The 56,738-nt window shown below is 69.0% G+C and carries 52 protein-coding genes and 1 pseudogene (2 of these 53 cut by a window edge); 22 read left to right on the forward strand and 31 right to left on the reverse strand.

Going from position 1 to position 56,738, the window contains the following annotated elements; all coding sequences use genetic code 11:
- Nucleotides 1-867, reverse strand: partial view of a formate dehydrogenase gene (fdh, locus tag ADBZ6K_RS17055; protein ID WP_526348749.1) — the start only. It extends 2,403 nt beyond the left edge of the window; 867 of the gene's 3,270 nt are visible here — the first part of the coding sequence; its start codon is at nt 865-867; its stop codon lies off the left edge, out of view.
- Nucleotides 868-1,080: 213 nt separating this feature from the next.
- Here fdh and ADBZ6K_RS17060 point away from each other — a divergent pair, with 213 nt between their 5' ends.
- From ADBZ6K_RS17060 to ADBZ6K_RS17100, 9 genes are all read left to right on the forward strand, one after another.
- Nucleotides 1,081-2,571: an OFA family MFS transporter gene (locus ADBZ6K_RS17060; RefSeq protein ID WP_526348751.1), complete on the forward strand. Its 1,491-nt coding sequence runs from the start codon at nt 1,081-1,083 to the stop codon at nt 2,569-2,571.
- Between the two features lie 31 nt (nt 2,572-2,602).
- The gene (locus tag ADBZ6K_RS17065) at nt 2,603-2,740 is read left to right on the forward strand and encodes an MFS transporter small subunit (protein WP_526348753.1); all 138 of its coding nucleotides are present in this window, start codon (nt 2,603-2,605) and stop codon (nt 2,738-2,740) included.
- 135 nt (nt 2,741-2,875) lie between these two features.
- Nucleotides 2,876-3,349 carry an NADH-quinone oxidoreductase subunit NuoE family protein gene (locus ADBZ6K_RS17070; protein WP_526348755.1) on the forward strand — a complete coding sequence of 158 codons (474 nt, stop codon included), beginning with the start codon at nt 2,876-2,878 and terminating at the stop codon, nt 3,347-3,349.
- On the forward strand, nt 3,346-4,908 hold the full coding sequence (locus ADBZ6K_RS17075; RefSeq protein WP_526348757.1) for a formate dehydrogenase beta subunit: 1,563 nt from the start codon (nt 3,346-3,348) through the stop codon (nt 4,906-4,908). Before ADBZ6K_RS17070 ends, ADBZ6K_RS17075 begins: the two co-directional genes overlap by 4 nt.
- A complete protein-coding gene (gene fdhF / locus ADBZ6K_RS17080; protein ID WP_526348759.1) occupies nt 4,905-7,724 on the forward strand; it encodes a formate dehydrogenase subunit alpha in 2,820 nt (939 codons plus the stop codon). The genes ADBZ6K_RS17075 and fdhF overlap by 4 nt, the downstream gene beginning before the upstream one ends.
- Before the next feature lie 2 nt (nt 7,725-7,726).
- A complete protein-coding gene (locus ADBZ6K_RS17085; RefSeq protein WP_526348761.1) occupies nt 7,727-7,963 on the forward strand; it encodes a formate dehydrogenase subunit delta in 237 nt (78 codons plus the stop codon).
- 28 nt (nt 7,964-7,991) lie between these two features.
- Nucleotides 7,992-8,846, forward strand: a complete 855-nt coding sequence (fdhD, locus tag ADBZ6K_RS17090) for a formate dehydrogenase accessory sulfurtransferase FdhD (protein WP_526348763.1) — start codon at nt 7,992-7,994, stop codon at nt 8,844-8,846.
- A gap of 36 nt (nt 8,847-8,882) precedes the next feature.
- A complete protein-coding gene (locus ADBZ6K_RS17095) occupies nt 8,883-9,602 on the forward strand; it encodes a hypothetical protein (RefSeq protein ID WP_526348765.1) in 720 nt (239 codons plus the stop codon).
- A gap of 22 nt (nt 9,603-9,624) precedes the next feature.
- Complete coding sequence (locus tag ADBZ6K_RS17100) at nt 9,625-10,374, forward strand: TIR domain-containing protein (RefSeq protein WP_526348767.1); 750 nt, start codon at nt 9,625-9,627, stop codon at nt 10,372-10,374.
- 21 nt (nt 10,375-10,395) lie between these two features.
- Here the strand turns inward: ADBZ6K_RS17100 and ADBZ6K_RS17105 are convergent, their stop codons facing one another.
- From ADBZ6K_RS17105 to rpe, 3 genes are read right to left on the reverse strand one after another with little or no spacing between them, the layout of a single operon-like run.
- A complete protein-coding gene (locus ADBZ6K_RS17105) occupies nt 10,396-11,085 on the reverse strand; it encodes an HAD-IA family hydrolase (protein ID WP_526348769.1) in 690 nt (229 codons plus the stop codon).
- The gene (tkt, locus tag ADBZ6K_RS17110; protein ID WP_526348771.1) at nt 11,082-13,055 is read right to left on the reverse strand and encodes a transketolase; all 1,974 of its coding nucleotides are present in this window, start codon (nt 13,053-13,055) and stop codon (nt 11,082-11,084) included. Before tkt ends, ADBZ6K_RS17105 begins: the two co-directional genes overlap by 4 nt.
- Nucleotides 13,052-13,759, reverse strand: coding sequence for a ribulose-phosphate 3-epimerase (rpe, locus tag ADBZ6K_RS17115; RefSeq protein ID WP_526348773.1), 708 nt, complete (start codon nt 13,757-13,759; stop codon nt 13,052-13,054). Before rpe ends, tkt begins: the two co-directional genes overlap by 4 nt.
- Before the next feature lie 169 nt (nt 13,760-13,928).
- On the opposite strand from rpe, the gene ADBZ6K_RS17120 reads away from it, so the two are divergent.
- Together ADBZ6K_RS17120 and ADBZ6K_RS17125 are read left to right on the forward strand one after the other, a co-directional pair.
- A complete protein-coding gene (locus ADBZ6K_RS17120; RefSeq protein WP_526348775.1) occupies nt 13,929-14,606 on the forward strand; it encodes a response regulator transcription factor in 678 nt (225 codons plus the stop codon).
- A complete protein-coding gene (locus ADBZ6K_RS17125) occupies nt 14,603-15,769 on the forward strand; it encodes a GAF domain-containing sensor histidine kinase (RefSeq protein WP_526348777.1) in 1,167 nt (388 codons plus the stop codon). Before ADBZ6K_RS17120 ends, ADBZ6K_RS17125 begins: the two co-directional genes overlap by 4 nt.
- A 12-nt stretch (nt 15,770-15,781) precedes the next feature.
- On the opposite strand, the gene ADBZ6K_RS17130 is transcribed toward ADBZ6K_RS17125, so the two are convergent.
- Nucleotides 15,782-16,777: a class I fructose-bisphosphate aldolase gene (locus tag ADBZ6K_RS17130; protein WP_526348779.1), complete on the reverse strand. Its 996-nt coding sequence runs from the start codon at nt 16,775-16,777 to the stop codon at nt 15,782-15,784.
- Nucleotides 16,778-16,812: 35 nt separating this feature from the next.
- On the reverse strand, nt 16,813-17,724 hold the full coding sequence (locus tag ADBZ6K_RS17135; protein ID WP_526348781.1) for a LysR family transcriptional regulator: 912 nt from the start codon (nt 17,722-17,724) through the stop codon (nt 16,813-16,815).
- Between the two features lie 104 nt (nt 17,725-17,828).
- On the opposite strand from ADBZ6K_RS17135, the gene ADBZ6K_RS17140 reads away from it, so the two are divergent.
- The 3 genes from ADBZ6K_RS17140 (at nt 17,829) to ADBZ6K_RS17150 (ending at nt 20,785) form a co-directional block, all read left to right on the forward strand.
- On the forward strand, nt 17,829-19,298 hold the full coding sequence (locus tag ADBZ6K_RS17140; RefSeq protein WP_526348783.1) for a form I ribulose bisphosphate carboxylase large subunit: 1,470 nt from the start codon (nt 17,829-17,831) through the stop codon (nt 19,296-19,298).
- A 46-nt stretch (nt 19,299-19,344) separates the two neighbouring features.
- Nucleotides 19,345-19,770, forward strand: a complete 426-nt coding sequence (locus ADBZ6K_RS17145) for a ribulose bisphosphate carboxylase small subunit (protein WP_526348785.1) — start codon at nt 19,345-19,347, stop codon at nt 19,768-19,770.
- Between the two features lie 85 nt (nt 19,771-19,855).
- The gene (locus ADBZ6K_RS17150) at nt 19,856-20,785 is read left to right on the forward strand and encodes an AAA family ATPase (protein ID WP_526348787.1); all 930 of its coding nucleotides are present in this window, start codon (nt 19,856-19,858) and stop codon (nt 20,783-20,785) included.
- Nucleotides 20,786-21,500: 715 nt separating this feature from the next.
- On the opposite strand, the gene ADBZ6K_RS17155 is transcribed toward ADBZ6K_RS17150, so the two are convergent.
- Entirely contained in the window at nt 21,501-21,884 is a 384-nt protein-coding gene (locus tag ADBZ6K_RS17155) for a hypothetical protein (protein ID WP_526348789.1), read from the reverse strand.
- A 59-nt stretch (nt 21,885-21,943) separates the two neighbouring features.
- Nucleotides 21,944-22,363, reverse strand: a complete 420-nt coding sequence (locus ADBZ6K_RS17160) for an Hsp20/alpha crystallin family protein (RefSeq protein WP_526348791.1) — start codon at nt 22,361-22,363, stop codon at nt 21,944-21,946.
- Between the two features lie 134 nt (nt 22,364-22,497).
- On the opposite strand from ADBZ6K_RS17160, the gene ADBZ6K_RS17165 reads away from it, so the two are divergent.
- Nucleotides 22,498-22,848, forward strand: a complete 351-nt coding sequence (locus tag ADBZ6K_RS17165) for a MerR family transcriptional regulator (protein WP_526348793.1) — start codon at nt 22,498-22,500, stop codon at nt 22,846-22,848.
- Between the two features lie 108 nt (nt 22,849-22,956).
- Here the strand turns inward: ADBZ6K_RS17165 and ADBZ6K_RS17170 are convergent.
- From ADBZ6K_RS17170 to ADBZ6K_RS17190, 5 genes and pseudogenes are all read right to left on the reverse strand, one after another.
- Nucleotides 22,957-23,125 (reverse strand): annotated as a pseudogene (locus ADBZ6K_RS17170) (type I glyceraldehyde-3-phosphate dehydrogenase); the annotation flags it as partial.
- A 37-nt stretch (nt 23,126-23,162) separates the two neighbouring features.
- Nucleotides 23,163-24,038, reverse strand: coding sequence for a phosphoribulokinase (locus tag ADBZ6K_RS17175; RefSeq protein WP_526348795.1), 876 nt, complete (start codon nt 24,036-24,038; stop codon nt 23,163-23,165).
- 9 nt (nt 24,039-24,047) lie between these two features.
- A complete protein-coding gene (locus ADBZ6K_RS17180) occupies nt 24,048-25,124 on the reverse strand; it encodes a class 1 fructose-bisphosphatase (RefSeq protein WP_526348797.1) in 1,077 nt (358 codons plus the stop codon).
- Between the two features lie 267 nt (nt 25,125-25,391).
- Complete coding sequence (locus ADBZ6K_RS17185) at nt 25,392-25,859, reverse strand: glucose-6-phosphate dehydrogenase (protein WP_526348799.1); 468 nt, start codon at nt 25,857-25,859, stop codon at nt 25,392-25,394.
- Between the two features lie 110 nt (nt 25,860-25,969).
- Nucleotides 25,970-26,296, reverse strand: a complete 327-nt coding sequence (locus ADBZ6K_RS17190; RefSeq protein WP_526348801.1) for a LysR substrate-binding domain-containing protein — start codon at nt 26,294-26,296, stop codon at nt 25,970-25,972.
- On the opposite strand from ADBZ6K_RS17190, the gene ADBZ6K_RS17195 reads away from it, so the two are divergent.
- Nucleotides 26,284-26,709 carry a hypothetical protein gene (locus ADBZ6K_RS17195; RefSeq protein ID WP_526348803.1) on the forward strand — a complete coding sequence of 142 codons (426 nt, stop codon included), beginning with the start codon at nt 26,284-26,286 and terminating at the stop codon, nt 26,707-26,709. The genes ADBZ6K_RS17190 and ADBZ6K_RS17195 overlap by 13 nt on opposite strands.
- Nucleotides 26,710-26,764: 55 nt before the next feature.
- On the opposite strand, the gene cobN is transcribed toward ADBZ6K_RS17195, so the two are convergent.
- Nucleotides 26,765-30,358 carry a cobaltochelatase subunit CobN gene (cobN, locus tag ADBZ6K_RS17200; protein ID WP_526348805.1) on the reverse strand — a complete coding sequence of 1,198 codons (3,594 nt, stop codon included), beginning with the start codon at nt 30,356-30,358 and terminating at the stop codon, nt 26,765-26,767.
- 825 nt (nt 30,359-31,183) lie between these two features.
- Between cobN and cobG the strand changes: the two genes are divergently transcribed.
- The 3 genes from cobG to ADBZ6K_RS17215 are packed head-to-tail and all read left to right on the forward strand — an operon-like array spanning nt 31,184 to nt 34,475.
- Nucleotides 31,184-32,347, forward strand: coding sequence for a precorrin-3B synthase (gene cobG, locus ADBZ6K_RS17205; RefSeq protein WP_526348807.1), 1,164 nt, complete (start codon nt 31,184-31,186; stop codon nt 32,345-32,347).
- A gap of 26 nt (nt 32,348-32,373) precedes the next feature.
- A complete protein-coding gene (locus tag ADBZ6K_RS17210) occupies nt 32,374-33,000 on the forward strand; it encodes a precorrin-8X methylmutase (RefSeq protein ID WP_526348809.1) in 627 nt (208 codons plus the stop codon).
- Nucleotides 32,997-34,475, forward strand: coding sequence for a precorrin-2 C(20)-methyltransferase (locus tag ADBZ6K_RS17215; protein ID WP_526348811.1), 1,479 nt, complete (start codon nt 32,997-32,999; stop codon nt 34,473-34,475). Before ADBZ6K_RS17210 ends, ADBZ6K_RS17215 begins: the two co-directional genes overlap by 4 nt.
- Here the strand turns inward: ADBZ6K_RS17215 and ADBZ6K_RS17220 are convergent.
- From ADBZ6K_RS17220 to ADBZ6K_RS17235, 4 genes are read right to left on the reverse strand one after another with little or no spacing between them, the layout of a single operon-like run.
- Complete coding sequence (locus ADBZ6K_RS17220; RefSeq protein WP_526348813.1) at nt 34,444-35,211, reverse strand: cobalt-precorrin-6A reductase; 768 nt, start codon at nt 35,209-35,211, stop codon at nt 34,444-34,446. The genes ADBZ6K_RS17215 and ADBZ6K_RS17220 overlap by 32 nt on opposite strands.
- Entirely contained in the window at nt 35,208-35,963 is a 756-nt protein-coding gene (cobM, locus tag ADBZ6K_RS17225; RefSeq protein WP_526348815.1) for a precorrin-4 C(11)-methyltransferase, read from the reverse strand. Before cobM ends, ADBZ6K_RS17220 begins: the two co-directional genes overlap by 4 nt.
- Nucleotides 35,960-37,162 carry a precorrin-6y C5,15-methyltransferase (decarboxylating) subunit CbiE gene (gene cbiE, locus ADBZ6K_RS17230; protein WP_526348817.1) on the reverse strand — a complete coding sequence of 401 codons (1,203 nt, stop codon included), beginning with the start codon at nt 37,160-37,162 and terminating at the stop codon, nt 35,960-35,962. Before cbiE ends, cobM begins: the two co-directional genes overlap by 4 nt.
- 48 nt (nt 37,163-37,210) lie before the next feature.
- Complete coding sequence (locus ADBZ6K_RS17235; RefSeq protein WP_526348819.1) at nt 37,211-37,969, reverse strand: SDR family NAD(P)-dependent oxidoreductase; 759 nt, start codon at nt 37,967-37,969, stop codon at nt 37,211-37,213.
- 35 nt (nt 37,970-38,004) lie between these two features.
- On the opposite strand from ADBZ6K_RS17235, the gene ADBZ6K_RS17240 reads away from it, so the two are divergent.
- Nucleotides 38,005-38,418 carry a F420-dependent biliverdin reductase gene (locus ADBZ6K_RS17240; RefSeq protein WP_526348821.1) on the forward strand — a complete coding sequence of 138 codons (414 nt, stop codon included), beginning with the start codon at nt 38,005-38,007 and terminating at the stop codon, nt 38,416-38,418.
- A gap of 20 nt (nt 38,419-38,438) precedes the next feature.
- Here the strand turns inward: ADBZ6K_RS17240 and ADBZ6K_RS17245 are convergent, their stop codons facing one another.
- The gene (locus ADBZ6K_RS17245) at nt 38,439-39,563 is read right to left on the reverse strand and encodes a M24 family metallopeptidase (RefSeq protein WP_526348823.1); all 1,125 of its coding nucleotides are present in this window, start codon (nt 39,561-39,563) and stop codon (nt 38,439-38,441) included.
- A 61-nt stretch (nt 39,564-39,624) separates the two neighbouring features.
- Between ADBZ6K_RS17245 and ADBZ6K_RS17250 the strand changes: the two genes are divergently transcribed.
- Nucleotides 39,625-40,578: a 5'-3' exonuclease gene (locus tag ADBZ6K_RS17250; protein ID WP_526348825.1), complete on the forward strand. Its 954-nt coding sequence runs from the start codon at nt 39,625-39,627 to the stop codon at nt 40,576-40,578.
- Nucleotides 40,579-40,590: 12 nt separating this feature from the next.
- Here the strand turns inward: ADBZ6K_RS17250 and ADBZ6K_RS17255 are convergent, their stop codons facing one another.
- The 7 genes from ADBZ6K_RS17255 to pafA form a co-directional block, all read right to left on the reverse strand.
- Nucleotides 40,591-41,397 carry a DUF4333 domain-containing protein gene (locus ADBZ6K_RS17255; RefSeq protein ID WP_526348827.1) on the reverse strand — a complete coding sequence of 269 codons (807 nt, stop codon included), beginning with the start codon at nt 41,395-41,397 and terminating at the stop codon, nt 40,591-40,593.
- Between the two features lie 35 nt (nt 41,398-41,432).
- Nucleotides 41,433-44,198 (reverse strand): DEAD/DEAH box helicase, encoded by a 2,766-nt coding sequence (locus tag ADBZ6K_RS17260; RefSeq protein WP_526348881.1) that lies wholly within the window; start codon nt 44,196-44,198, stop codon nt 41,433-41,435.
- Nucleotides 44,188-45,177, reverse strand: a complete 990-nt coding sequence (gene tatC, locus ADBZ6K_RS17265; RefSeq protein WP_526348829.1) for a twin-arginine translocase subunit TatC — start codon at nt 45,175-45,177, stop codon at nt 44,188-44,190. The genes ADBZ6K_RS17260 and tatC overlap by 11 nt, the downstream gene beginning before the upstream one ends.
- 97 nt (nt 45,178-45,274) lie before the next feature.
- Nucleotides 45,275-45,535, reverse strand: coding sequence for a Sec-independent protein translocase subunit TatA (gene tatA, locus ADBZ6K_RS17270; RefSeq protein WP_526348883.1), 261 nt, complete (start codon nt 45,533-45,535; stop codon nt 45,275-45,277).
- Nucleotides 45,536-45,565: 30 nt separating this feature from the next.
- On the reverse strand, nt 45,566-46,594 hold the full coding sequence (locus tag ADBZ6K_RS17275; protein WP_526348831.1) for a helix-turn-helix transcriptional regulator: 1,029 nt from the start codon (nt 46,592-46,594) through the stop codon (nt 45,566-45,568).
- On the reverse strand, nt 46,587-47,570 hold the full coding sequence (locus tag ADBZ6K_RS17280; protein WP_526348833.1) for a helix-turn-helix transcriptional regulator: 984 nt from the start codon (nt 47,568-47,570) through the stop codon (nt 46,587-46,589). Before ADBZ6K_RS17280 ends, ADBZ6K_RS17275 begins: the two co-directional genes overlap by 8 nt.
- 22 nt (nt 47,571-47,592) lie before the next feature.
- A complete protein-coding gene (pafA, locus tag ADBZ6K_RS17285) occupies nt 47,593-48,951 on the reverse strand; it encodes a Pup--protein ligase (RefSeq protein WP_526348835.1) in 1,359 nt (452 codons plus the stop codon).
- A 162-nt stretch (nt 48,952-49,113) separates the two neighbouring features.
- Between pafA and ADBZ6K_RS17290 the strand changes: the two genes are divergently transcribed.
- Nucleotides 49,114-50,001 carry an alpha/beta fold hydrolase gene (locus ADBZ6K_RS17290; protein WP_526348837.1) on the forward strand — a complete coding sequence of 296 codons (888 nt, stop codon included), beginning with the start codon at nt 49,114-49,116 and terminating at the stop codon, nt 49,999-50,001.
- Between the two features lie 61 nt (nt 50,002-50,062).
- On the opposite strand, the gene ADBZ6K_RS17295 is transcribed toward ADBZ6K_RS17290, so the two are convergent.
- The 5 genes from ADBZ6K_RS17295 to ADBZ6K_RS17315 all read right to left on the reverse strand — a co-directional run.
- The gene (locus ADBZ6K_RS17295) at nt 50,063-51,838 is read right to left on the reverse strand and encodes a putative nucleotidyltransferase substrate binding domain-containing protein (RefSeq protein ID WP_526348885.1); all 1,776 of its coding nucleotides are present in this window, start codon (nt 51,836-51,838) and stop codon (nt 50,063-50,065) included.
- 70 nt (nt 51,839-51,908) lie between these two features.
- On the reverse strand, nt 51,909-53,471 hold the full coding sequence (locus tag ADBZ6K_RS17300; RefSeq protein WP_526348839.1) for a GMC family oxidoreductase: 1,563 nt from the start codon (nt 53,469-53,471) through the stop codon (nt 51,909-51,911).
- Nucleotides 53,471-55,024: an amino acid permease gene (locus tag ADBZ6K_RS17305; protein ID WP_526348841.1), complete on the reverse strand. Its 1,554-nt coding sequence runs from the start codon at nt 55,022-55,024 to the stop codon at nt 53,471-53,473. Before ADBZ6K_RS17305 ends, ADBZ6K_RS17300 begins: the two co-directional genes overlap by 1 nt.
- A 51-nt stretch (nt 55,025-55,075) precedes the next feature.
- Nucleotides 55,076-56,554, reverse strand: a complete 1,479-nt coding sequence (locus ADBZ6K_RS17310) for an aldehyde dehydrogenase family protein (RefSeq protein WP_526348843.1) — start codon at nt 56,552-56,554, stop codon at nt 55,076-55,078.
- Nucleotides 56,555-56,558: 4 nt separating this feature from the next.
- Nucleotides 56,559-56,738: the 3' portion of a hypothetical protein gene (locus tag ADBZ6K_RS17315; RefSeq protein ID WP_526348845.1), read on the reverse strand. It continues 21 nt past the right edge of the window; only the last 180 of its 201 coding nucleotides appear in the window; the start codon falls outside the window, past its right edge; it ends in the stop codon at nt 56,559-56,561.

A 56,738-nucleotide genomic window follows, 5' to 3' on the forward strand; every position in this document is an offset into this window, starting at 1 on the left:
GGTGAGCACGTGATTGATCAGCGCACCGAGCAGCACCACGTCCGAGCCTGCCCGGATCGGGATGTGCTTGTCGGACACCGCCGAGGTCCTGGTGAACCGTGGGTCGATGTGAATCACCTTGGCGCCGCGCAACTTCGCCTCTTCGACCCACTGGAAGCCCACCGGGTGGCATTCGGCCATGTTTGAACCCTCGATGACGATGAGGTCCGCATTGGCCATGTCCTGCAGTGATTGGGTGGCGCCGCCGCGCCCGAAGGAGGTTCCCAGACCGGGAACCGTGGCAGAGTGTCAAATACGGGCCTGGTTCTCGATCTGGATGGCTCCCGCGGCGGTGAAGAGCTTCTTGATGACGTAGTTCTCTTCGTTGTCCAGGGTCGCGCCACCGAGCGCGGCGATGGCCATGGTTCGGCGCAGCAGGTTGCCGTCCTTGTCGATGTCCTGCCAACCGTTGCGGCGGGCCTCGATGAACCGGTCGGCCACCATGTCGATCGCAGTGTTGAGGTCGAGGTGGCGCCACTCGGTGGACCGCGGCGCCCGGTAGAGCACCTGAGTCTGCCTGCCCGGCGAGTTGACCAGCTGCTCGCTCGCCGACCCTTTGGGGCAGAGCCGGCCGCGCGAGATCGGCGAATCCGGGTCGCCCTCGATCTGCACGACTTTCTCGTCCTTGACGTACACCCGCTGGCCGCAACCCACGGCGCAGTACGGGCACACGCTTTGGACGACCCGGTCGGCCGTCGACGTGCGCGGCGCGATGGCACGGGTCTGTTTGGACGTCACCGCGGGTCCCCGGCCGAACACGTCGCCGGAGCGGAATTGACGCAGCACGGGCCATTCGAGAAAGGACGGGAAGGATCTCGGGCCAGCCATGATGTCGAGGGTAGTCCGTCGACACGGCCCGCCTGATGATGTCCGTGCGGTCAATCGGGGGCGCCATCACCCTATGTGCTCACCCCGCGGGGTGATCTCCGACGCGGCCGGTGCTGGTGTGCTCCTGGGGAGCGCACGAATCGCGTTCCCAACCTTCGGGTCGGCTCCCCTCATGTCTTGATCGTGCCCATCACAACCTCAGGGAGGTGCGCAATGGCCGCGCTATCGTTTCTGGACAGACAGCACACCGTGGCCCCACCGGGCTACAGCAGGTGGCTGATTCCCCCGGCTGCACTGGCCGTCCACCTGTGTATCGGCCAGGTATACGCCACCAGCGTGTACAAGGAATCGTTGCGCGAGCATTTCGACACCAGCCTGACCGCTATCGGCGTGGTGTTCTCGATCGCGATCGTCATGCTCGGCGTGTCCGCGGCGGTCTTCGGGACCTGGGTAGACCGGGTCGGTCCGCGCAAGGCGATGTTCACCGCGGCATGCTGCTGGGGATCCGGGTTCCTCGTCGCGGCCATAGGTATCGCCGCGGGCCAGCTCTGGCTGGTGTACCTGGGTTACGGGTTCATCGGCGGCGTCGGCCTCGGCATCGGCTACATCTCTCCCGTATCGACATTGATGAAGTGGTTCCCCGACCGGCCCGGCCTGGCCACCGGCATGGCGATCATGGGATTCGGAGGCGGCGCCATGGTCGCCGCGCCGCTGTCCCGCCAGCTGCTGTCGACTTACGGTGGCGGCGCCGCGATCCCCGCGGGCGACGCCGTCATGAAGCTGTTCCTCACCTTGGGCGTGACCTACTTCGTGTTGATGATGCTGGGCGTCTTCACCGTCCGGGTACCCGCACCCGGCTGGCAGCCTCCCCATTTCGACCCGAGCAGAGTCAAGACCAAAGCGATGGTCACCACGTCCAACGTCTCGGCCAAGAACGCGATCAAGACGCCGCAGTTCTGGCTGTTGTGGACGGTGCTGCTGTGCAATGTCACCGCAGGTATCGGAATCCTCGAGCAGGCCGCCGACATGATCCAGGACTTCTTCCGCGCCGGGGGCAGCTCGACGGTCACCGTGGCCGCCGCCGCCGGATTCGTCGGCCTGCTGTCGGTGGCCAACATGGCCGGGCGCATCGGCTGGTCGTCCACATCGGACGTCCTCGGGCGCAAACCGACCTACATGATGTATCTCGGCGGCGGCATGGCGCTCTACGCGCTGCTCGCCTTCATGGGAGACACGTCGACGGCGCTGTTCGTCCTGCTCTGCGTCCTGATCATCTCGTTCTACGGCGGCGGCTTCGCCACCGTCCCGGCCTACCTGCGCGACCTGTTCGGGACGTATCAGGTGGGTGCGATCCATGGGCGCCTGCTGACCGCGTGGTCGACCGCGGGCATCCTCGGGCCACTGATCGTCAACGGCATCCTCGACACCCAGGGCACACCGGGCGAGCTCGTCGCCGCCAACTACAAGCCCGCCCTGTTCACCATGGTCGGCGTCCTGGTCATCGGCTTCGTCGCCAACCTGCTGATCCGGCCGGTCTCCGAGCGCTGGCACGAGACGACACCGGTCGTCGACGCGGTGGACGCCGCGCACCGAATCGGCACCAGCGCCGAGGATTGCGCGGTGGAGCCGGAGGACATCCCGTTCGTGGAGGAAGAGCACCTCGCCGCCGTGGACACCCGGTTACGAGACCGCCGTCCGAGCTGACCCGCCCCGAATCCGAAAAGGAGTGCCGACCATGGCTGAATCCGCCGCACCACACACGCCCGGAAAGTACAAGGCGGAGATCACCGTCGCCTGGTTGCTGGTGGGAATTCCCTTGTCCTACGGCGTCTTCAACGCCGTCAAGGCTGCGCTGCAGCTCTTCAGTGGCTGACTGATGAGCTGACCGATGGGCTGACTGAATGGCCCGGGTGCCGCGCCCGTCCCCGAGCGCAGCGGCACCCGGGCATCCAGCCCCAGCATGCGGCCGGTGCGCGGCCGCCCGTGCACGAACGAAAGAGAGCGCTTCATGAAATATGCGACCGATGACCTGCCCGAGCTGGTCCACACCGTCGTCGATGCGCATCGACACCTGCGCGGGCCGCTCCTGGTGATCCTGCACGATCTGCAGGAGCGGCTCGGTTACATCGATCCCGACGTGGTCCCGTTGCTGGCGCAGGAGCTGAACCTGTCACGCGCCGACGTGCACGGGGTCGTCACGTTCTACCGGGATTTTCGGTCCGAGCCCGCGGGCCGCACGACGGTCCAGCTGTGCCGGGCCGAGGCGTGCCAATCGGTGGGAGCCGAACAGCTGATGAGCGCGGTCGAGCAGGTGTTGGGCGTCAAGGCAGGCCAAACCACCCCCGACGGTGCGACCACGCTCGATCAGGTGTTCTGCCTCGGCAATTGCGCGCTCGGCCCGTCCGCATCGATCAACGGCCGGGTGTACGGCTTGCTGAGTCGGGATCGGCTGGTCGAACTTGTGCGAACGGAGGGGTCATGACAACCGTGTATGTGCCGCGGGACTCCGCGGCGGTATCGGTCGGTGCCGACGAGGTCGCCGTGGCCATCGAGCGCGAGGCGGCGCTGTGCGGCACCCCGATCAGGCTGGTGCGCAACGGAACCCGCGGCATGCTGTGGCTGGAGCCGCTGGTGGAGATCGAAACCCCCGCCGGCAGGGTCGGTTACGGGCCGGTCCGCGCCGACCGGGTCGGCGACCTGGTCGCGGCCGGGATGCTCGACGGCGGCACCGGCGGGCCGCTGAGCGAGGTGGCGCTTGGCGCCGTTGCGGACCTGCCGTGGATGCGCGATCAGCAACGGCTGTGCCTGGCCCGGGTGGGCGTCACCGACCCGGTGTCGCCCGACGACTACGTGCGCTACGGCGGTCTGGCCGGCCTGCGCCGTGCCCTGGCGATGGAGCCCGCCGAGGTGGTCGCCGAGGTCACCGAATCCGGCCTGCGTGGCCGCGGCGGTGCCGGCTTCCCCGCGGGCATCAAGTGGAAGACGGTCGCCGAAGCGCCGTCAGAGCAGAAGTTCGTGTGCTGCAACGCCGACGAAGGCGACAGCGGCACCTTCGCCGACCGGATCGTGATGGAGGGTGACCCGTTCAGCCTGCTGGAGGGTATGACCATCGCCGGTTACGCGGTCGGCGCGTCCGAAGGCTACATCTACCTTCGGTCGGAGTATCCCGACGCGGCCGCGGTGACCGGGGCGGCGATCGAGCTCGCCAGGGCCAGGGGCTGGCTCGGGCCGAACATCCTGGGGTCCGGCTTCGACTTCGACATCCACCTGCGGATCGGCGGCGGCGCCTACATCTGCGGTGAAGAAACCTCCATGCTGGAGAGCCTGGAAGGTAAGCGCGGCATGGTCAGGGCCAAACCCCCGATCCCGGCCATCACCGGACTGTTCGGCAAGCCCACGGTGGTCAACAACGTGCTGACCCTGGTCAGCGTGCCCGCGGTACTCGCCGACGGCGGAAAGGCTTATGCCGCACTGGGTATCGACCGGTCCCGCGGCACCCAGGTGTTCCAGCTCGCGGGCAACATCGCGCGGGGCGGAGTGTTCGAGACGGCGTTCGGCATCTCGCTGGCCGACCTGGTGAGCCGCTACGGCGGCGGCACCCGCTCCGGCCGTCCGGTGCGGGCGGTCCAGGTCGGCGGCCCGCTCGGCGCCTACATCCCCGGCTCGCGGCTGGACCTGCCGACCGGCTACGAGGCCTTCGACGAGGCGGGGGCGATGCTCGGCCACGGCGGCATCGTGGTGTTCGACGACACGGTGGACATGGCCGCGATGGCGCGGTTCGCGTTCGAGTTCTGTGCCGAGGAGTCGTGCGGCAAGTGCACCCCGTGCCGGGTGGGGTCGGTGCGCGGTGCCGAGGTGATCGACCGCATCGTCGGCGGACAGGACCCGGACGGCAACCTCGCGTTGCTCGGCGATCTGTGCGAACTCATGACCGAGGGTTCGCTGTGCGCGATGGGCGGATTGACCCCCAACCCCGTGCGCAGCGCCCTGCTGCACTTTCCCGAGGACTTCTCCCCCCGACCCGAGGAGACGACACGATGACGCTGACCAACGATCGCGATCTGGGCACACCCGCCCCGCCCGACGGCGCACGGCCGGTGACCGTCGAAATCGACGGCCTGCCGGTGACCGTGGGCGAGGGCACCTCGGTTCTCCGGGCGGCGGCGCTGGCGGGTGTGGACATCCCGAAGCTGTGCGCGACCGACAGCCTCGACGCGTTCGGCTCCTGCCGGCTGTGCCTGGTCGAGGTCGACGGCAGACGCGGCACACCCGCATCGTGCACCACCCCGGTGGCCGACGGCATGAAAGTGCGCACCCAGACGCCGAAGTTGGCCAAGCTGCGCGAGGGCGTCATGGAGCTCTACATCTCCGATCACCCGCTGGACTGCCTGACCTGCCCGGCCAACGGCGACTGCGAACTGCAGGATATGGCGGGCGTCGTGGGCCTGCGCCAGGTGCGTTACGGCTATCAGGGTGATAACCACCTCGACCTCGAAAAGGACACCAGCAACCCGTATTTCGACTTCGACCCGACCAAGTGCATCGCCTGCTCGCGCTGTGTGCGTGCCTGCGGGGACATCCAGGGCACGTTCGCGCTCACCATCGAGGGCCGCGGTTTCGGATCCAAGGTCTCCGCGGGCGCGGCGGAAGCGTTCATCGACTCCGAATGCGTGTCGTGCGGCGCGTGTGTGCAGGCCTGCCCGACCTCGACCCTGCAGGAGAAGGCCGTTGTCGAGCTGGGCATCCCGACCCGCACCGTGCTGACCACCTGCGCGTACTGCGGGGTGGGCTGCTCGCTGCGGGCCGAGCTGCGCGGCGACGAGCTGGTCCGCATGGTGCCCGACAAGGCCGGCGGCGCCAACGAGGGCCACGCCTGTGTCAAGGGCCGGTTCGCCTTCGGCTACGCCACCCACCCCGACCGGATCCTGCACCCGATGATCCGGGAGCGCATCACCGACGAGTGGCGGGTCGTGGACTGGGACACCGCGATCGCCTACACGGCCCAGCGGATGCGCGGCATCCAGGAGCGCCACGGCGCGGGCGCCATCGGCGGGATCAGCTCGTCGCGCACCACCAACGAAGAGGTGTACGTGGTGCAGAAGATGGTGCGGGCGGCGTTCGGCAACAACAACATCGACACCTGCGCGCGAGTGTGCCACTCCCCGACCGGATACGGCCTGCGGCAGACCTTCGGCGAGTCGGCGGGCACCCAGGATTTCCGGTCGGTCGCCCAATGCGACGTGATCGTGGTGATCGGCGCCAACCCGACCGACGGACACCCGGTGTTCGCCTCGCGGATGAAGCGCCGGCTACGGGAGGGTGCCAAGCTGGTGGTCATCGATCCGCGCCGCATCGACCTGGTGCGCTCGCCGCACATCGCGGCCGAACACCACCTGCGGATCCGGCCGGGCACCAACGTCGCGATGGTCAATGCGCTGGCCCACGTGGTGGTCACCGAGGGCTTGGTCAACCGCGAGTTCGTCGACGCCCGCTGTGAGGGCTTCGACGCGTGGGCGGATTTCGTCGCCCGGCCCGAGCACAGCCCGGAAGCCGCCGAGGCGGTCACCGGGGTGCCCGCCGATGAGGTCCGCGCAGTCGCACGGCTGTACGCCACGGGCGGCAACGCCGCGATCTACTACGGCCTCGGCGTGACCGAGCACAGCCAGGGCTCGACGATGGTGATGGGAATGGCGAACCTCGCGATGGCCACCGGCAACATCGGCCGCGACGGTGTCGGCGTCAACCCGCTGCGCGGTCAGAACAACGTGCAGGGCAGCTGTGACATGGGCTCGTTCCCGCACGAGCTGCCCGGCTACCGGCACGTCGCCGACGACGCCGTGCGCACCGTGTTCGAGACCATGTGGCAGCGCCCGTTGCTTTCCGAACCCGGCCTGCGGATCCCGAACATGTTCGACGCGGCCATCGACGGCTCGTTCCGCGGGCTCTACGTCCAGGGCGAGGACATCGCGCAGTCCGATCCCAACACCAGCCACGTCTTCGCGGCGCTCGCGTCGCTGGAACTGCTGGTCGTGCAGGATCTGTTCGTCAACGAGACCGCGAAGTTCGCGCACGTGTTCCTGCCCGGCACATCGTTTCTGGAGAAGGACGGCACGTTCACCAACGCCGAGCGCCGCATCAACCGGGTACGGCCGGTGATGGCGTCACAGACGGGCAAGCAGGAATGGCAGATCCCGTGCGAGATCGCCACCGCCATGGGCTATCCCATGTCGTACACCGACGCCAGCCAGATCATGGACGAGATCGCCTCGCTCACACCGACGTTCACCGGGGTGTCGTTCGACAAGCTGAACCGGCTGGGCAGCGTGCAATGGCCATGCAACGACGACGCGCCCGAGGGCACACCGATCATGCATGTCGACGAGTTCGTCAGGGGAAAGGGCAAATTCGTGGTCACCACATTCGTCCCGACCACCGAACGGTCCACCCGCCGGTTCCCATTGATCCTGACCACCGGGCGGATCCTGTCCCAGTACAACGTAGGCGCCCAAACCCGCCGCACCCCGAATGTGGTGTGGCACGAGGAGGACATCCTGGAGATCCATCCGCACGACGCCGAGGTGCGCGGCATCTGTGACGGCGATGCGGTGACGCTGGCCAGCCGGGCCGGTGAGACCACGCTGCACGCCAAACTGTCCGACCGGATGCCGGTGGGGGTCGTCTACACCACGTTCCACTACCCGCAGAGCGGCGCGAACGTGGTGACCACCGACAACTCCGACTGGGCCACGAACTGCCCCGAGTACAAGGTCACCGCGGTGCAGGTGGCGCTGCGCACGGCGGGGGCGGCCGCCCCGGCGCGGCGCGAGTCCGCCAAGCCGCCGATCGGGGTGAGGTGACGATGGCCGCCACACCGCCGGAGATCCGGCTGGCCACCGAGATCGCCGCCCAGTTCCGCCACGTGCCCCCCGAGGAGGCCGCCCACACGATCGCCAGGCACATCCACACCTTTTGGGATCCGCGGATGCGCGGCCGGCTGAAAATGCAAGTGGCGCAGGCGGCGGGCGACTGCGATGCGCTGGTGGCCGACGCGGCGAGCCTCGTCGAAGTGGAGCCCGCCGAACTGCTCGGCGAGTGACCCGCCCTGTCGTGGAGGTGAACCCATCATGGGGCGAGTGACCGCGCGCAGGCCGATCCTGCGCATCCGCGACGGCCGACACTCCCGGCGTCCGGACACGTTGGCGGCCGAGGAGCCGCTGGAGATCCGGGTCGGCGGGCGTGCGCTCACCGTCACGATGCGCACGCCGGGCCACGACTTCGACCTCGCCGCGGGCTTTCTGGTCAGCGAGGGGGTGGTGTCGGTGGCCGAGCAGCTCGCCGCGATCCGTTACTGCGCGGGGGCCGCACCCGACGGTGCCAACACATTCAACGTCGTCGACGTCGTCCTGGCGCCGGGAGTGCCAGCCCCCGATGCGTCGCTGGAACGCAATTTCTACACCACCTCGTCGTGCGGTCTGTGCGGCAAGGCCAGCCTGGAGGCGGTGCGAACCTCCGCGCAGTGGGGAGTCGCCGACGATCCGCTCGGCATCGCGCCTGAGACGCTCGCCGCGCTGCCCGACCGGCTGCGCGCGGCGCAGCGGGTGTTCGACAGCACCGGAGGCTTGCACGCGGCGGGCCTGTTCACCGACGAGGGCGAATTGCTCTGCCTGCGTGAGGATGTGGGACGGCACAACGCGGTGGACAAGGTCGTCGGGCATGCCGTGCGGTCCGGGCTGCTGCCGCTGCGCGGAACCATCCTGATGGTCAGCGGCCGGGCGTCCTTCGAACTGGTGCAGAAGGCGCTGATGGCGGGTATCCCGATGCTGGCCGCGGTGTCCGCGCCGTCATCGCTGGCGGTCGACCTCGCCGCCGACAGCGGGTTGACGCTCGTCGGCTTCCTGCGCGGCAACTCGATGAACGTCTACGCGGGCGCCGAACGCCTGCAGATCGCCATTCCCGCCGTGCGCAACGCCGTACCCTGAGCGGATCGGAGGTCCGACCAGGGAGGAAGCCGCCTGATGCGTATCCACCTGAGCGCCCGCCCCGGCGACGCGCCAGGCTATTCGGGCCGCCTTCAAGACGAGATCGCACGCCAGCACCCGGCGGCCGAATTCGTCTCCGACCTCAGCAGTGCGGATGTGCTGATGCTGCTCATCGGCCCGCACTGGTTGCGTGACAACGATGATGACGACTCGCGGCTCTTGCACGTGGACGACCCGGTGCGTCGCGAGATCGAGTCGGCGATGGACCGCGGCGTCCACGTCGTACCCTTGCTGCTCCGCGGCGCACAGATGCCCACCCGGGCCGACCTGCCCGAGCACCTGCAACCTCTTCGTCAGATGAATGCCTGGGCGCTGTCGCACCAGGGATTTCGCGACGATGTCGCGGCGCTGTTGACCGGTCTCGCACGGCCGTCGCGAGAGGCCGCCAAAGAGACGTCCCGAATCGAGATCTCAACGCCCATCAGGGTCGTGAGGTGGGTACTGGACAAGGATTTCGGACCCGTGCGGGTATTGATCGACGGTGAGGATCGCGGTGTGATGAAACTGCTGAACCGGCCGAAGGAGACTTTCGAGGTCGACGCGGGCCGGCACACCGTCACGCTCCGCACGACGGGGAAGCCCACGCGGGAATGCACCCTGGACGTAACGGTCTCACCCGGCCAGACGGCACGTCTGCGCGCATCGCACAATTCGTTGTCGTGGAACAATCCGGTCAACCTGGAACTGCTGCGCTAAGGCGACCGGATCGGATCGGATCATGTTGAACTTGTTCGTCAGCTATCGCCGCGACGACGCCGAAGGCTTTGCGGGGTGGATGGCAGGGTTGTTGCGATCCGCCGAGGACGGAACCGAACCCAACGCGGTCTACCTCGACGTGGACGACATCGCACCGGGGGTCAACTTCGTCCGCGACATGGTCGACGCGGTTCGCGGGTCCGACATCGTCCTGGTGATGGTCGGCCCGCGCTGGTATCGATCCACGCTCCTTGACGCCGACGATGCCGTCCGGCTCGAGATCGAGGCCGCATTCGAAGCGCGCGTACCGGTCTGGTGCCTGCGGATCAATGCGACGCCCCTACCGGATACAAGTGTCCTGCCCCCGTCGCTGCACGCCCTTGTCGCAGCACCACAATTCGTACTCACCGATGGCACCTTCGGCGACGACGTTGCCCGCCTGCGCAGGAAGTTGGCCGACGAGATCGCCCCGCGGCCGGGCGGGCGGCAGGTCACCTCGGCCTTCCTGGATGTGGTGAATGCCAACCCCGGGCACTGGACCAGCGGGACGGCATTCAGCGTCGTGCTCGACGGAAAGGGGATCGGATCCGCGGTGAGCGGTGGCTCCTCGCCTCACTTCAGGGTGTCACCGGGAAACCATCGCGTGCAGTGCCGCAACGGGTTGAGACGGTCGAACATCGTCGAATTCACCGTGGCCCCAGGCGCGCGGGCACGTCTGATGGTCAGAATGTCACCTCTCGGCCGCCTCGAATGCGAAATGGCGGATACCTGATCCGCATATCCATGGACCGGATCACGGCAAGCGGCCGCGCAACCACCACAGCAGCACCGGGTCGTCCAGCCCGTCGGCCACCACCGTCGCCCCGGACAGGTCGTCGTCGCGGGTGTAGGCGTTGCACGCCGCAAGGCAGCGCAATCCGGCCGAAACCGCCGACCGAACGCCGTTGGCGGAGTCCTCAACGGCGACAACCTGTTCCGGCTCGCAGCCGGTGCGGTCGAGCACGTCGAGGTAGACCGCAGCGCTGGGCTTGAGGTCGGTCACCTCGGTGCCGGTGACAACGGTGGCGAACCGGTCGCCGAAGGTCGCCGTCAAGAGTGGCTCGACCCAGGCCCGGGTGCCGGTGGTCGCCACGTGCAGCTGCACGCCTGCGGCTTCGAGCTCGTCGATCAGCCGGTGGGCGCCCGGCCGGGCCCGCACCCGGCCCTCGGCGATCAGTTCGGCCATGATCTGCGTCTTGCGCTGATGTAGCCGGCCGGCGAGCTCAACCGCTTCGACCGGTGACCGGCCGTACCGCTCGAACCACACCGCCATCCGCCTGGCGCCGCCGGTGATCCGCAGCAGCCGGCCGTAGGTGTCGACGTCCCAGTGGTCGGGCAGGCCCGCTTCCTGGAACGCCATGTTGAAGGCCACCCGGTGGCCGTCGCGTTCGCTGTCGACGAGGGTGCCGTCGACGTCGAAGATGACGGCCTTCAGCCCGCTCATGTCCGGTCCAGGTAATCGCGAATCCGGCGCAGGACCGCCTGCTCGGTGAACCCGTGATGGGCCATCACCTGCTCGCCGGGTCCGCTGGCGCCGAACGCGTCGATGCCGATGGCGACGTCGACCTGTCCGGTCCAGCCGTCGGTGGTGCCGGCCTCGATGCTGACCCTGGTGGTGGACCGGTCCGGGGTGTAGCGCATGCGGTCCAGCGCCGAGACGACTCGCACGCCATAACCGTCGGCGCGCAGCGCTTCGGCGACGTCGGCGGCCAGCGCGACCTCCGAGCCGGTCGCCACGATCTCGACCGACACCGAGTCGCCACCATCGAGGTCGGCCGGGTTCAGCTGTGGAACCGCCTGCCGCGAAAGCACCAGCGCCGTCGGCCCGTCGGTCCGCTCCAGCGCAAGGCGCCAGGCCTCGGCCGTTTCTGCATCGTCAGCCGGGCGCAGCACCTGCAGTCCGGGAGTGATCCGCAGCGACTCGATGTGCGCGATCGGTTGATGTGTTGGCCCGTCCTCGCCCACCGCGATGGAGTCGTGGGTGAACACGTAGATGACCGGCTGTCCCATCAGCGCCGAAAGCCGCAGTGCCGGGCGTAGATAGTCGGCGAACACCAGGAAGGTGCTGCCGAACACCCGGAACCCGCCGTGCAGGCTCATCCCGTTCAGGATCGCGGCCATCCCGAACTCCCGGATGCCGAAAGCGATTGCGCTGCGCGAGAAGTCGTCACGGGTGACCACGTCGCCGCACACGGTTCCGGTCGATCCGGCCAGGTCGGCCGAACCGCCGACGAGCTCCGGCATCTCCGCACGCGCCGCATTCAGGCAGGCCTGGGAGGCCTGCCGGGTGGCCCGCGGCTTGTCACCGGCGGCGGCGCGCAGCGCCTCCGTCAGGCCGGCGGGCAGGTCGCGCTCCCACCCCTTGCCGAACTGCGCGGCGAGCTCGGGGTCCGCGGTGGTGAAGGCGGCGAACTCCTCACGCCAGGCGGCGTGCTTTCGGGCCCCGATCGCGGCCAGCTCGGTGCACGTCTCGCGCACCGGGGCAGGCACGCCGAACGGCGGCTCGGTCCATCCCGCGAGCTCCTTGGTCCGGGCCAGCAGCTCCTCACCCAGGGGTGAGCCGTGGGCCTTCGCCGTGCCCTCCACGCCGGGGGCGCCGTGGCCGATCACCGTTCTCACCGCGATGAAGCTCGGCCGCGGGTCGGCCTTCGCGCGGACGATCGCCTCGTCGACGGCGTTGACGGCGTCGGGGCCGGTCCCGTCCAGCACTGCCTGGGTGTGCCAGCCGTAGGCCGCGAAGCGCGCCAGCTGATCGTCGCTGCACGAGCGGTCGACACCGCCGTCGATGGTGATGGCGTTGTCGTCCCAGAGCACGATCAGCCGACCCAGGCCGAGGTGGCCCGCGAAGGACCCGGCCTCGTGGCTGATGCCCTCCATCAGACAGCCGTCCCCGACGATCACGTAGGTGTGGTGGTCGGTGATCCCCGGATAGCGCGCGTGCATCATGCGTTCGGCCAGCGCCATGCCGACGCCCATGGCCAGCCCCTGGCCGAGCGGCCCGGTGGTGCATTCGACTCCAGGCGTGTGCCCGTATTCCGGATGGCCGGGCGTGCGCGAGCCCAGCTGACGGAACCCGCGCAGCTCCTCCTCGGGCAAGTCGTAGCCGAACAGGTGCAGCAGCCCGTACAGCAGGGCCGAACCATGCCCGGCGGACAGCACGAACCGGTCGCGGTCGGCCCAGTCCGGGGCGGCGGGGTCGTGGCGCAGGTGGCGGCTCCACAGCGCCCAGGCCATCGGGGCGGCGCCCATCGGCATACCCGGATGCCCCGAGTTGGCAGCCTGCACCATGTCGGCCGCCAGGAAGCGCAGCGTGTCGACGGCCTGCCGGTCGGTCTCGGCCGACGGCCGGAACTCGTCCGCGGCATCGATAGCTGGTTTGGGTTCAACGACTTGGGGTTCAACAACATTGGTCATCGCGCTGCCCTTCTCGGAGTCGTGGCCTCGATCGCCGCGGAACGAAGCTGTTTCACTGCGGCCGCCTTGCCCTCCGGGTAGGCGTACATCCATGAGCCGGAGATGAATACATCGGCGCCCGCGGCGGCCGCCCCGGCGATGGTCTGGTCGGTGATGCCACCGTCGACCTCGAGTTCGATCGGCAGCCCGGATTCGTCGATCAGCGTGCGCAGCCGCGCGACCTTCGCCTCCACCGCGGGGATGTAGGCCTGGCCGCCGAATCCGGGATTGACGGTCATGGCCAGCACCAGGTCGGTTTCGCCCAGCACGTGTTCGACCACACCCACCGGGGTGTGCGGATTGAGCGCCACCCCGCTGCGCGCCCCGAGCTGGCGGATGCGGGCCAGCGTGCGGTGCAGATGCGTGCAGGCCTCGGCGTGCACGATGATCAGCTCGCAGCCGGCATCGACGTAGCGGCCCAGCAGTTCGTCGGGATTGACCACCATCAGGTGCGCCTCGAACCCGACGGTGCTGTGCCGGCGCGAGGCGCCGATGACGTCGGGTCCGAAGGTGAGATTGGGGACGAACACGCCGTCCATCACGTCCCACTGGATCCGGTCCACCCCCGCCTCGCACAGCTGGGCGACCTCGTCGCCGAGGCGGGCGAAGTCGGCGGGCAGCACCGAGGGCACGATCAGCGGCTGGTCGGTAACAACGGCTGTCACAGGCGTGGTCATCGTCATCGGTGCGCCCTTTCGGATCGGGGTCTGGTCCGGGTCTGGTTCGTGGTGGTGTCCATCCGACCGCGCAACGGGCGCCGCGCACTCACCCCGGGGGTGGAACCACCGGGTGATATGCCCCACACGCCACCGAGGCGGCCGTAGGCTGGCCACCATGCTGGTGTCGCATCCGGCTCCCCCCAGCCCCCTGCGCCTCGTGCTCGTCGACGACCACGAAATGGTTCTGCACGGGCTCGCGGCGATGCTGGTCCATTTCCCCGACGAGGTGGAGGTGGTAGGCCAGACCACCACGGCGGCGGTGGCGCTGCGGATGGTGGCCGAGGAGCGTCCCGACGTGGTGATCTCCGACGTGCGGATCGGCAAGGAGAGCGGCCTGGACCTGTGCAGGCAGATCACCACGCAGCACCCGACCACCAAGGTGGTTCTGCTCACCGTGTACGACGACGAGCACTACCTGTATCAGGCGTTGCGGGTCGGCGCGGCCGGATACATCCTCAAACGCATCGACGGGCAAGAGCTGGTCAGCTACCTGCGCCGGATCCGCGAGGGTGAGACCGTCGTCGACCAGGGACTGGCCGGGAGGGTGGCGCTTTCGGCGGCGCACCTGTCCCGCGGCGAGTTCTGGTCGGGGGTGCACCTGGGGCTGACACAGCGCGAATCCGAGGTGCTGGAGCTGCTGGTGTCCGGGCACTCCAACAAGGCGGTCGCCGGCAAGCTGGTGGTCAGCGAGGACACCGTCAAGACCCACATCCGGGGGCTCTACCGCAAGCTGGGGGTCACCGACCGCAGCGGCGCCATCGCGGTCGCGTTGCGCGAGGGGCTGTTCCGTTGAGCCTCACCCCGGGCGCGGTGCCGTCGGCGGCCGACCTCGCCGGCCTGCTCGACGCCCGCGGCGTGCTGCTGTTCGTCCTGGAGGATCAGAACCTGACGGTCGCCGACATCTGGCCTGCGCACCCGGATGCGGACCGGGTGAGCCTCCCGATCGGCTTCGGGGTCGCCGGGCTGGTCGCACGCAACGGGAAACCCGTACGGCTGCAATCCGATTCGCCGCGCACCGAGCTGCTCCGCAAGGTCATGGGGCTGGAGACGTCGCATCAGGCGGTGGCCAGAATGTGTCTGCCGCTGCTGGGACTCGAGGACCGCTTGGTCGGTGTCCTTGCGGCACACCGCAGTCCACACCGGCCGTTCAGCGAGGCCGACATGGCGGCGGCGGAGCGGTTCGGGCCGGTGCTGGGGCTGCGGCTGCACGCGCGCCAGCTGTGGCGGGCCGTGCACCGGCACCGCACCGAACGCGACCAGCTCATCCGGCAGGCGGTCTCCGCGCAGGAGGCCGAGCGGCGCCGGATCGCCTTCGACCTGCACGATGGCGTGACCACCGCGCTGGCGTCGATGTCGTTTCACCTGTCGGCGGCCGATTTGACCGTCTCGGAGCTCGCGTCACGCGCGGATTCCGACGACCGTGCGCAGTCCCTCGAGCGCGCCCGGGCCGAACTCGTCAACGCACGCCAGCTGGCCGACCTCGCCTACAACCAAACCCGGGCTGCGATCTCGGGGTTGCACAGCCTGGTGCTCGACGATCTGGGTTTGGTCGCGGCCATCGAGTCGCTGGTGCAGACCGCGACGCGCGACGACGAGGACGGCCCGTCGATCGAGGTGCATGTGGACCCCGCGGTGGTGACCGAGGACATCCCCGATCACGCCGCGGCGGCGCTGTACCGGATCGCCCAGGAGACGCTGGCCAACGCCGTCAAGCACGCCGACGCACAGCGAATCGTGATGTCGCTGCGCCGGGTTGACGACTCGATCGTGTTCGGCTGCACCGACGACGGAAAGGGTTTCGACCCGCAGGAAGCCAGGACGGCGCGCGCCGCCGATGAGGTGCAGCACTTCGGCCTCAGTTCGATCGCCGAGCGCTGCGCCATCATCGAGGCGTCCCTTCGGGTCGAGTCCGTGCCGGGGCGCGGCACGACAATACTGGTCGACCTGCCCCTCTGACTCAGCGCTGACTCAGCGCGCCGCGGCAGCCGCCTCCCCGCAGTTGTCCAGCAGCGCACGCTGAGCGGCGGCGACGTTGTCGGTGCTTCCGGCCCAGGTGTGCAGCGCGGCGCTGACCAGCGCGCGCCCGAAGGAGAACGTGACCTGCCACGGACGCTCGCGGATCGCATTGAGCTCACGAAGGAAGTCGCACACGTCCGCGGTCGGGTGTCCGCCGGACAGGAAGGCGATGCCGGGCACGGTGGCCGGGACGGTGCCGCGCAGCACGTCGAACGTCACCGACGCGACGGTGGCCGCCGAGACGGGTGTCGCGTCGAGGCCTGGGGTGACGAAGTTCGGCTTCAGCACGATGCCGGTGAGGTCGACGCCGGCCTGGTCGAGTTCGTCGAAGACGGTGGCCAGCGCCAGCCGGGTCGCACGGGCCGATGCGGCGAGATCGTGGTCGCCGTTGCACAGCACCTCGGGTTCCACGATCGGGACGATCCCGTGTTCCTGGCACCGGGCGGCGTAGCGAGCCAGGGCGTGCCCATTAGCTTTGGCGGCATACGGCGTGATGGTTCGGACGTCAAAGACCGCGCGCCACTTGGCGAATGCCGCGCCGCGTTCGGCGTAGGACGCCAGCCGGGCGCCCAGGCCGTCGAGCCCCTCGGTGATGAGCGCTCCCGCCTGCCCGGGAAGGGCGGTGGTGCCGGTGTCGACCTTGATGCCGGGCAGGATGCCCAGTGCCCGCGCCGCGTCGGGGAAGGCGCGACCGTCCTCGAGCTGCTGCCCGAAGGTCTCGTCGGCGAGGATCATTCCGCTGACGGAATCCGAGAGCCCGGCCGCGGTGAGCAGCAACTCGCGGTAGTCGCGGCGGGTGGTGGCGCTGGCGGGGATCCCCTCCCCTTCGAGCCGGGCCGACATCGTCTTGATCGACTCGTCGGCGGCGAGAATGCCGCGGCCGCCGCCGGTCATCTGTTGTGCGGTCGCTGCGAGGGTGGTCTGCTTGGTGCCAAGAGTGGTCGTCATGACGATCAGCATGTGATCGCCGCCCGCCGCCGCACTCACCCCTTTGGGCGATGCCGGGTGTGAAAAGCGGCCGCGCCCACCCGGTCCGGGTCGCAGACATGGGCGAGGAACAATCGGGTGGCCGCGGTCGGCTCGGAGGTGGTGCAGAACTGCCAGGGACGGTCCAGCGGCGTTCCCGGCACCGGGTATGCCGCAAGCTCGCCCGAGTCCAGCAGTTCGCGCACCGCCTCCTCGTGCACGAGGGTGACGCCCAGACCCTGGCGGGCGGCGGCCACCGCCGCGCCCGAGGTCCCCAGCGTGAGCAGCGGCGGCGCCGCCTGCAGGCGGGTGAGCAATGACAGCGCGGTGTCGCGGGTGCCGGACCCCTGGCCGGTGAGCAGCCAGGTGGCGGCGAGCGGGTCGCGGTCGAGGCCGGGCCGGCCGACCACGAGCAGCCGGTTGGCCCGCCGCGCCTTGGTGACCAGCCCCGAGATTCGCGGCGGCCGGCCGGCGAGCACCACATCGAAGGTGTAGTCACCGGCCCGTGAGAACAACTCGTCGCGGGGCAGCACCGACACCGAAAGCTCGACGTGGGGATGGTCCTCGATGAACGACGCCATCAGCCGCGGCAAGACATACTCGCTGGCCGTGGCGACGGCGCCGATGCGTACCCGGCCACGGTCGGCGTCGTGCACCGCCCCCGCCGCCTCGGCGAGCAGGCCGAGCAGTTTGCGCACGTAACCGGCGAAGATCTGGCCCGAATCGGTCGGCGCGATGCCGCGGCCCGCCTTGCCGAAGAGCGTGGCACCGAGCGCGGCCTCCAGGGCGGCGATGGCCGCCGACACCGCGGGCGGCGTCACGTGCAATGCCTCGGCCGCGGCGCGCACGCTACCCGTCTCGTACACCGCCATGAAGGTCTGCAGCCTGCCCCAGGTGGCAGCCGCAGGCATGTCCGCCGGCCCAGCCATGATTCACCTATTTCTTATCTATATACAGCGAAGTTTCAATTGTAGTTGATCTTTTCGGCCCCCAGACTGGTGGTGCTCCCAGGAAAGAACCGAAAGGACAGGCAATGACGATCATCGAGAACGGCGAGAGGACCGGCGAGCAGACCAAGGAGCGCTGGGACCCAGGTGTGCAGAGCTATGCGGGTATGGGCTACTGGAACCCCGACTACATCCCCAAGGAGACCGACGTGCTCGCGGTCTTCCGGGTGGCCCCGCAGGACGGCGTCGACCCGATCGAGGCCGCCGCCGCTGTCGCCGGCGAATCCTCCACCGCCACTTGGACTGTGGTGTGGACCGACCGCCTCACCGCCAACAGCCACTACCAGGCCAAGGCCTACCGCGTCGACGAGGTGCCCGGCCGCCCCGGCGAGTACTTTGCCTACATCGCCTACGACATCGACCTGTTCGAGGAACGCTCGATCGCGAACCTGACCTCGTCCATCATCGGCAACGTCTTCGGGTTCAAGCCGCTCAAGGCACTTCGCCTGGAGGACATGCGCATTCCCGTCGCCTACACCAAGACCTTCCAGGGACCGGCCCACGGGATCGTCATGGAACGCGAATACCTCAACAAGTACGGCCGCCCGCTGCTCGGCGCGACGATCAAGCCAAAGCTGGGGCTCTCGGCCCGCAACTACGGCCGCGTCGTCTACGAGGCCTGCCGCGGCGGGCTGGACTTCACCAAGGACGACGAGAACATCAACTCCCAGCCGTTCATGCGCTGGCGCGACCGTTTCCTGTTCGCCATGGAGGGCGTCAACCGCGCAATGGCCGAAACCGGCGAGACGAAGGGCCACTACCTCAACGTCACCGCGGGATCCATGGAGGAGATGTACGAGCGGGCCGACTTCGCCAAGGAACTCGGTTCGGTGATCGTGATGATCGACCTCACGATCGGCTACACCGCGATCCAGTCGATGTCCAACTGGGCCCGCGCGAATGGTGTTCTGCTGCACCTGCACCGGGCCGGGCACTCGACGTACACCAGGCAGAAGACGCACGGCGTCAGCTTCCGGGTGATCTCGAAATGGGTCAGGCTGATGGGCGTCGACCACGTGCACGCCGGCACCGTCGTCGGCAAGCTGGAGGGCGACCCGGCGACCACACGCGGCTTCTACGACACCCTGCGCGAGGACAAGGTTCCGACAAACCTGCAGAACGGCATCTTCTTCGACCAGGACTGGGCGTCGATGCCCGGGGTCATGCCGGTGGCCTCCGGGGGCATCCACGCCGGCCAGATGCATCAGCTGCTCGACCTGTTCGGCGACGACGTCATCCTCCAGTTCGGCGGCGGCACGATCGGCCACCCGTACGGCATCGCCGCGGGCGCCGAGGCCAACCGGGTTGCGCTGGAGGCCATGGTCAAGGCCCGCAACGAGGGCCGCGACCTGCTACGCGAGGGACCCGAGGTGCTCCGCAACGCCGCCAAGTACTGCCAGCCGCTGGAGGCCGCGCTGTCCACCTGGGGCGACATCACCTTCGACTACACCAGCACCGACGCACCCGACTTCGTGCCGACCTCGACGCCGTCGTGATCAAGAACAGTCCTCACCCCCTTCCGACTCCTGAGAGGAGCACACCATGAAACTCCGCTACGGCACGTTTTCCTACCTGCCCGACCTCACCGACGAGGAGATCGGCGCGCAGGTCCGCTACGCCCTGGACAGGGGCTGGCCGGTGTCGATCGAGTACACCGACGATCCACACCCGCGCAACATCTACTGGGAGATGTGGGGTCTGCCGATGTTCGACCTGGCCGAGCCCGACGGGGTGCTGGCGCAGATCAACGAGTGCCGCACCGCATTTCCCGGCCACTACATCCGGGTGTTGGCCTACGACGCGAGTTTGAACAGGCAGTCGACGGCCATGTCGTTCCTGGTGCAGCGGCCCGGGAATGAGCCGGGCTTCATCCTGGAGCGAGTCGAAGGTCCCGACCGCACCCAGCGCTACGCGGTCAAGTCATACGCGACGACACGGCCGAGCGGCGAACGGTACGCGGGCGAGTGATGTAATGAACGCGCCCAAGGGATTCGGGTATCCACCGGAGCCGCTCCGGCGGCGACATTCAGCGGGGCCCTCCACGAACGGGCCGGTGCAGAGCGCCGAACCAGAGGAGAACCCGGCGGCTCCGGTGATCCTCGGGGACGACGCGGTGCTCGATCTCTCGGCGGACGAGGCGGCGGTCAGGGTCGAGCAGACCCTGGCCGCCCTCGACGCCGAGCTGATCGGCCTGGCGTCGGTCAAGCGCCGGGTCCGCGAGATCGCCTCGCTGCTCCTGGTCGACCGGGCCCGGCGACAGTTCGGGCTCGTCACGTCGAAGCCGACGCTGCACATGAGCTTCACCGGCGGCCCCGGCACCGGCAAGACGACGGTCGCGATGCGGATGGCGACCATCCTGCACGCGCTCGGCTACATCAGGGCGCCGCGCGTGCACGCGGTCACCCGCGACGATCTGGTCGGCCAGTTCATCGGACACACCGCGCCCAAGACCAAGGAGGCGCTCGCCCGCGCCGCCGGCGGGGTGCTGTTCATCGACGAGGCGTACTTCCTGTTCCGGCCGGAGAACGAGCGCGACTACGGACAGGAGGCCATCGAGATCCTGCTCACCGAGATGGAGAACGAGCGGGGTGACCTGGTGGTCATCTTCGCCGGCTATCCCGACCGGATGGCCACCTTCTTCTCGGCGAACCCGGGACTGAGTTCTCGGGTGCCCCATCACATCGCGTTCGAGGACTACGACCACGGCGAGCTGATGCAGATCGGGAACTTGATGGTGGAGTCGGAGGGCTTCCGGATGTCCGACGCCGCGCGCGCCGCATTTTCCGAATACCTCACGCGCAGAATGGAACAACCGCGCTTCTCCAACGCCCGCAGCGTCCGCAACGCCATCGAGCGCTGCCGGTTGCGCCAGGCCAGGCGGCTCGTCGCGCTCGACCGGCCGCTCGGCAAGGCCGACCTCATCACGCTGGAAGCCGAGGACGTCTACGGCAGCAGCCTGTTCGCGGACGAGGCGACTGGTTGACCTGGGCGGTGCATGTCGGTCGGCGGTCAGTCGGGTCCTAGCCGGGGCAACCCTCCGGCCGCCGCCGGCCGTCGCCCCGCCGACACACAGGGACGCGCTACTCCCAGTAGTGGCATTTCGCCTCCCAACCGGCTGGCCCACAGGGTTGGACCTGGGTTGGGTCACGTAAGGCGCTGCAAGAGCACAACCATCGCCGTCGGGGCTGAACGCCACCGACGACACCGCATAGTTGGAGCCGATAAGCGGTTCGCCGATCGGTTGGTGGGTGGGCACATCCCACCGGGCACTCACCGCACCAGAGCGGACGGCTGTCCCGGCGCGGTGGGTGCGCGGTCTGTGGCAGGTGTCGGGGTGATGGGTGTCGCGCCCAAAACCAGGTACGGATCCGTATGCTCACGCACCATCGTTGCCTTCTGCGAAACGAGATGCGTTGGCTCCCAGGGGATTGAGGGCCAGCCGGGAGCCACCGCGGTGCGACGGTCGATCCGACATCGATGCCGGCAGGGCCCGGTTTCGGCTCATGAGGCAGCGCCCAGGAGGCTCACGGACGCGCGCTTTTGCGACGAAGGCCCAGCGACCGTCAGGACGGCTCCGGTGTCCGTCCTGACGGTCGGCCGGGCTTGGCGACGACGTTGGTGCACGGGTCCACTTCGACATGCCACCGCTAGTGGCGGTACGTGCGCATACCGACTCCGGACGCTGGAGGCGGAAGCGGTCACGCGACATCGGGAGTCATGGTGGCCGGAACAGGACGTCGTTGCCTGCTGATGATCATCGGTGAGGCATCACCTCCCTTGAATGACAGTGGCTTTCGCGAGATCTCGGGTGGCGACGGAGGAGACCGCTGGGTGGCCCATAGCGGGGTCGCCGGCCTGCGTCGCACCGGCCGCCTGCCACGGTCGGCTGGCATCGGTCGGCTTGGCCGCCGCCCTGCGGTGCTGGTGACGCCGACGCAGGGCGGGGTGAGCCGGGACGCGGGAAGGTCGGCCAGTTCGCGCTCCCATAGGGCTTCGTCCTGCTGCAGGCGGATCCACTCGGCCTCCACGATCGCCGCCGCCTCATCGAGCAGACTGGTAGCCCATCCGGTGTTGGTCGCCATGTCTCTTACCCCCTTCCCCGGATCTGCGCCTCCGGCCCAGCCGGTCAGGTGCGACAAAGTTAGGCGTTGATGGCTTGCTTCTCGGTGTCGCTGGTGATCTGGATACGGCGCGGCTTGGCCTTCTCGGCGACCGGGATGGTCAACCGCAGCACCCCGCCGCCATAGCTGGCCTCGATCGCCTCGGTGTCCAGCGTCTCGCCCAAGAACAGCTGCCGGCTGAACACGCCGCGCGGGCGCTCGGCGGACACCATCTCCCGGTCGGGATCCAGATCGGGCCGTGTGGCATGCACGGTGAGCACATTGCGCTCGACGTCCAGACCCAGGGAATCCTCGTCCACGCCCGGCAGATCGAACTCGACGATGAACTTGTCCCCGTCGCGCCAGGCATCCATCGGCATCACCGCCGGGCGCGCGGCGGTGCCCAGCACCTGCTGGGCGAGGCGATCGAAGTCGCGGAACGGATCGGTGCGCATCAACATGATCTCTCCCTCCTAACCCAATCTTGCTGTTCGGTAGATCTATGTGATCTGCCATAGGTTTCTTATAGCACTGGATCAAGTTCTGTGCAAGGATGAGATCAAACTTTTTGTTGGTGGCGAAATGGAGCGGGTCGGTGCCTGACGATCCCCTGGCGCGGTCAGCGCGCGGCGTGTACGGCATCTCGGTTGCCTCAGAGTTGACCGGCATTGATCCGCAGACCCTACGTTTGTACGAGCGGCGCGGACTGCTCACCCCGGCGCGCAGCGACGGCGGCACTCGCCGCTACAGCGATGACGATCTGGATCTCCTGGCGCGGATCAGCGACCTTGTCGCCCAAGGCATCAACATCGCCGGCATCGCCCAGATCCTGCATCTGCAACGCCGCAACACCGAACTGGAATCCGACAACAGCGATCTCAAGTCCGAAAACGCCCGACTGCGATCCAAGGAGCCGACAACCGGACGAAGGCCGGCAAATCGCTGACGATCGAACTCGACTCGACGACACTCCGTTTGCCCCACCGGTCGAGATATGCCCCAAGCTCCGCCGCGACGAGGTCAACCACGGTGACGTCCTCGTGGCTCGTGGGCCGCCGCTCGCGGTGACTTCGGCGTCGAGCCTGCCCGGACCGAGTCGTACTTCAGCAGATGAGCGAGTCTGGCGTTGTCGGTCAGGTCGATGACCGCGATGATGTCGATGTCGGCGCCGCTGCCCGGAACGGGGACACACCGAAGCCGTTGTTTCCGACGCGAATTGCCAAAGTGATACTCCTGATTCGGTTCAGGCGGGTCGGGTGTTCAGCGCGCCTTGTTGCGCCGCTCCAGCAGCCGCCACAGCATCGGCGTGAAGATCAGCTGCATCGCCAGATCCATCTTTCCGCCAGGGCACACGATGGTATTCGGCCGAGACATGAACGAGTCGTGCAGCATCGACAGCAGGTACGGAAAGTCGATACCGCGCGGATTGGCGAATCGGATGACGAGCATCGACTCGTCGGGCGTCGGAATCGTCCGTGCGACAAACGGGTTCGACGTGTCGACCACCGGGATCCGCTGGAAGTTCACGTGCGTGCGCGAGAACTGCGGACACATGTAGTTCACGTAGTCATGCATGCGGCGCAGGATCGTCTCAGTCACCGCCTCGGTCGAGTAGCCGCGTTTGGCCTTGTCCCGGTGCAGCTTCTGCGTCCACTCGAGATTGATCACGGGCACCACACCGATGAGCAGATCGGCGTACTGCGCGACGTCGACCTTCTCCGTCACGACCGCACCGTGCAGACCCTCGTAGAACAACAGGTCCGTACCCTTCGGGAGATCCTCCCACGGTGTGAACGTCCCCGGCGACTGACCGTAGGGCGCCGCCTCCTCCTCGTCGTGCAGATACTTGCGGACGCGACCGGAGCCGGTCTCACCGTAGACGCGGAAAAGGGTTTCCAGTTCCTCGAACAGATTGGCATCGGCGCCGAAGTGGCTGAAGGTATGGTCGCCCTCGGCGAGCGCCCTCGCCAACTCCTCCTTCATGCCCTTGCGGTCGTAGCGGTGGAAGCTGTCGCCCTCGACGAAGGCGGCGTCGACGTCCTCGCGGCGGAAGATCTGCTCGAAGGTGCGCATCACCGAGGTGGTACCCGCCCCGGAGGAGCCGGTGATGACGACGACGGGATGTTTGGCGGACATGGACTCTCCTTAGGTGCCGGCGCGGTACAGACCGCGCATGCCGTACAGCGGGTGCCATTGCTCGATGGGCTGAGGCGGGAGTTCGTTGTGGTAACGCATGATTCGCTCGACCTCTTCGCGACAACCAAAGATGAATGCGATCCGTTGGTGCAGCGAGGTGGGCGTAACGTCGAGGATGCGTTCGCGCCCGGTCGAGGCCAGACCGCCGGCCTGCTCGATCAGGAACGCGATCGGACTGGCCTCGTACAGCAGCCGTAGCCGCCCGGGCTTGGCCGGGTCCTTGGTGTCTCGCGGGTAGAGGAAGACTCCGCCGCGGGTCAGGATGCGGTGCGTCTCAGCGACCAGCGATGCCACCCAGCGCATGTTGAAGTCCTTTTCGCGCGGCCCGGCGACACCGGCCAGACACTCGTCGATGTAGCGCAGGACCGCGGGCTCCCAGAATCGCCTGTTCGAACTGTTGATAGCGAATTCTTTTGTGGTAGAAGGTATCTGAATATCCTGCCGGGTCAGGAAGAACTCGCCGAGGTCGGGATCCAGGGTGAAGCCGTGCACCCCCGTCCCGACCGTGAGCACCAGATGCGTGGCAGGACCGTAGACCGCGTAGCCGGCCGCGACCTGCCGCACCCCGGGTTGCAGGAAGTCCTCCGGCGCGGCGGCCTCGCCGGGCACCGGGGCGCGCAGGATCGAAAAGATGCTTCCCACCGACACGTTGACGTCGATGTTGGACGAGCCGTCGAGCGGGTCGAAGGTCAGCAGGTACTTTCCCCGCGGATACCGCGGTGGGATCGGATACGGGTCGTCGAGCTCTTCCGACGCCATGCCGGCGAGCTGACCTCCCCACTCGTTGGTGCGCAGGAAGACGTCGTTGGCGACGACGTCCAGCTTCTGTTGCTGCTCGCCCTGGACGTTCACCGCGCCCGCACTGCCGATGACGCCGGTGAGCGCTCCCGACGCGATCCGCTTCGAGATCGCCTTGCAGGCCAGGGCGACGTCGTGGAGCAGCGCGTTGAGTTCTCCGCTCGACTCGGGATGACGTCGGCGTTCCTCGATGAGGAACTTGGTCAGCGTGGACCGCTCGGTCAGCATGTCATCACTCCCCTTCGTCGGTATGCGTCGAGCACACCAGCGACGGCGGTGAGCGACATCCTCTCCAGGGGTGAGGAGGGGGGTGGTGACGGTCTCCCGCCTTCACAACCGGGCGCGCCCGGTCACGGCACGCCATCGTCTGCGCCGACTTCCGCACGGTGGTCGTGGAATCGCGAGCGCAGCCCTCACGCAGAAGTCGGCGCGCGAAAGGCCGCGCAAGTGGGCCGCGCGAGGATAAGGCGGCTCAGACGTGCGTGCGACCGGCGGCTACGCGGGGAGATCCACCCGCAGCGCCACGTGCTCGTCGAGGATCCGGCGAAGCGCCGCGTCCATCGGGTGGGCGGCAGCCAGGTCGCGGCCCAACCGGCTGTCCACGGCCATCACGGTGTTCTGATGCGGCCTGCTGATCTCGACCTCGTCGACGAACGGGTCGAACATCGTGCGTGGCGTGGCCAGGTAGTACAGCTCCCGGTGGGCATCGCGAAGGGCGGCGGCGTACAGCAGTCCGTGCTGGGTGATGACGAACATCTCCGACGCGAGCCGCGGTCTGCGGGTCTCGGCCTCGCTCCAGGCCATCGCCGCGCGCCTCGCCTGCTCCAGCCGATCCGAAACGTCGTCGGTGAGCGCGAACAGGCTGTGGATGCGGGCCTTGCCGACCGCCGGATACGTCCCGATCGTCGGCTTGAAGTACCGCTGGAACATCTCGCCGAAGAAGTCGTACAGTTGCTCGCTCATCGCGGCTCCCCAGGGTTCGACACGGATACCTCGATTGTGCGCCCGCGACGCTGTGCCGGCCATGCCTTTCTCGGTTCTCAGAGTTTGTCGGGGTTCTCTCGCTACGCCGCTCAGGAATCCGACTCCTCGACCGCGGTCATCCGGGCAGCCACGAGCAGGGCGCGCGTGAACACCGACACCGGCGCCCCGGCGTTGGTCACCACCGCGACGGTGGCGGTGACCGAGGGATCCGCCAGCCGCAGCACCGCGGTGTCGGCGGCCGGTCGCACGGCGTGCAGCCAGGTTCGCGGCACGATCGTGGCCCACCTGCCCGTACCTACCTGGGCGAGCAGCGACGCCACGGAATCGGCCTCCAGCCGGGGCGACACCGCCAGCCGGCGGCCGGCGAGCGCCTCATCGATGAGCTGGCGGCCGCGCATCTCGGATGCAGCAGGCACAGGGGCATTTCCAGCACGTCCGGCCAGCTGATCGTGTCCGCGGGTCCGCTGATCAGGTCGCGGTTGGCGACCAGGACCTGCTCCTCCCGGTAGAGCGGAGCGACGAGCAGTTCTTCGGCATCTTCGCGCTCGGTGCGACCGCGACCATCCCGGCGGGCAGTGTCGCGCCGCTGGCGGCGGTGTCGATCTGCGCGACGACCGCGGTGTTTTGCCTGCTCGTGAGCACAGCGGGCGGCGCAGACCGTCGAGCCGCGGGCGGCGCAAAGCCTGGGGCCGACAGCCGCACACCCGCATCACGTCCGCCGGGCGCCCTGGCCCACGCCGATGCCAGAGGCAGGGCGGACCGCAGCGTCGACGGTGTGGGAAAGAGCAGAGCGATCACGACGAGCGCCAGCGCCGCCGGACCGAGGTGACCGGCGTCGCCGTCGGGATGACGGTCGCGCTGGCCACCCGGGGTCTGGGCGCGGGTCAGCCCTCCAGCTCACCCTCGGTTTCCAGCAGGACCTGACGCAGTCCGTCCAGGGTGGCCGCGTCGGGGTCGGCCCACATGCCCCGGCCCGCCGCCTCGAGCAGCCGCTCGGCCATGCCGTGCAGCGCCCACGGGTTGGATTCGGCCATGAACTTGCGGTTCTCCGCGTCGAGCACGTACTCCTGCGAGAGCCGCTCGTACATCCAGTCGGCCATCACGTGCGCGGTAGCGTCATAGCCGAAGAGGTAATCGACCGTGGCCGCCATCTCGAAGGCACCCTTGTAGCCGTGCCGCCGCATCGCGGTGATCCAGCGCGGATTGACCACCCGGGCGCGGAACACCCTGACGGTCTCCTCCGACAGCGTGCGGGTGCGCACCGCGTCGGGCCGGGTGTTGTCGCCGATATAGGCCTCAGGCGCCCGCCCCGTCAGCGCCCGCACCGTGGCGACCATGCCGCCGTGGTACTGGAAGTAGTCGTCGGAGTCGGCGATATCGTGCTCACGGGTGTCGGTGTTCTTGGCTGCGACGGCGATTCGCCGGTACTGCCGGTTCATATCGTCGCCCGCGGCCGCACCGTCCAGTCCACGCCCGTAGGCGAAGCCGCCCCAGGCGGCGTACACCTGAGCGAGGTCGGCGTCATCGCGCCAGTTGCGGCTGTCGATCAGCTGCAGCAGGCCCGCTCCGTAGGTACCCGGCTTGGACCCGAATATTCTTGTGGTGGAACGTCGTTGGTCACCGTGCTCGGCCAGGTCAGCCTCGGCGTGGGCCCGCACGAAGTTGTCGGTGGGCGCCTCGTCGAGACCGGCGACCAACTGCACGGCGTCGTCGAGCATGGTCACCACGTGTGGGAAGGCGTCGCGGAAGAAGCCGGAGATCCGCACGGTGACGTCGATGCGGGGCCGCCCGAGTTCGGTCAGCGGGATCGGCTCGAGGCTGACCACCCGCCGCGACGCGTCATCCCACAGCGGCCGGACACCTAGCAGCGCAAGGACTTCGGCGATGTCGTCGCCGGAGGTGCGCATGGCCGAGGTGCCCCACACCGACAGCCCGACCGACCGCGGCCAGTCGCCGTGGTCATTCCGATAGCGAGCCAGCAGCGAATCGGCCATCGCCACACCGGTTTCCCACGCCAGCCGCGACGGGACCGCCTTGGGGTCAACGGAGTAGAAATTGCGTCCCGTCGGCAGCACGTTGACCAGTCCGCGCAAGGGGGATCCCGACGGCCCGGCCGCGATGTACCGGCCGTCCAGCGCGCGCAGCACCTGGCCGATCTCGGAGGTGGTGCCCGCCAGGCGCGGCAGCACCTCGGTGGCGGCGAAGCGCAGGATGTCCGCGATCACCGGATCGTCGGTGAGGGTGCCGACCGCGGCGGCGTCCCAGCCGGTGTCCTGCAGCGCGGCGACCAGTCCGCGCGCACGTCCCTCGGCGGCGTCGACCGCGGCGCGCTCGTCGTTGCCGTCCTCGGCCAGTCCGAGCGCCTGGCGCAGACCCGGCACCATCTGGTCGCCGCCGAACAGCTGGCGGGCCCGCAGGATCGCCAGCACCAGGTCCAGTTCGGCGTCGCCGACGGGCTTCTGACCCAGCACGTGCAAGCCGTCGCGGATCTGCACGTCCTTGATCTCGCACAGCCAGCCATCCACGTGCAGCAGCATGTCGTCGAACGAGTCGTCGCCGGGGCGTTCGTCCAGACCCAGATCGTGGTCCATCTTGGCCGCCCGCATCAGCGTCCAGATTTGTTGGCGGACCGCGGGCAGCTTGCCGGGATCCAGCGCCGCGACCGAGGCGTGCTCGTCGAGCAGCTGCTCCAGCCGGGCGATGTCGCCGTAGGTTTCGGCGCGCGCCATCGGCGGGATGAGGTGGTCGACGAGGGTGGCGTGGGCGCGGCGCTTTGCCTGGGTCCCCTCGCCGGGATCGTTGACCAGGAACGGGTAGATCAGCGGCAGATTGCCCAGCGCGGCGTCGGTCGCGCAGTCCGCGGACATGCCGAGGGTCTTACCGGGCAGCCATTCGAGATTGCCGTGCTTGCCGAGGTGCACGATGGCGTCGGCACCGAAACCGCCGGCATCCCGTGCTGCGCCGAGCCAGTGGTAGGCCGCCAGGTAGTGGTGGCTGGGCGGCAGGTCGGGGTCGTGATAGATGGCCACCGGATTCTCGCCGAAGCCGCGTGGCGGCTGCACCATCAGCACCACGTTGCCCGCCGGCATCGCGGCGATGACGATCTCACCCTCGGGGTCGGCGCTGCGGTCGACGAACAGCTCGCCGGGCGGCGGACCCCAGTGCCGCACCACCGCATCGGCGAGCCCGGCGGGCAGCGTGGCGAACCAGGCGCGGTAGCGGGCGGCGGGCACTCGGATCGGATTTCCCGCCAGCTGTCCGTCGGTCAGCCAGTCGGGGTCCTGGCCACCGCGCTCGATGAGCGCGTGGATCAGCGAGTCACCATCGCCGGAGGCGACGCCGGGGATGTCGTCGATCGTGTAGCCGGCGGCGGTCATCGCCTGCAGCAGGGCCACCGCACTGGCGGGGGTGTCGAGACCGACGGCGTTGCCGATCCTGGCGTGCTTGGTCGGATATGCCGAGAACATCAGGCCGACCCGCTTGTCGGCGGCGGGGATCGCCCGCAGCCGGGCGTGGCTGACCGCCAGCCCCGCGACACGGGCGCACCGTTCCGGATCGGCGACGTAGGCGATCAGGCCTTCGTCGTCGATCTCCTTGAAGGAGAACGGAACCGTGATGATCCGGCCGTCGAACTCGGGGACGGCCACCTGGGTCGCGACATCCAGCGGCGACAGCCCGTCATCGTTGGCGTTCCACCGCTCGCGCGAACTTGTCAGGCACAGGCCCTGCAGGATCGGCACGTCCAGGGCGGCCAGATGCGCCACATCCCAGGTGTCATCGCTGCCGCCGCCGACGGCCGACGCAGGCGTGGCACCGCCGGCCGCCAGCACGGTGGTGATCAACGCGTCCGCCCCGCGCAGCGTATCCAGCAATTCGGGCTCAGCGGTGCGCAACGACGCGCAAAACACCGGAAGGGGCCGCCCGCCCGTGTCCTCGATAGCGCGGCACAGCGCCTCGACGTAGGCGGTGTTGCCCGCGAGCTGCTGCGCCCGGTAGTACAGCACCGCCACCGTCGGGCCCGCCGCGGATGCCGTGTCGGTGGGGCGGTCGAGCACTCCCCAGCTGGGGGTACTCACCGGTGCGCCGAAACCGAAACCCGTCATCAGCAGGGTGTCGCAGAGGAAGGCATGCAGGTTGCGCAGGTTGTCGGTGCCGCCGTGGGCCAGGTAGACGTGGGCCTGCACCGAGACCCCCTTGGGCGCCGTCGAATGCCCCATCAGCTCGGCGTCGGGTGATTGCTCACCGCTGACGACGACGGTCGGCACCCCGGTCGCGGTGACCGCGTCGATGCCCTCGGGCCAGGCCCGGTAGCCGCCGAGGATGCGCACCGCGACGACGTCGGCGGCGTGAAGCAGCTCGTCGAGTTCGCCGTCGACGAGCCGCGACGGATTGGCCCACCGGTAGTTCGCCCCGCTGGCGCGGGCGGTGATCAGGTCGGTGTCGGATGTCGACAGCAGCAGGACGGTGGGTTCAGGCACCCACTATTCGTACCGCAATCCCGTCATCTGTCGTTGCTGCCCCAACGCTCGTGCCATGACTGCGGGTAAGGCTTGCCGATCAGCGCGACGAGCACGAGCACCAGACCGACTGCGATGAGTGCCAACATTGTGGTGCCTTCCATGACATCCGCCGCTGTTGGGTACAGCGGTTCTCAGGAAACTACGGTTCTCCGACCCGAAACCGACCGGGTTGTGGGTGAGCAGACAGCCCGCTCACTAATATGACCGCGATCACACTCGCGGAGTCGAGGACGCGTCGCTGGCCTCGGCGTCGACCCGGCCTTGGCCGTGGTGGTCGGGATCGTGATGCTTCCACGAGGTGCCCGACGTGTCGGGGGTGGCGGATGTCGTGCTGGTGGTAGCCGCCGGGATCGGGGCGGCGCGCGGGGAGCCAGAGCCGCGCCGATGCCCGCGGAAGTCGGCTGACCGGCGTCGACGAATCCCAAATCAACGTTCTGCAGACAACAATCGAGTAGGGATCTGCAAAACGTCGATCTCGGGGCTCAGGCCTGGGGACCTGGGGGCGATCACACTCGCGGAGTCCACTCCAACGGGATTGTCCTGCAAGTGTTTACGCGCGAAGGCTGCTACAGCCGCCACATTTCACGGCCCATCAACGACCGCTCGAATTGTTGCCCGCGGGGCTCGCGGCCGTGGCGGGGAGGCCGGCGATCTGCCTCGACCTCCACCGGGCACGGGTTCGTCCAGCCAGGCCGGACGTCGGGACGTGTCGCATCACGGGGACCCACCCGGCTAACACCGCGGCGGGCGCGCACTCCGATCCTTAGAATTGCCGGCGAGACCATGAACCGAACGCGCGATCACGACACCTGCCCCGGCGCACTGAGCATGCACCGGGCGGCGGACGGCGCACTGGCGCGGATCCGGCTTCCCGGCGGCATGATCGGCCCGGCACAATTGACGGCGCTGGCCCACGCGGCGACGCAATTCGGCTCCTCTGCAATGGAACTGACGTCACGGGGCAATATCCAGATCCGCGCCGTCTCGGACACCGCAGCGGTGGCCGACGCGGTGGCCGCCGCCGGATTGTTGCCGTCGGCCACCCACGAGCGGATCCGAAACATCGTCGCCTCGCCACTGTCCGGACGGGTCGGCGGGCTGGCCGACGTACGGCGGTGGGTGCACCAGCTCGACACCGCCATCCAGGCCGAGACCGAGCTGGCCGCGCTGCCCGGCCGCATCCTGTTCGGCATCGACGACGGCCGCGGAGACATCTCGGGGCTGGCGGCCGACGTCGGAGTGCACGCCGTCGACGCGGACACCGCCGCGCTGCTGCTGGCCGGTCACGACACCGGCGTGCGGCTTGCCGCCGCGGATGTGGCGGCCACGGTGGTTGCTGTGGCTGCCCGATTCGCGGCGCTTTGCGGCGAGGCCTGGCGGATCGGCGAGCTCGCCGACCCCGCCCCGCTGCTTGCGGACCTGACGCCGTCGGCGGCGCCGCTCGGCCCGTGGCCGGTCACCTCGACCCCGCCGGTGGGCTGGATCGGCCAGGACGACGGGCGAGTCACCCTTGGCGCCGGGGTGTCGCTCGGGGTGCTGCAGGCCAGGGTCGCGGAGTTCCTGGCGGCCATCGAGGCGCCGATGGTCATCACGCCATGGCGCTCGGTGCTCGTATGCGACCTCGACGAGGGCGTCGCCGATGCGGCGGTGCGGGTCCTGGCTCCGATGGGATTGATCTTCGACGCGGCCTCACCGTTTCTGGCGGTCAGCGCCTGCACCGGAAGTCCCGGATGTGCCCACTCGCTCGCGGACGTGCGCGCCGACGCGGCGGCAGCCGCGCAGACCACAGCGGCGGCAGCCGCGCAGACCACAGCGGCGGCAGCCGCGCAGACCGCAGCGGCGGCCCACCGGCATTTCGTCGGCTGCGAACGCGCGTGCGGGGCGCCGCCTGCCGGCGAGGTCCTCATCGCAACCGAGCACGGCTACCAGCCACGGGTGCGCCCATAGCTCACCGCGCACCGTAGGGTTAGCCCGTGCTGGACTACCTGCGCGACGCCACGGAGATCTACCGGCTGTCGTTCGCGACGATCCGTGCCGAGGCCGACCTTGCGCAGTTTCCCGACGACGTCGCCCGGGTGGTGGTCCGGTTGATCCACACCTGCGGTCAGGTCGACGTCGCCGACCATGTCGCCTTCACCCACGACGTGGTCAGCCGCGCGCACGCCGCGCTGGCCGGCGGCGCGCCTGTGCTGTGCGATTCCTCGATGGTGGCGGCCGGGATCACCAAGGACCGGCTGCCTGCCGCCAACGAGGTGGTGTCGCTGGTCGCCGACCCGCGGGCCGCCGACCTCGCCGCGCGCAGCGGCACCACCCGGTCGGCCGCGGCGGTCGAGCTGTGGGCGCCGCGGCTGGGCGGGGCGGTGGTGGCCATCGGCAACGCCCCGACCGCGTTGTTCCGGCTGCTCGAACTCGTCGACGACGGCGCGGTCGCGCCCGCCGCGGTGCTCGGCGGCCCGGTCGGTTTCGTCGGGTCGGCGCAGTCCAAGCAGGAGCTCATCGACCGGCCGCGCGGGATGTCCTATCTCGTGGTGACCGGCAGGCGCGGCGGCAGCGCGATGGCCGCGGCGGCCGTCAACGCCATCGCCAGCGAGCGCGAGTGAGTAGCCGCGGGACGCTGTGGGGTGTCGGGCTCGGCCCCGGCGACCCCGAACTCGTGACCGTCAAGGCGGCCAGGGTGATCGGTGCGGCCGACGTCGTGGCATATCACAGCGCCCGGCACGGGCACAGCATCGCGCGCGGGATCGCAGCGCCCTACCTGCGGCCGGGCCAGATCGAGGAGCATCTCGTCTACCCGGTGACCACCGAGACCACCGACCACCCCGGCGGATACGCGGGCGCCATGGAGGACTTCTACCTGCAGGCCTCCGAACGCATCGCCGCGCACCTGGACGCCGGCCGCGACGTCGCTCTGTTGGCCGAGGGTGATCCGCTGTTCTACAGCTCCTACATGCACATGCACACCCGGCTCACCGAACGTTTCGCCGCCGTCATCATTCCCGGCGTCACATCGGTCAGCGCCGCCGCGGCGGCGTGCGCGACACCGCTGGTCCAGGGCGATCAAGTGCTGACCATCCTGCCGGGCACGCTGCCGGGCGACGAGCTGGTCCGGCGCCTCGCCGACACCGACGCCGCGGTGATCATGAAGCTGGGGCGCTCGTATACCGCTGTGCGCGAAGCGCTTTCGGATACCGGCCGACTCAGTGAGGCGTTCTATGTGGAGCGCGCCAGCACCGAGAAGCAACGGGTGCTGCCCGCAGGCGAGGTCGACCCCGGCACGGTGCCTTACTTCTCGCTGACGATGGTTCCCGGCACGGCGAGAACCGGCGCGCCCGCCGCCGGTGTCGCGGTCGTCGGGCTCGGCCCCGGCGAGGCGGGCTGGATGACCGCGCAGAGCCGCAGGGAGCTGGCCGCGGCGACCGACCTCATCGGCTACGGGCCCTACCTCGACCGAGTGCCGACCCGCGACGGCCAGCGCAGGCACGCCAGCGACAACACCGACGAGCCGGCTCGCGCCCGGCTGGCCTGCTCACTGGCCGGCCAGGGCCGCAGTGTGGCCGTGGTGTCCTCGGGCGATCCCGGGGTATTCGCGATGGCCACCGCCGTTCTGGAGGAGGCCGAGCGCTGGCCGGGGGTGCGGGTACGGGTGATCCCGGCGATGACGGCCGCGCAGGCGGTGGCCAGCAGGGTCGGCGCGCCACTTGGCCACGACTACGCCGTCATCTCATTGTCCGACCGGCTCAAGCCGTGGGAGGTCATCGCGGCCAGGCTGACCGCAGCGGCCAGCGCCGACATGGTGATCGCGATCTACAACCCGGCGTCGAAAAGCCGGACCTGGCAGGTGGCGGCCATGCGTGACCTGATGCTGGAGCACCGCGACCCTGACACCCCGGTGGTGATCGGTCGCGATGTCTCCGGCCCGGAGGAGCGGGTCACCGTGATACGGCTGGCGGACCTCGATCCGAACGCGATCGACATGCGCTGCCTGCTCATCGTCGGCTCGTCACAAACCCGGTGGTATAGCGACGAATCGGGTGACCGGGTGTTCACCCCCCGGCGCTACCCGACATCACTGTGACCCACGCGGCGGCCTCCTCGACGGTGGCCACCGTGTTCACCCCCCGCGGTAGCGGCGGACGCTCCACCATGACAACCGGGATGCCCAGGGCCGCGGCGGCCGCCAGCTTGGGCCGCGTCATCTCGCCTCCGCTGTTCTTGGTGACGACGGCGTCGATGCGGTGCTCGCGCATCACCCCCACCTCGTCGTCGTAGCGGTAGGGGCCGCGGGAGAGCAGCACCCGGTGGCGTGCAGGCAGGGTGTCCGGGTCGGGCGGCGTGACCGCGCGGATCAAAAACCACGCATCGACGGCCAGGAACGCCCGTGTGCCAGACCGGCCGGTGGTCAGGAAGACCCGCGAAAATCCTTGGTGCGTTACGGTTTCGGCGGCCTGGGTGTCACTGCCCACCACAATGGCGTCGCCGGGCGGCCAGGCCGCCCGGACGAGGACGAGGTGCGGCAGACCGAGGACCAGGCACGCCTGCGCGGCGTTGGCGGTGATGGTGGCGGCGAACGGATGCGTCGCGTCGATCACCGCGTCGACGCGGTGTTCCCGCAGCCAGTCCCGCAACCCATCGACACCGCCGAATCCGCCGATGCGGACCTGACCTTCCGGGAGTGCGGGATCGGGTACCCGGCCGGCCAGCGAGCTGATCACCTCGATAGCACCGGGGGTCTCGCCGGGGTCGTTGCCGGGTAGCCGCGCCGCCAGCGCGCGGGCCTCGGCCGTTCCGCCGAGCAGCAGGATGCGGGTCAATGCCTGGGCCCACGGCTGCGGCCTGACGAGTACAGGTAGCTGTCGGAGAAGCCTTCGGCGGCAAGCACATCGCCGATCACGATGACGGCGGTGCGGGTGATGCCCGCCGCGCGCGTCCGCTCGGCCAACTCGGCCAGGGTGCAGCGCACCACCGTCTGCTCCGGCCAGCTGGCGAAAGCGACCACTGCACACGGGGTTTGGGGCCGGTAGCCGCCGTCGAGCAGCTGCGGGACGATCGCTTCGATCTGGGCCGCCGCCAGGTGCAGCACCAGCGTGGCGCCCGGCGCCGACAGCGTCACCAGATCCTCCCCCGGCGGCATCGCCGTCGACAGCGTCGCGACCCTACTCAGCGTTACGGTCTGGGCGATGCCGGGCACGGTGAGCTCGCGGCCGAGAACCGCCGCCGCGGCGGCGAACGCGGGCACGCCGGGCACGATCTGGTAGGCAATGCCGAGCGCGTCGAGGCGGCGGCACTGTTCGGCCAGCGCGCTGTAGATCGACGGGTCGCCGGAGTGCAGCCGCGCCACGTCCAGCCCGGCCGCGTCCGAGTCGGCGAGCTCCGTGACGATCTGGTCGAGGGTCAGCGGGCCGGTGTCGACGATCCGGGCGTCCGGCGGGCACAGCGCCAGCAGATCGTCGGGCATGATCGACCCCGCGTACAGGCACACCGGGCACGTCTGCAGCAGGTGCTGGCCGCGCACGGTGATCAGATCGGCGGCGCCGGGTCCCGCACCGATGAAGTAGACGGTCACTTGATCACCGACCACTGGGTGACGGGCATGGCCGGGCGCCAGCCGGTGAACCCGCCGACGGGTTCGCCGCGGTAGTGCTGGTAGCGCCTGAGTTCGCCACCCATCTGTGAATATCGTTGAGCCAGAACGCCTTCGGATTCCACGGTGACGGCGTTGGCGACCAGCCGGCCACTGGCGGGGAGGCGCTCGAGGCAGGCGTCGAGCAGCCCGGGTGTGGTCAGCCCGCCGCCGATGAAGATCGCCGTGGGCCTGGGGATGCCGTCCACACCGCGATCACTCAACGCGGCGGCATCGAACGCGTCCGGCGCGCCACCGCGGACGTCCACGCAAACACCGTGGGCTCGCGCGTTGGCGGCGATCCGCCGCCGTCGTTGATCGTCGCGCTCGAAGGCGATTGCCCGGCAACCCGGCCCGCTTCGGCACCATTCGATGGCGATGCTGCCCGATCCCGCGCCGACGTCCCACAGCAGCTCACCCGGCCGGGGCGCCAGCGTTGTCAGGGTCACCGCGCGCATCGCCTGTTTGGTGAGCTGACCGTCGTGGTCGAAGGCGTCGTCGGGCAGCACCGACAGCAGGCGTTGGTCGGGGAGGTAGGTCACCGCCACCACGTTGAGGTCGTCCACGTCGCCGGGCGGGTCGGCCGCCCACTCGCGGGCGGTGGCGCTGCGCCGGCGCTCGGCCGGCCCACCGAGCTGCTCGAGCAGCACAAGTTCGGAGTCGCCGCGGCCGGTTTCGGTCAGCAGCCGGGCCAGCGCCGCGGGAGTCGACCCGTCGCGGGAGAGCACCACCGCGCGGCCGCCACGGCGCACCGCGGTGTGCGGTTCGGCCGTGACGAGGCTGAGCACATCGACATCCTGCACGGCCCAGCCCAGCCGGACACACGCCAGCGTCACCGAGGACACGTGCGGCAACACCGTAACCCGGTCGGATCCGAGGACCCGAATCAGGGAGACACCGATCCCGTGCAGCATCGGGTCCCCGCTGGCGACGATGTGCACGTCTTCGTCGGCGTCGCGCAGCGCCAGCATCGCGGGCAGCAGCGGCGACGGCCATTCTCGGCGCTGCGCCGTCACCGTCTCGTCGAGCAGCCCGAGCTGGCGGCGCGACCCGTAGACGACACTGGCCCGGCGCAGTTCGGCGCACGCCGCGGGCGCCAGCCCGGCCATCCCGTCCGCCCCAATGCCGACCACGACAATCATTCGCGACCACCCCGGATCATCGGGATCCTCTGCTCTTCGCGCAAGCGCTCATCGCGGCAGCCTGCGCCAGACGAACTGCGGCAGCATCCGCATCCCGAAGAACACCGGCCTCAGCGCCCACGGGATCCACACCGTACGCCTGCCTCCGGCAAGGGCCGCCACCGTTGCGTCGGCGACCTGCGGCGGGGTGCTCGACATCGGCGCCGGCGACATCCCCTCCGTCATCCGCCCGATCACGAAACCGGGTCGCACTATCAGCAGCAGCACCCCGGTGCCGTGCAGCGCGTCGGCCAGACCGCTGGCGAAACCGTCCAACCCGGCCTTGGCCGAACCGTAGACATAGTTGGCCCGCCGCACCCGCACCCCCGCCACCGAAGAGAACACCACTATCGTCCCCCGGCGAGCCACCCGCATGGTCGATGCCAGCACGGTCAGCAGGCTGACCTGGGCGACATAGTCGGTGTGCACGACGGCCACCGCGTGCGCCGGGTCGGCCTCGGCGCGGGCCTGGTCGCCGAGGACGCCGAACGCCAGCACCGCGGTCCCGATCGGCCCGTGCTCGGCCACGATCGAACTGACCAGCGGCCCGTGCGACGCGACGTCGTCGGCGTCGAACTGCCCGGTGTGCACCGCCGCCGCCCCCGCCGCCCGCACCGCTGCCACCTGCTGATCCATTCGGTCGCCACCGCGCGCGAGCAGCAGGACCGTCGCTCCGGGAGCCAGGCGCACCGCGAGTTCGGCGCCGATCTCGCTGCGGCCGCCGAAAATCACAACGACGCCACGGTTGGTGTCGGCCGTGTCTTTCATGGCTGCGATTATGTCCTGCGCTAGCGTGGGTATCGATGGCGAAGGCAACCACCCGGCTGACCGAGGACGCGCTGGCGTTTCTCACCGAACGGCATCTGGCGATGCTGACCACGCTGCGTTCGGACAACTCACCGCACGTCGTCGCGGTGGGGTTCACATTCGACCCCGCGACGCACATCGCGCGGGTCATCACCACCGGCGGCTCGCAGAAGGCGCTCAACGCCCAGGAGCGCGGCGTTGCGGTGCTCAGCCAGGTCGACGGTGCGCGCTGGCTGTCGCTGGAGGGCAAATCCACGGTCAACAACGACGCCGAGGCGGTCCGCGACGCCGAATTGCGTTACGCGCAGCGCTATCGCACTCCGCGGGTCAATCCGCGGCGGGTGGTCATCGAGGTCCGCATCGAGCGGGTGCTGGGATCCTCCGACCTGCTCGACCGCAGCGCCGACTGACCCGGCCCTCACACAGGTACTCACCCAGGGATGACGACCAGCTCGTGCGGGCGGTTGTTCACCGACACCGCACCATCGGCGGTCACGATCACAATGTCCTCGATGCGGGCACCCCACTCGCCCGGGAAATAGATACCCGGCTCCACACTGAACGCCATACCTGCCTCCAGCGGCAGGTCGTTGCCCGCGACGATGTAGGGCTCCTCGTGCACCGACAGCCCGATGCCGTGACCGGTGCGGTGCACGAACCACTCGGCGAGGCCCTCGGCGGCCAGCACGTCACGGGCCGCGGCGTCCACCTGCTCGGCAGTCACCCCAGGTCGCACCGCCTCCACGGCGGCCCGCTGCGCACGCTGCAGCACCGCGTAGCGCCTGGCGACCTCTGGGTCCGGCTCGCCCAGGCTGTAGGTGCGCGTCGAGTCGGAGTTATACCCGGGTTCGTAGGGTCCGCCGATGTCGACCACCACGATGTCACCGGTCCGCAGTTCGCGTTCGGAGCATTCGTGGTGAGGGTCGGCGCCGTGCGGCCCCGACCCGACGATGATGAAGGCAACCTCGGAATGGCCTTCGGCGACAATCGCTTTGGCGATGTCGGCGGCGACGTCGGCTTCGGTGCGGCCGGGCGCAAGAAACTCCGGAACCCGGGCGTGCACCCGGTCGATCGCCGCACCCGCCTTGCGCAGCGCATCGACCTCGGCGGCGTCCTTGAGCATCCGCAGCCGCCGCAGCACTCCCGTCGCCAGAACCGGCACCGCGCCGAGGATCTCGGCCAGCGGCAGCAGGTGCAGGGCGGGCATCGAGTCGGTGACCGCGACCCTGGCCGGGGCGCCACCCAGCGCCTCAGCGACCAACTGATACGGGTCGTCCCCGTCCACCCAGTCTCGCACCACGAGGCCGAGTTCGGTGACCGCGGATTCCTTCAGCGAAGCCAGTTCCAGCCGCGGCACCACGATCGTCGGGTCACCGTCGGCGGGCAGCACCAGGGCGGTGAGCCGTTCGAAGGTCTGGGCGCGTGACCCCACCAGATAGCGAAGGTCGTAGCCGGGGGTGATCACCAGACCGGCCAGGCCCGCGCTCGCGGTGGCGTCCGCCGCGGCGCGTAGCCGCCTGCCGTACACCTCGGTGCTGAATCGACTGGCACTCATGGCAGCAAGGTTAACCGGCGGAGTCGGGGACCCCACGCTACTGGCGCTAGGGTGACACCCCATGTCCAGTCCGGTAGTGCTGCTCGACGGCGCCAGCATGTGGTTCCGGTCGTACTTCGGGGTGCCCGCATCGATCACCGGCCCCGACGGACGGCCGGTGAACGCCGTGCGGGGTTTCCTCGACGCGGTCGCCACCGTGATCACCAGGGAGCGTCCCGGCCGGCTGGTCGTCTGCCGCGACGACGACTGGCGCCCGCAGTGGCGGGTGGATCTGGTGCCGTCCTACAAGGCGCACCGGGTCGCCGCCGAGGCGCCCGCGGGCAGCCCGGATGTGGAAGTCGTCCCCGAAGATCTGACACCACAGGTGGACGTCATCATGGCGCTGCTCGACGCTTTCGGGATCGCCACGGCGGGCGCGGCGGGTTTCGAGGCCGACGACGTGCTGGGCACGCTGGCGGCCAGGGAGCGCCGCGACCCCGTTGTGGTGGTCAGCGGCGACCGCGACCTGCTGCAGCTGGTCCGCGACGAGCCGGTCCCGGTACGGGTGCTCTACCTGGGCCGCGGGCTGGCCAAGGCGACCCTGTACGGCCCCAACGAGGTCGCCGAGCGGTACGGGGTTCCGGTCGAGCGGGCCGGGCCCGGCTACGCCGAGCTGGCCCTGCTGCGGGGTGATCCGTCCGACGGGCTGCCCGGGGTGCCTGGCGTTGGTGAGAAGACGGCCGCGACCCTGCTGATGAGGCACGGCTCGCTCGAGGGCATACTCGCGGCCGCCCGCGACCCGAAATCGACGATGTCGAGGGCACATCGGGCCAAACTGCTCGCCGCGGCAGGCTATCTGCAGGCGGCCAATCCGGTGGTGCGGGTGGCCACGGATGCACCGGTGGCGCTGTCGACAGCCGATGACGCACTGCCCCCGTACGCGCGCGACCGCGCACGGGTCAGCCAGCTGGCCGGCGCGTATGGGCTCGGCTCGTCGGTGGCGCGCCTGCAGAAGGCCCTCACCGACGAGCGCTAGCGCCGCAACCCACTACCTGGGGCGGCCCACCTCGTAGGTGCCGTCGTCGTCCTGGAACGTCACGGTGACCTGACGCTTGGTGCCGTCGATGCTGACCTCGCAGTTGAACGTGTCGCCCTTGCGCACCGTCGGGCTCTGACCGTCGTTGCAGGTGACGTCCTGGACGTTGCGGGCACCGTAGCCGTTGGTCTCATCGGTGAGAATTTGCTGGACGCCGGTCTGGGCGGCGTTGACATCGAGTTTGGTGGTGACGAAGAACCCCGGCTTCCAGAAGCCGAGCACCAGCACCGCGGCGACGACGATCGCCGCCAGCACACCGATGATCCCGCCGACGACGGCCAGCGACCGCTTGGAACCCTCCTCGGCGCCGGGCGTGGGGTACGGGCTGTACTGCCCGTACTGATTGGGTTGCTGTGACGGCTGGCCGTACTGGCCGGGCTGCTGACCGTACTGGGGCTGGCCGTACTGACCGTATTGCTGGCCGTACTGCGGTTGACCGTACTGAGGCGGCTGACCGTAGCCCGACTGTGAGTATTCCGAGCCCTGCTGGCCGAACTGTTCGGTGGGCGGATACTGCTGCGGCTGCTGATAGGCGGGGCCGGACGGCGCGCCGGGCTGCTGGTACTGCGGATACTGCTGCGGTGTGTAGGCCGGCGGCTGCCACGACGGCTGATCGCCTGCCGGCTTGTCGGACCCCGAACCCGCGGATGGTGGCTGCCATTGGCTGGCCGACGCGTCACCGGCCTGCGGCTTACTGCCAGACTCCGGCTGCTGACCGGCCCACGGCTGCGTGGAGTCAGATCCCTGCGGTCCGCTCATCTCTCTCCTTGCTGGTACTACCTGCTGGCAACACACTACCCGCTGTCAACAGCGACGACGCCGCGACGAACGTCGTTGATGGCGCGTTTCGCGCTCACCCGAACGGCCTTCGACGGCGCCGTAATTCGCACCTGATCGAGCAAGTCGAGCACCTGCCGGCACCACCGCACGAAGTCACCCGCGGACAACGGCGACCCGCCGCCGGTCACGTCGGATGCGGCCAGCGCAGTCGTCAGATCTCCCGTTGTTGCCCAGTGATACACCGCCGTGACGAACCCTTCGTCGGGTTCGCGACTCTGCGCGATCCGGTGGCGTTGCTCGTCGGCCCGCAGATCGGCCCACAGCCTGCGGGTCTGGTTCAGCGCGCGCCGCAGCGTACCGCTGGGAACCTCGCCGCCCGGTGGCGCGCCGGGCGTGTCACCGCGGGATTCGTACAGGACCGCCGAGATCATCGCGGCCAGCTCGGCCGGCCGCAGACCCTCCCACGTTCCACGGCGCAGGCATTCGGCGACCAGTAGGTCGCTTTCGCTGTAGATCCGCGCCAGCAGCCGCCCGTCATCGGTGACCACAAGGTCGTCGGCCGAGGCCGCGCCGCCGGCGGACTCGATGAACGCGCGTTCGCGCAGCAGCACGACGATCCGGTCGAAGGTACGCGCCAGCGAGTTGGTTGCAGCAGCCACCTTCTGTTTGATCTGCTCGTTGTCCCGCTCGATGCGCAGGTAGCGTTCGGCCAGCCGGACCCGCGCTTCCCGGTCGGGAATCTGATGCGCCGGATGGGCGCGGAGCCGCTCGCGCAGCGTCGCCAGCTCGTCGTCACCGTCCCGGACCTCCGAGCGGCGGCCCGCCTTCGCCGGCGGTCCGGTCAGGTTGGCTGCGGCCGCCCGCAGCGCCGACGCGACATCACGGCGCACCCTGGGCTGGCGGTGTTCGACCCGCTTGGGCAGCGCCATCGAGCCGAGCGGCGGGGACGCACCGGAGTAATCGGCCGACGAAATCCTGCCGGCCCAGCGGTGTTCGGAAACCACCAGCGGCCGGGGATCGTCGCTGTCGCGGTCCGGTTCGAGCACCACCGCCAGCCCGCCGCGGCGGCCGTGGGCGATGGTGATGATGTCACCGCGGCGCAGCGAGGCCAGCGCGTCGGTGGCGGCCTGCCGCCGCTGCAGGCGCGAGGCGCGCGATTGCGCCCTTTCCCGTTCGGAGATTGTCGCCCGCAGCCGGGCGTAGTCGATGACCGGCGCGTTGCGGCCGCCGAGTTCGGCGGCGATCTCGCCGAGCATGCGCTCGCCGCGTTCGACGGCGCGGACCTGCCCCACCACCGAGCGGTCCGCCTGATACTGCGCAAACGAGCGCTCCAGCAGCGCGCGAGCCTGGGCGGGGCTCATATGTGCGACGAGGTTGATGGTCATGTTGTAGGACGGCGCGAAGGAGCTGCGCAGCGGGAACGTGCGGGTGGAGGCCAGGCCCGCAACCTCAGCGGGCTCGATGTCGGGGTACCACAGCACCACGGCGTGGCCTTCCACGTCGATGCCCCGCCGCCCGGCTCGCCCGGTGAGCTGGGTGTATTCGCCCGGAGTGAGCGGCGCGTGCTGCTCGCCGTTGAACTTGACCAATCGCTCCAGCACCACCGTGCGGGCGGGCATGTTGATGCCCAACGCCAATGTCTCCGTGGCGAACACGGCCTTCACCAGGCCGGCGGTGAACAGTTCCTCCACGGTGTGGCGAAACACGGGCAGCATCCCGGCGTGGTGGGCGGCCAGACCGCGTAGCAGTCCTTCCCGCCACTCGTGATAGTCGAGGACCACCAGATCGGCCTCGGCCAGGTCGGCGCACCGCCGGTCGATCACCTCGGCGATGCGTGCCCGTTCGTCGTCATTGGTCAGCCGCAGCGACGAACGCAGGCACTGCTTGACGGCGGCGTCGCAGCCGGCCCGCGAGAACACGAACGTGATCGCGGGCAGCAGACCCTCGCGGTCCAGCGCGCCGATCACCTCGGGCCGGCCCGGCGGCCGGTAGATCCCGGGCCGTCCCCCGCGCTGACCTGGCCTGCCGCGACCGCGGGGTTGCCAGTCCACGAGCCGCTCCGCTTCGCGGCGATGCGCGATGTGCCGCACGAGTTCCGGATCGACCAGCGGCCCGTTCTTGGCTGCGCCGCCGGCACGGTAGTCGAACAGATCGAACAGCCGCTTGCCCACCATCACGTGCTGCCATAGCGGGACCGGCCGGTGCTCGTCGACCACGACGGTGGTGTCCCCGCGCACCGTCTGGATCCAGCCGCCGAACTCCTCGGCGTTGCTCACCGTGGCCGAGAGGCTGACCAGCCGCACCTCTTCGGGCAGGTGCAGGATCACCTCCTCCCAGACCGCGCCCCGCATCCGGTCGGCCAGGAAGTGCACCTCGTCCATGACCACATACGAAAGGCCGCCAAGTGCATGGGAATTCGCGTAGAGCATGTTGCGAAGGACCTCGGTGGTCATCACCACGACGTCGGCGTCGCCGTTGATGGACTGGTCGCCGGTGAGCAGGCCGATCGCGCCTGCGCCGTACCGGCGGACGAGGTCATTGTGCTTCTGGTTGCTCAGCGCCTTGATCGGCGTGGTGTAGAAGCACTTTCGGCCCGCGGCGAGGGCGAGGTGGACGGCGAACTCGCCCACCACGGTCTTACCTGCGCCGGTCGGTGCGCAGACCAGCACCCCGTGGCCTGCCTCGAGCGCCCGGCAGGCCCGACGCTGGAATTCGTCGAGTTCGAAAGGTAGCTGCGCGGCGAACCCGGCCAGTTCGGTGTCGGGTGGCTCAAGTGACATCGTCATGCGGCGCGATCCGCGATGCCGGCCCGGCCGACGGGGTGACCGCCGACGGCGGTTCGATCGCACCGGCCTGCCCGACGGGCGTGGACGGGCCGATCGGCGACGCCTGGTCGTCGGGAAGGTCGCCCCATCCGGCCGCGGCCTCCCGCTTGGCCTTGCGTCTGTCGTGAATCCGCGCGATCTGGATGGCGCATTCGAGTAGCACCGTCAGGGCCAGCGACAGTGCCAGCATCGAGAACGGATCCGACCCCGGCGTGGCGAACGCGGCGAACACGAACAGCCCGAAGATCAGGCCCCGCCGCCACGCCTTGAGCTTCTCGTAGGTCAGCATGCCGACGAGGTTGAGCATGATGATGAGCAGCGGGAACTCGAAGCTGATGCCGAAGACCAGCAGCAGATTGATGAGGAACCCGAAATACTGGTCACCCGAAAGCGCAGTGACCTGGACGTCGCTGCCCACCGTGAGCAGGAAGTGCAGGGCCTTGGCCAGCACCACGTACGCCAGCACGGCGCCGCCGACGAACAGCACGGCACCCACGCCGACGAAGGCCATCGCGAAGCGGCGTTCCTTCTTGTACAGGCCGGGCGTGATGAACGCCCAGACCTCGTAGAGCCACACCGGGCAGGCCAGCACGATGCCTGCGACCAGCGCGACCTTCAGGCGCAGCATGAACTGGTCGAACGGCGCCGTCGCCAGCAGGCGGCACTCGCCGTTGGGGGTGATGGCGGCCCGAGCGGTGTCGGGCAGCGAACAGTAGGGGCCGCGCAGCCATTCGCCGAGGCTGTGGAACCCGAAGATCGAGTGGGTGTACCAGAAGAACCCGAGGATCGTGGTGAGCAGCACGGCCGCGACGGAGAGCAGCAACCGGTTGCGGAGTTCATGCAGATGTTCGACCAGCGACATCGTGCCGTCCGGGTTCACCCGGGTGCGGCGACGGCGGGGGTCGAGTTTCCTGAAGAGTGTGGTGCTCTGCACTGGTGGCCTAGCGATCTAACGATGCGATGTCAGCGACAGTCTGGACGACACGGCCGCGCGACGCGGCAATGAGCCGCGTCGCGCGCATGGCCGTCGGTCAGGCTGGCCGCTGGTCGGACGGCTGTGTCGTACCCGGTGCCGGATTCGGCGTGTCGACACGCTCCGACGCGATGGGAGTGGCCGGCGGAACGATGTCGGGCTCAGACCTCGACTCGGCCTGCATCTCTTTTATCTCGGACTTGAAGATCCGCATCGACTTACCGAGTGAACGAGCCGCATCCGGGAGCTTCTTGGCGCCGAACAACAACACGAATACCGCGATCACGATCACCCAGTGCCACGGTTGCAGACCACCCAATTTGGTCACCTCCAGACGTCAGCGCCGAGTCTACCCGGCGGCACCGGCAGCAGAACCCGTGCCGCTTTCAGAGGCGCTGTCGGAGCCGCTGCACACGGCAATCCCGTATGCGCCGAGCGCGGCGCCCGCAGCGTCGCGCACCCGCGCCGCCAGCTCCTGCGGCTCCAGGATTCGGACTGCCGAGCCGAAACCGAGCACGAAACGGGCCATCCAGTCGTCGGAGGCGTAGGTCATCGCCGCCTCGCAGGCACCGTCGGGCAGCTCCCGCAGCACACGCAGCGGGTAGTAGTCGAACACCCAGCCCGCGGACCGGTCGATCCGCAGCGTTGCCGACGGCAGCGCCGGATCGGCGTCGAACAAGGACGTGTCCGGGACGGCCTGCACCGCGGGCTCGGGCGGCGCCGACGGCTCGTCGAGCCTACGGGCGTCGACGATGCGGTCGAACCGGAACAGCCGCACCCCTTCTGCGGTGCGGCACCACGCCTCGAGATAGCTGTGGTCGCCGACCAGTACCACCCGGATCGGGTCGACGACACGGCCGGACAGCGTGTCGTGCGACGCCGAGTAGTACTCGATGGCCAGAGCGCGCCCCGTGCGCACCGCCGACCGCACGGCCGCCGCCGACGCACTCTCCACCGGCGCGGGTTCCTCCACCGCGGCCACCGTCCCGGTGAAGTCGGGGTTGACGGTGCCCGCCGCCGATTCGATCTTGGCGATGGCGCTGCGCGCGGCCTCCGGGTCGACCATGCCCGGCACATCCCCCAACGTCCGCAGGGCGACAAGCACGCCGGTCGCCTCCGGAGAAGTCAACCGCAGCGGATGATCGATGCCCGCAGAGAACGTCACTTCGATGGTGTCGCCGGAGAACTCGAAGTCGATCAGGTCGCCCGGCCCGTAGCCGGGCAGGCCACACATCCACAGCTGGTTGAGGTCTTCGCGCAGCTGTTTGACCGTCACACCCAGATCGGACGCAGCCTCCTCGTAGGTGATCCGCGGGTTGGCCTGGAAGTAGGGCACCATGTTCAGCAGCCGGACCAGCCGGATCGAAACGCTACTCATGCTGCGCGCGCAGCCGCGCGATCACGTCGTCGCGCAGCGACTGCGGCTCCAGCACGACGGCGTCGGCGCCGTAGCTCGCGATCTCGCGGCCCAACTGGTCGAACATTCCGATCTCGACGCTGATCTCCTCCCCGGGGCGCCCCGCCAGCGTGCTCGCACCAAGCGGGCTGGCCCGGCGGCGCAGCGCGGTCGCACGCCCGTCGGCGACCCAGACCCTGGCCATCGCCCCGGTCGGCCACTCGTCGACCGCCCGCCGCACGATCTCCCGCAGGTCGGTGCCCGCGGGTTTGGTCACCGCCCCGGCCGGGCCGATGGCCGTCACGGCGTCGCCGATCCGCGACAGCCGGAAGGTGCGGGTGGCCTGCCGGTCGCGGTCGTGGCCCACCAAGTACCAGCGGGTGCGGTGCGTGACCACACCCCACGGTTCGACGGTGCGGGTGGTGTAGGGATCGGTGCGCGACGGCCGGTGCGGGAACTGCACGGCGTGACCGGAGTCGATCGCCGACAACAGCGCGCCGAGGATCTCCTCGGATCCGCGCCTGCCGGGCAGGGCGGCGGCCGCCGTGATCGCGACGCCTGCGTCGGCCACGTCCACATCGACACCGGCGGCGCGAAGCTTGAGCAGCGCGCCCTGGGTGGCTGTCACCAGCTCGGGCGACTCCCACAACTGGGTGGCCACCGCGACGGCGGCCGCCTCGTCGGCGGTCAACTCCACCGCGGGCAGCGCATAGGCGTCTCGGTTGATCCGGTACCCCTCGGTCGGGTCGAACTGCGACACCCGGCCCGTCTCCAGAGGGATCCCGAGGTCGCGCAACTCGTTCTTGTCCCGCTCGAACATCCGCGAGAAGGCCTCGTCGCTTGCGGATTCGGAGTAGCCGGCAACGGCGCGGCGGATCCGCTCCGCGGTGAGGAATGTCCTGGTGGACAGCAGCGCGATGACAAGGTTCATCAACCGCTCGACTTTGGAGGTCGCCACTCGCCTCAGCCTAAGGGTCGGGTCACATGCTCGCGATCAACCGTTTGACCCGCTCGTCGACCGACCGGAACGGGTCCTTGCACAGCACCGTGCGCTGTGCCTGATCGTTGAGCTTGAGGTGCACCCAGTCGACCGTGAAGTCGCGGCCCGCCTCCTGCGCCGCGCTGATGAACTCGCCGCGCAACTTGGCCCGCGTCGTCTGCGGCGGGGTGTTCACCGCCGCCTCGATGTCCTCGTCGGTGGTGATGCGCGCGGCCAGCCCCTTGCGTTGCAGCAGGTCGAACACACCGCGGCCGCGTTTGATGTCGTGGTAGGCCAGGTCGAGCTGGCTGATCTTGGCGTCGGACAGCTCCATGTTGTAGCGGTCCTGGTAGCGCTGGAACAGCTTGCGCTTGATCACCCAGTCGATCTCGGTGTCGACCTTGGCGAAGTCCTGGCTCTCGACCGCGTCGAGCTGGCGGCCCCACAGGTCGACGACCTGACCGATCTGCGCGTTGGGTTCCCTGGTCTGCAGGTACTCGACGGCGCGGCCGTAGTACTCGCGCTGAATGTCCAGCGCGCTGGCCTGCCGCCCGCCGGCCAGCCGCACCGGACGCCTGCCGGTCAGATCGTGGCTGACCTCGCGGATCGCGCGGATCGGGTTATCCAGGGAGAAGTCGCGGAAGGCCACGCCGGCCTCGATCATCTCCAGCACCAGCGACGCGGTCCCCACCTTGAGCATGGTGGTGGCCTCGCACATGTTGGAGTCGCCGACGATGACGTGCAGCCTGCGGTACTTCTCGGCGTCGGCGTGTGGTTCGTCGCGGGTGTTGATGATCGGCCTGCTGCGGGTGGTCGCGCTCGACACGCCCTCCCAGATGTGCTCGGCGCGCTGGCTCAGGCAGAAGGTGGCGGCCTTCGGCGTCTGCAGCACCTTGCCCGCACCGCAGATCAGCTGGCGGGTGACCAGGAACGGCAGCAGTACATCGGAGATCCTGGAGAACTCGCCTGCCCGCACGATCAGGTAGTTCTCGTGGCAGCCGTAGGAGTTGCCCGCCGAGTCGGTGTTGTTCTTGAACAGGTAGATGTCCCCGCCGATGCCCTCATCGGCCAGCCGCTGCTCGGCGTCGATGAGCAAATCCTCAAGCACCCGCTCGCCTGCCCTGTCATGGGTGACCAGCTGGACCAGGTTGTCGCACTCGGCGGTGGCGTACTCGGGGTGGGATCCCACATCGAGATACAGCCGGGCGCCGTTGCGCAGGAAGACATTGGAACTGCGGCCCCACGACACCACACGCCGGAACAGGTAGCGAGCGACCTCATCGGGGCTCAGCCGGCGATGGCCATGGAACGTGCAGGTCACACCGAATTCGGTCTCGATGCCCATGATTCGCCGCTGCACCTCATCGAGCTTACGGGTTACCCCGCGGCGACGGTGCGCAAGGGCTGTGCAATGGCTCAGCGAGTCGCCGCCCAGCGGACCGCCCTAGCTGTGGACACCCCGGCCTCGCGGCGATTCGGCAACCCGGCACAAAGCGGGGTGACAATTGCGCAGAATTGACCGGTGTCGTCACGCAGCGCCCCGGTGGACGGTTTCCGGCTGACCTTTGACCGCTTCGGCAGTTCCGCGGCGCCACCGGTGGTCCTGTTGCACGGCTGGCCCGGCAATCGCCACGACTATCGCAGGGTGGTGCCGCTGCTACGCGACGCCGCCGACGTTGTCGTCCCCGATCTGCGCGGATTCGGCGGCTCTGACAAGCACGCCGTCGACGTACGGCACTTCTACAGCGCCTCGGCGCAGGCCGCCAGCGTCGTCGGTCTGATCAACGAGCTGGGTCTGTCGGATGTGGTGCTGGCCGGCTACGACGTCGGCAGCCGGGTGGCCCAGAGCGTGGCGCGGATGCAACCCGATCTGGTCAGGTCGCTGGTCCTGTCGCCGCCGCTGCCCGGTGCGGGTGATCGCGTGCTGGCGGTGCGGGCGCAGCGCGAATTCTGGTATCAGGCCTTCCACCAGTTGCCGCTGGCCAGCCGGCTGATCGACGGCGACGCGGAGGCGGTGCGCGAGTACCTGCGCCACTTCTGGACGCACTGGTCCGGCCCGGATTTCGTGCTCTCCGAAGACGATCTGGACCAACTGGTGTCGGACTACGCGCTGCCCGGCTCGTTCAACGCCTCAACCGCGTGGTACCGCGCAGGTGCGGGCATGATCGCCCAGTCGCTGACCGAGCTGCCACCCGACCGGGCCATCAAGATCGCGGCGTCGACGGACGTGCTGTGGCCACTCAAGGATCCGCTGTTCCCGGTCGAATGGTCCGACCGGGCCGGAGACTACTTCTTCGACGTCGCGGTGCACATCGCCGACGGCGTCGGGCATTTCACGCCGCTGGAATGCCCCGACCGGTTCGCGGGCCTGATCCTCGGCCGAGTTCGACCCACCCGAGGCGTCGACTGATCGCCTCGGGTGGTCCAGTCCCGCCCGCCGCCGAGGATCGCCAGATTCGTCGTCTCCCCGGTCACCCTAATCCGGGTGGCACCCCGACGCTGCGGACCCGCCGCTGCACGGCGGTGATCTCCCGAAGCCCTTCGCTGAGCTGGCTGCGGTTGAGCGGGGACAGTTCCGACATGGTGACGACGTCGCCGGGCTCGCGGCCAGCCGACTGCTGCTCGATCTGATGGGTCATCCGCAGCCGCTGCAGCATCAGGAAGACATCGGTGAGCGTGCCTGCGTCGCTCTCGCTGACGGCCTCGGCCGCGGCGGCCGCCGCCAGCCGCGCCGGGGTCGTCGCCGAAGTCACCCCGGCGGCCAGACCACCCCACCTGGCCAGGTTGACGATCGGCGTGACGGCATGGTTCTTCAGATCGAAAGTCCCTCCGCGCCTTGATAACACATCGCGCAACGAGCGGGTTCGCACCCGCCCCGACAACGCGTCGAGCAGCTGGAGGCGCAGCGCGTTGGGGTGGTCGTCGCGAATCCGGCGGAACGCATTCGGCACGGTGTGCAGTGCGGGATCGCCCCACACCACCCGCCCGTCGATCATCAACGACGACAGGATGAGACCGTGGTCGCGCAGCGGATCGTCCAGCCAGCCCTCGGCCGCGGTGTACCAGCCGGAGGCCGACCGCACGAAACCCGCCTTGCATGCCAGCGCCCCGTTGCGGTCGGCGGGCAACCCGCAGCCGTCGAGGATGTCGTGAGTTCTAGCGGCGATGCTGCGGAAATCCTCACTCGCCGATACGGATTCATCGGCAACCGACAGTGCGCTGTCGACGTCGGATGACGGCATCGCCTCCCGCCTTGCGATACTGCCCAGCGTCAGCCAGGCGAAACCACCCGCGGGCGCATCGGGCACCTCCGCCCTCGCCAGCTCGAGTGCCCTGCGCACCAAACTGTCGAGGACGACCGAGAGGATGGCGCTGACGGCCGTGGCCTTGGTGCCCCCGCGGAACAGCTCACCGGCCAGCCCGCCCACCCGGCGGCCCGCGGCGGCCAGTTCGGCGGGGTCCCTCGCCTGCGCGATCGCCCGGCGCACCATGAAACTCTGCCTGGCCGAGGCCGCCAGCAGGTCGGCGTCCTCCAGCACGCCGAGCACCTCACCGCGCGCGGTCACCACCGGCATATGCCGCAGACCGCACTCCAGCATCTCCATCAGGACGGTCTCGGCGGCCAGATCCGGTGTCACCCGGCGGGCGGGTGCGCTCATCACCGTCGCGATCGGCACATCGGCGGACAGGCCCGGCGCCACGACGCGGGTCCGCAGGTCGCGGTCGGTGAAGATGCCCAGGTCCCCGTCGGGCAGCCGGATCAGCGCACACGACACGTGCTGCTCGGTCATCCGCATCGCCGCATCGCGGACCGACGTCGCGGGCGTCACGGTCACGACCGCCCCGTGCAGGAGCTCGCGCACCGGCTTGGCGTCCGTCACCCTCGCCACCGCTGGCCGCTCGGCGGCCGGGACGATCCAGGCCGAGGCGAGGAAGGCCAGGCCGGCGGGTTTGGCGAACTGGGCCCGCATCATCGGCCCGGGTAGCCGGATCAGCGTGCACGCCATGGCCGTTCGCGCCACGAAGGCCATGCTGTCACCGGTGAGCAGCGGCGTGTAGCCGAAGATCCCGCCCGGTCCGACGGTGTCGATGGCGGCGCCGTCGGCCCCTTGCAGCAGCACCTGGCCGGTGCGCACCATCCACACCTCGTCGGGTGGCCGTGCGGCGTAATCCGCCACCACCTCCCCCGCAGCGAAGTCCACCACGCGGGCATCCGCGGCCAGCTCGTCCAATTCGGCGCGCGGCATCCGCTGAAACGGGGTGTGCGCGCCCAGGAACGATCGAAGCTCGCCGTCGGGGCCGGGCTCGGTCACCCGCTCAGGCCGGCCGGTCGGCGACGGCCATCCGGGTAGGTGTGGACGCGCGGATGAGGTCGGCGCATTTCTCGGCCATCGTCATCACCGTGATGTTCGGGTTCACGGCGGGCAGCTTCGGCATCGCCGAGGCGTCGACGACCCTCAGCCGCGACACACCCTTGACGCGCAACTCGGGGTCGAGCACCGCCATCGGATCGCTGACGGAGCCCATGCGTGCGGTGGCCGCCGGGTGATAGACGGTGTTGTGGCACTGGTGGATGTAGTCCAGCAGTTCGTCGTCGGTCACGGCGTCGGGCCCGGGCGCCAGCTCGCCCGCGACCCACGCGGCCAGCGGTGTCTGCTCGGCGATCCGCCTGGCCAGTTTCACTCCGGTGAGCATGATCCGCTCGTCGTAGCCCTCCGGGTCGGTGAAGTACCGCGGGTCCACCCTGGCCCGGTCCCGGAAATCGGGGCTGCGCAGCCGCACCGTGCCCCGCGAGCGGCCCTGAGTCACGTTGGGTGTCAGGCAGAATCCGTTGTCGGTGGTCGGGTAGCCGCGGCGCAACGTGTTCATGTCGAACGGGACGCTGCCGTAGTGCATCATCAGATCCGGCTGCGGGCTGCCCTCGTCGACCGTGGTGAACAGGCCGATCTCCCACCACTGCGTCGAGGTCGTCACCATCGGCCGGGAAGCCTCCCAGAACACCAGCCCCTCGACGTGGTCGTCGAGGTTGGCGCCGACGCCCGGTGCGTCGACGCGGACGTCGATCCCCATGTCGCCGAGGTGGCCGGCGGGCCCGATCCCCGACAGCATCAACAGTTTCGGGGTGTCGATGGCGCCGGCGCAGACGATCACCTCATGGCGGGCCGACACGGTGTCGTACCCGGTGAGGTCCGGCCGTTGATAGCGCACCCCCGTAGCGCCGAGCGCGTCGTCGAACAGGATCTCGGCGATCCAGCAGTCGGTGCGCACCTCGAGGTTGGGCCTGCTGTCGAGGATCGGATGCAGGTAGGCGTGCGACGAGGACATCCTGACGCCGTCCTCGTCGGCGTTGATCTGGAACCATCCGGCGCCGTTGTGCACTGTGTCGCCGCGGTTGAACGCCACCGTCGGCAGCCCGACCATCGCCGCGGCGTCCAGCACCGCGGTTCCGCACGGATCGTCGGGTGGAACATCGCGCAGCAGAACGGTTTTGGTCAGCCGGTCGAGAAGGGGCAGAGTGTCGGCCGCACCCCACCCGTCCGCACCCATGGCCACCCACTCGTCGAGGCATTCGGCAGGCGGCCAGAACGCGATACACGAGTTGTGCGACGAGCATCCGCCGAGCACTCTGGCCCGCGCGTGGCGCATGAACGAGTTGCCGCGTTCCTGCGGTTCCACCGGGTAGTCCCAGTCGTAGCCGGAGTCGAGCAGATGCATCCACTGCGACAGCACCAGGATTCGGTCGTCGCCCACATCGGAGGGCCCGGCCTCGACCAGGCACACCGTCACGTCGGGGTCCTCCGACAGGCGGGCGGCCAGCACGCAGCCCGCGGTTCCGCCGCCTGCGATCACATAATCGAAGGTCGCTGATGTACCGGACATCACGCCTGTCCCGTCGCCGTGTTCTCAGCGCTCGTCACCGGCGCTGCCGCATGGGATTCCAGGGTTCCGATGTGGTGGCGTCCCTTGACGGCGTACCACAGCAGGCCCGACCCGAGGATCACGCCGATGTAGACGAACGCGCCCCAGGTGTTGTACCAGGGATCGCCGTAGACGGCGACGCGCGGCCAGGCCAGGTTGATGGCCATCAGCGTGCCCCACAGCACGGCGAAGATGTTCACCGGAAGACCCCATTTACCCATCGTGAAATAGCCACCCTCCTTGAGATCCTTTGGCGGCCACTGGCCCCGCAGACGCTTTTTGAGCATCGGCCCGGTGACCATCAGGTAGGCGAGGTAGATCATGATGATCGCGATCGACGTGAGCACCGTGAAGATCTTGGGCTGCTCGATGTTGATTACCAGGATGATCGCGGCGATCACGCCGATGACGACGGCCGGGACGATGGGCGTCTGGGTCTTCGGGTGCACCCTGGCGAGCTTCTCGCCGAAGGGCAGCGCATTGTCACGTGCCATCGCGAAGGACAACCGGATGGCGGCGGTGTGTACGGCCAGCGTGCACACGGTGACCGCGACGACGATGCAGATCAGGAAGATCTTGCCCAGCGGTCCCCACATCACCTGCTCGACGATGTACTGCAGGCCACCGCTGCTCTCGCCGATCTTCGGATCGTCGAGGTTGGGTGCGGACATCACCGCGAAAACCAGGATGGCGCCGCCGATCACGAAGGATGCCAGGATGGCACGGAAGATCGCCTTGGGCGCGGTGCGACGGGGTTCGACGGTCTCCTCACCCAGCGAACTGGCGGTGTCGAACCCGTACATTACATACAGCGACGCCAGTGACGCGACCAGGAACGCCCCGAAAAATCCGTAACTCTCACCGGCCCCGTATCCGTTGGTGGAGAAGAACACCTGCGGACCGCGGGTGACGTTGACGGCCAGGATGATCGCGATCAGCACGGCGGCGATCAACTCGATGAACACGCCCGCACTGTTGATCATGGCCATCAGCCTGACCCCGAGGGCGTTGACGATGGTGGTGAACGCGATCAGCACGGAGCCGAGAACGACGGCGTTGGCCGCGAAATCATAGGTTCCGGTGCCGTCGCCGATGATCTGGAATCCGCTCCAGATTCGCGGCAGGTTGAGCTGGTACGCCAGCACCACCGCCGAGATGGTGACGATCGACGCGGTCAGCATCAGCCAGCCCGACGACCAGCCGACCAGGCGGCTGCCCAGCTTCTTCGACCAGTTGTACACCGACCCCGCAACGGGGTATTTGGCGGCGAGCTCCATGAAGCACAGCGCGACGGCCATCTGGCCGACGAAGACCATCGGCCACGACCACAGATAGGCCGGTCCGGCGGTGCCGAAGCCGAAATAGAACAGCTGGAAGGTTCCGGTCAGGATCGAGATGTAGCTGACACCGGCCGCGAAACTGGCGAACTTACCGATGCTGCGATCCAGCGATTCCCGATATCCGAAGTCCTCCATGCCGCTGTCGGGGTGTGGGTCTCCAGCGTTTACCGCCATGGGTCGTCCTCTCTTGAACTGTGTACCGCGGCAGGCAGCGCCGCGGGCCGATCAACCCTTGAACCAGCCGGCGGGCTTCGGTTCGGTGTTGTGCCAGATGTGCTTGATCTCTTGGTATTCCGCCAGCCCGCTCGGACCGAGTTCGCGGCCGTTACCCGACTTGCCGAATCCGCCCCACTCCGCGGCCGCGGTGTAGTAGCCGAAATCGTTGAGCCACACCGTGCCGTGCCGCAGCGCCCGCACCACACGTTCGCCCCGCGCTGGATCGGATGTCCGAACACCCGCCGCGAGACCGTACTGCGTGTCGTTGCCGAGGGCGATGGCCTCGGCTTCGGTGGTGAATCGCTCCACCGTGAGGATCGGTCCGAAGGTCTCCTCCTGGACGATCCGCATCGACCGGTCGCACCGATCGAAGATCGTCGGCAGATAGAAACTGCCCTTCGCGAGCGCCGGATCGCTCGGCCGGGCGCCCCCGGTGACGAGTTTGGCGCCCTCGGAGATTCCCTGCTGCACATGGGAATCGACCTTGGCGAGATGCTGCTCGGATACCAGCGGACCGGTCTCGCTCGCCGGATCCATGCCGTCTCCGATGCGGATGCATTCCGCGCGGGCGGCCAGTGCGGCGACGAAGTCGTCGGCGATGGGTTCCTCCACGATCAGGCGGGTTCCTGCCGAGCACACCTGACCCGAATGCAGGAACACGCCGGTGAGCACGACGTCCACCGCTGTCTCGAAATCTGCGTCGGCGAACACGATGTGGGGGTTCTTACCTCCGAGTTCGACAGCGACCTTGGTGACGTGTTCGGCCGCAACCTTCGAGATCGCCCGTCCGGTGGCCAGCCCTCCCGTGAACGAGATGAAATCGACGTCGGGATTGTCGGTCAGGGCCGCTCCCAGGGTGGCGCCCGCCCCCTGGACGAGGTTGACCACCGACGCGGGCACGCCGGCCTCCTCGAGCAGGTGCGTAAACGCGATGGTGGTCAGGGGCGTGACCTCGCTGGGTTTGGCGACCATCGTGCAGCCGGCGGCCAACGCGGGTGCGACCTTCCACGACATCTGCAGCAGCGGGTAATTCCACGGAGCGATCAGCACGCACACCCCGATCGGTTCGCGCACGATCCGGCTGATCACCGCGGGATCTCCGACGTCGACCAGCCGGTCCGATTCGACCGCCGCCAACCGCGCGTAGTAGCGGAAAACCGAAGTCACGTCGTCGATGTCGATCCGGCTCTCGGCCAGCGTCTTGCCCGTGTCGGCCGTCTCCAGCCGGGCCAGCGACTCCTTGTCGCGCTGGAGCAGATCGGCGATGCGGTCGAGCAGCGCCGCTCGCTCGGCGACCGGGGTGACGGGCCAGCTGCCCTCGTCGAAGGCGGTGCGGGCGGCCGCGACCGCCGCCAGCGCGTCGTCGGGCGTGGCCTCGTCGACGATCGCGGCGATGCTGCCGTCGGCGGGGTTGACGATGCTGCGCGTCCCGCCGTCGGAGGCGTGCCGCCACGTCCCGCCGATAAACAGGTCAGGCTCTCCGTTCATCGAATCAACCCTTCGTGTCGCCGAGCCGGGAGGTCAGCCACCGGTGGAACACATCGGCGGTGTAGAGCCAGTCGCATTCCACGATCGTGCAGGTCCACGCGTTCCGGGACTGCTCGCGGGCGGAGACGTCGGCGCTGGTGTAGTAGAGGCCTGCCAGCGTCGCGATGAGGGCCGAGGTCTCATC

The sequence above is a fragment of the Mycobacterium sp. genome, from assembly GCF_044223235.1.
Taxonomy (GTDB): Bacteria; Actinomycetota; Actinomycetes; order Mycobacteriales; family Mycobacteriaceae; genus Mycobacterium.

Excerpts from the sequence above, each read along its gene's own strand:
- ADBZ6K_RS17060 (WP_526348751.1), top strand. The coding sequence starts at position 1,081 with ATGGCCGCGCTATCGTTTCTGGACAGACAGCACACCGTGGCCCCACCG.
- ADBZ6K_RS17065 (WP_526348753.1), top strand. The coding sequence starts at position 2,603 with ATGGCTGAATCCGCCGCACCACACACGCCCGGAAAGTACAAGGCGGAG.
- ADBZ6K_RS17070 (WP_526348755.1), top strand. The coding sequence starts at position 2,876 with ATGAAATATGCGACCGATGACCTGCCCGAGCTGGTCCACACCGTCGTC.
- ADBZ6K_RS17075 (WP_526348757.1), top strand. The coding sequence starts at position 3,346 with ATGACAACCGTGTATGTGCCGCGGGACTCCGCGGCGGTATCGGTCGGT.
- fdhF (WP_526348759.1), top strand. The coding sequence starts at position 4,905 with ATGACGCTGACCAACGATCGCGATCTGGGCACACCCGCCCCGCCCGAC.
- ADBZ6K_RS17085 (WP_526348761.1), top strand. The coding sequence starts at position 7,727 with ATGGCCGCCACACCGCCGGAGATCCGGCTGGCCACCGAGATCGCCGCC.
- fdhD (WP_526348763.1), top strand. The coding sequence starts at position 7,992 with ATGGGGCGAGTGACCGCGCGCAGGCCGATCCTGCGCATCCGCGACGGC.
- ADBZ6K_RS17095 (WP_526348765.1), top strand. The coding sequence starts at position 8,883 with ATGCGTATCCACCTGAGCGCCCGCCCCGGCGACGCGCCAGGCTATTCG.
- ADBZ6K_RS17100 (WP_526348767.1), top strand. The coding sequence starts at position 9,625 with ATGTTGAACTTGTTCGTCAGCTATCGCCGCGACGACGCCGAAGGCTTT.
- ADBZ6K_RS17105 (WP_526348769.1), bottom strand. The coding sequence starts at position 11,085 with ATGAGCGGGCTGAAGGCCGTCATCTTCGACGTCGACGGCACCCTCGTC.
- tkt (WP_526348771.1), bottom strand. The coding sequence starts at position 13,055 with ATGACCAATGTTGTTGAACCCCAAGTCGTTGAACCCAAACCAGCTATC.
- ADBZ6K_RS17120 (WP_526348775.1), top strand. The coding sequence starts at position 13,929 with ATGCTGGTGTCGCATCCGGCTCCCCCCAGCCCCCTGCGCCTCGTGCTC.
- ADBZ6K_RS17130 (WP_526348779.1), bottom strand. The coding sequence starts at position 16,777 with ATGACGACCACTCTTGGCACCAAGCAGACCACCCTCGCAGCGACCGCA.
- ADBZ6K_RS17135 (WP_526348781.1), bottom strand. The coding sequence starts at position 17,724 with ATGGCTGGGCCGGCGGACATGCCTGCGGCTGCCACCTGGGGCAGGCTG.
- ADBZ6K_RS17140 (WP_526348783.1), top strand. The coding sequence starts at position 17,829 with ATGACGATCATCGAGAACGGCGAGAGGACCGGCGAGCAGACCAAGGAG.
- ADBZ6K_RS17145 (WP_526348785.1), top strand. The coding sequence starts at position 19,345 with ATGAAACTCCGCTACGGCACGTTTTCCTACCTGCCCGACCTCACCGAC.
- ADBZ6K_RS17155 (WP_526348789.1), bottom strand. The coding sequence starts at position 21,884 with ATGGCGACCAACACCGGATGGGCTACCAGTCTGCTCGATGAGGCGGCG.
- ADBZ6K_RS17160 (WP_526348791.1), bottom strand. The coding sequence starts at position 22,363 with ATGTTGATGCGCACCGATCCGTTCCGCGACTTCGATCGCCTCGCCCAG.
- ADBZ6K_RS17175 (WP_526348795.1), bottom strand. The coding sequence starts at position 24,038 with ATGTCCGCCAAACATCCCGTCGTCGTCATCACCGGCTCCTCCGGGGCG.
- ADBZ6K_RS17180 (WP_526348797.1), bottom strand. The coding sequence starts at position 25,124 with ATGCTGACCGAGCGGTCCACGCTGACCAAGTTCCTCATCGAGGAACGC.
- ADBZ6K_RS17185 (WP_526348799.1), bottom strand. The coding sequence starts at position 25,859 with ATGAGCGAGCAACTGTACGACTTCTTCGGCGAGATGTTCCAGCGGTAC.
- ADBZ6K_RS17195 (WP_526348803.1), top strand. The coding sequence starts at position 26,284 with ATGCAGCAGGCACAGGGGCATTTCCAGCACGTCCGGCCAGCTGATCGT.
- cobG (WP_526348807.1), top strand. The coding sequence starts at position 31,184 with ATGAACCGAACGCGCGATCACGACACCTGCCCCGGCGCACTGAGCATG.
- cbiE (WP_526348817.1), bottom strand. The coding sequence starts at position 37,162 with ATGATTGTCGTGGTCGGCATTGGGGCGGACGGGATGGCCGGGCTGGCG.
- ADBZ6K_RS17235 (WP_526348819.1), bottom strand. The coding sequence starts at position 37,969 with ATGAAAGACACGGCCGACACCAACCGTGGCGTCGTTGTGATTTTCGGC.
- ADBZ6K_RS17240 (WP_526348821.1), top strand. The coding sequence starts at position 38,005 with ATGGCGAAGGCAACCACCCGGCTGACCGAGGACGCGCTGGCGTTTCTC.
- ADBZ6K_RS17245 (WP_526348823.1), bottom strand. The coding sequence starts at position 39,563 with ATGAGTGCCAGTCGATTCAGCACCGAGGTGTACGGCAGGCGGCTACGC.
- ADBZ6K_RS17250 (WP_526348825.1), top strand. The coding sequence starts at position 39,625 with ATGTCCAGTCCGGTAGTGCTGCTCGACGGCGCCAGCATGTGGTTCCGG.
- ADBZ6K_RS17255 (WP_526348827.1), bottom strand. The coding sequence starts at position 41,397 with ATGAGCGGACCGCAGGGATCTGACTCCACGCAGCCGTGGGCCGGTCAG.
- ADBZ6K_RS17260 (WP_526348881.1), bottom strand. The coding sequence starts at position 44,198 with ATGTCACTTGAGCCACCCGACACCGAACTGGCCGGGTTCGCCGCGCAG.
- ADBZ6K_RS17275 (WP_526348831.1), bottom strand. The coding sequence starts at position 46,594 with ATGAGTAGCGTTTCGATCCGGCTGGTCCGGCTGCTGAACATGGTGCCC.
- ADBZ6K_RS17295 (WP_526348885.1), bottom strand. The coding sequence starts at position 51,838 with ATGCCGCGCGCCGAATTGGACGAGCTGGCCGCGGATGCCCGCGTGGTG.
- ADBZ6K_RS17300 (WP_526348839.1), bottom strand. The coding sequence starts at position 53,471 with ATGTCCGGTACATCAGCGACCTTCGATTATGTGATCGCAGGCGGCGGA.
- ADBZ6K_RS17305 (WP_526348841.1), bottom strand. The coding sequence starts at position 55,024 with ATGGCGGTAAACGCTGGAGACCCACACCCCGACAGCGGCATGGAGGAC.
- ADBZ6K_RS17310 (WP_526348843.1), bottom strand. The coding sequence starts at position 56,554 with ATGAACGGAGAGCCTGACCTGTTTATCGGCGGGACGTGGCGGCACGCC.